Annotated in this window: 48 protein-coding genes and 4 tRNA genes; 27 read left to right on the forward strand and 25 right to left on the reverse strand. The window is 42.7% G+C overall.

Annotated elements, in window-relative coordinates; all coding sequences use genetic code 11:
* Window positions 1–256 precede the first annotated feature (256 nt).
* The 4 genes from AC2SLM_RS08665 to AC2SLM_RS08680 all read right to left on the reverse strand — a co-directional run bounded on the left by AC2SLM_RS08665 (window position 257) and on the right by AC2SLM_RS08680 (window position 3,311).
* Window positions 257–1,336, reverse strand: a complete 1,080-nt coding sequence (locus AC2SLM_RS08665) for a hypothetical protein (RefSeq protein ID WP_486553258.1) — start codon at window positions 1,334–1,336, stop codon at window positions 257–259.
* A gap of 548 nt (window positions 1,337–1,884) precedes the next feature.
* A tRNA-Glu gene (locus tag AC2SLM_RS08670) sits at window positions 1,885–1,960 on the reverse strand.
* A 130-nt stretch (window positions 1,961–2,090) separates the two neighbouring features.
* A tRNA-Ala gene (locus AC2SLM_RS08675) sits at window positions 2,091–2,166 on the reverse strand.
* A gap of 257 nt (window positions 2,167–2,423) precedes the next feature.
* On the reverse strand, window positions 2,424–3,311 hold the full coding sequence (locus tag AC2SLM_RS08680; protein ID WP_486553260.1) for a pirin family protein: 888 nt from the start codon (window positions 3,309–3,311) through the stop codon (window positions 2,424–2,426).
* Window positions 3,312–3,522: 211 nt separating this feature from the next.
* Between AC2SLM_RS08680 and AC2SLM_RS08685 the strand changes: the two genes are divergently transcribed.
* Window positions 3,523–4,023 (forward strand): M48 metallopeptidase family protein, encoded by a 501-nt coding sequence (locus AC2SLM_RS08685; protein ID WP_486553262.1) that lies wholly within the window; start codon window positions 3,523–3,525, stop codon window positions 4,021–4,023.
* A 486-nt stretch (window positions 4,024–4,509) separates the two neighbouring features.
* Here the strand turns inward: AC2SLM_RS08685 and AC2SLM_RS08690 are convergent, their stop codons facing one another.
* The 4 genes from AC2SLM_RS08690 to gltX all read right to left on the reverse strand — a co-directional run bounded on the left by AC2SLM_RS08690 (window position 4,510) and on the right by gltX (window position 8,500).
* Window positions 4,510–5,064: a YbhB/YbcL family Raf kinase inhibitor-like protein gene (locus AC2SLM_RS08690; protein ID WP_486540027.1), complete on the reverse strand. Its 555-nt coding sequence runs from the start codon at window positions 5,062–5,064 to the stop codon at window positions 4,510–4,512.
* 138 nt (window positions 5,065–5,202) lie between these two features.
* A complete protein-coding gene (locus AC2SLM_RS08695) occupies window positions 5,203–6,036 on the reverse strand; it encodes a helix-turn-helix transcriptional regulator (protein WP_486553263.1) in 834 nt (277 codons plus the stop codon).
* A gap of 60 nt (window positions 6,037–6,096) precedes the next feature.
* Complete coding sequence (locus AC2SLM_RS08700; RefSeq protein ID WP_486553264.1) at window positions 6,097–6,918, reverse strand: KilA-N domain-containing protein; 822 nt, start codon at window positions 6,916–6,918, stop codon at window positions 6,097–6,099.
* Between the two features lie 58 nt (window positions 6,919–6,976).
* Complete coding sequence (gene gltX, locus AC2SLM_RS08705; protein ID WP_486553266.1) at window positions 6,977–8,500, reverse strand: glutamate--tRNA ligase; 1,524 nt, start codon at window positions 8,498–8,500, stop codon at window positions 6,977–6,979.
* Window positions 8,501–8,867: 367 nt separating this feature from the next.
* Between gltX and rsmH the strand changes: the two genes are divergently transcribed.
* The 8 genes from rsmH to AC2SLM_RS08745 all read left to right on the forward strand — a co-directional run bounded on the left by rsmH (window position 8,868) and on the right by AC2SLM_RS08745 (window position 20,305).
* Window positions 8,868–9,908 (forward strand): 16S rRNA (cytosine(1402)-N(4))-methyltransferase RsmH, encoded by a 1,041-nt coding sequence (gene rsmH / locus AC2SLM_RS08710; protein WP_486553268.1) that lies wholly within the window; start codon window positions 8,868–8,870, stop codon window positions 9,906–9,908.
* Window positions 9,909–10,014: 106 nt separating this feature from the next.
* Entirely contained in the window at window positions 10,015–10,602 is a 588-nt protein-coding gene (ftsL, locus tag AC2SLM_RS08715; RefSeq protein ID WP_486553270.1) for a cell division protein FtsL, read from the forward strand.
* Window positions 10,595–12,709 carry a peptidoglycan D,D-transpeptidase FtsI family protein gene (locus tag AC2SLM_RS08720; RefSeq protein ID WP_486553272.1) on the forward strand — a complete coding sequence of 705 codons (2,115 nt, stop codon included), beginning with the start codon at window positions 10,595–10,597 and terminating at the stop codon, window positions 12,707–12,709. Before ftsL ends, AC2SLM_RS08720 begins: the two co-directional genes overlap by 8 nt.
* Before the next feature lie 9 nt (window positions 12,710–12,718).
* A complete protein-coding gene (locus AC2SLM_RS08725; RefSeq protein ID WP_486553274.1) occupies window positions 12,719–14,479 on the forward strand; it encodes a UDP-N-acetylmuramoyl-L-alanyl-D-glutamate--2,6-diaminopimelate ligase in 1,761 nt (586 codons plus the stop codon).
* 76 nt (window positions 14,480–14,555) lie between these two features.
* Window positions 14,556–16,085, forward strand: coding sequence for a UDP-N-acetylmuramoyl-tripeptide--D-alanyl-D-alanine ligase (locus AC2SLM_RS08730; RefSeq protein WP_486553276.1), 1,530 nt, complete (start codon window positions 14,556–14,558; stop codon window positions 16,083–16,085).
* Window positions 16,086–16,311: 226 nt separating this feature from the next.
* Complete coding sequence (gene mraY / locus AC2SLM_RS08735; protein WP_486553278.1) at window positions 16,312–17,433, forward strand: phospho-N-acetylmuramoyl-pentapeptide-transferase; 1,122 nt, start codon at window positions 16,312–16,314, stop codon at window positions 17,431–17,433.
* A gap of 30 nt (window positions 17,434–17,463) precedes the next feature.
* Window positions 17,464–19,245, forward strand: coding sequence for a hypothetical protein (locus AC2SLM_RS08740; protein WP_486553280.1), 1,782 nt, complete (start codon window positions 17,464–17,466; stop codon window positions 19,243–19,245).
* 100 nt (window positions 19,246–19,345) lie between these two features.
* The gene (locus AC2SLM_RS08745) at window positions 19,346–20,305 is read left to right on the forward strand and encodes a putative RNA methyltransferase (protein ID WP_486553282.1); all 960 of its coding nucleotides are present in this window, start codon (window positions 19,346–19,348) and stop codon (window positions 20,303–20,305) included.
* A gap of 503 nt (window positions 20,306–20,808) precedes the next feature.
* On the opposite strand, the gene AC2SLM_RS08750 is transcribed toward AC2SLM_RS08745, so the two are convergent.
* The 9 genes from AC2SLM_RS08750 to recN all read right to left on the reverse strand — a co-directional run bounded on the left by AC2SLM_RS08750 (window position 20,809) and on the right by recN (window position 28,465).
* Window positions 20,809–20,973 (reverse strand): hypothetical protein, encoded by a 165-nt coding sequence (locus AC2SLM_RS08750; protein WP_486553284.1) that lies wholly within the window; start codon window positions 20,971–20,973, stop codon window positions 20,809–20,811.
* A gap of 49 nt (window positions 20,974–21,022) precedes the next feature.
* Window positions 21,023–21,262, reverse strand: a complete 240-nt coding sequence (locus AC2SLM_RS08755; protein WP_486553286.1) for a BrnT family toxin — start codon at window positions 21,260–21,262, stop codon at window positions 21,023–21,025.
* Window positions 21,263–21,324: 62 nt separating this feature from the next.
* Window positions 21,325–22,263 (reverse strand): site-specific tyrosine recombinase XerD, encoded by a 939-nt coding sequence (gene xerD / locus AC2SLM_RS08760; protein WP_486540053.1) that lies wholly within the window; start codon window positions 22,261–22,263, stop codon window positions 21,325–21,327.
* Window positions 22,264–22,471: 208 nt separating this feature from the next.
* The gene (locus AC2SLM_RS08765; RefSeq protein WP_486553288.1) at window positions 22,472–23,953 is read right to left on the reverse strand and encodes an aldehyde dehydrogenase family protein; all 1,482 of its coding nucleotides are present in this window, start codon (window positions 23,951–23,953) and stop codon (window positions 22,472–22,474) included.
* A gap of 408 nt (window positions 23,954–24,361) precedes the next feature.
* Window positions 24,362–24,664 carry a sulfurtransferase TusA gene (gene tusA, locus AC2SLM_RS08770; protein ID WP_486540057.1) on the reverse strand — a complete coding sequence of 101 codons (303 nt, stop codon included), beginning with the start codon at window positions 24,662–24,664 and terminating at the stop codon, window positions 24,362–24,364.
* A gap of 143 nt (window positions 24,665–24,807) precedes the next feature.
* On the reverse strand, window positions 24,808–25,290 hold the full coding sequence (locus AC2SLM_RS08775) for a hypothetical protein (RefSeq protein ID WP_486553290.1): 483 nt from the start codon (window positions 25,288–25,290) through the stop codon (window positions 24,808–24,810).
* Window positions 25,291–25,407: 117 nt separating this feature from the next.
* A complete protein-coding gene (gene ruvX / locus AC2SLM_RS08780) occupies window positions 25,408–25,887 on the reverse strand; it encodes a Holliday junction resolvase RuvX (RefSeq protein WP_486540061.1) in 480 nt (159 codons plus the stop codon).
* Between the two features lie 97 nt (window positions 25,888–25,984).
* Complete coding sequence (locus AC2SLM_RS08785) at window positions 25,985–26,548, reverse strand: YqgE/AlgH family protein (protein WP_486553291.1); 564 nt, start codon at window positions 26,546–26,548, stop codon at window positions 25,985–25,987.
* Between the two features lie 159 nt (window positions 26,549–26,707).
* The gene (gene recN / locus AC2SLM_RS08790) at window positions 26,708–28,465 is read right to left on the reverse strand and encodes a DNA repair protein RecN (protein ID WP_486553293.1); all 1,758 of its coding nucleotides are present in this window, start codon (window positions 28,463–28,465) and stop codon (window positions 26,708–26,710) included.
* Between the two features lie 664 nt (window positions 28,466–29,129).
* Here recN and AC2SLM_RS08795 point away from each other — a divergent pair.
* Together AC2SLM_RS08795 and rlmB are read left to right on the forward strand one after the other, a co-directional pair.
* Entirely contained in the window at window positions 29,130–29,462 is a 333-nt protein-coding gene (locus AC2SLM_RS08795; RefSeq protein WP_486540067.1) for a pyrimidine/purine nucleoside phosphorylase, read from the forward strand.
* A gap of 272 nt (window positions 29,463–29,734) precedes the next feature.
* Window positions 29,735–30,514 (forward strand): 23S rRNA (guanosine(2251)-2'-O)-methyltransferase RlmB, encoded by a 780-nt coding sequence (gene rlmB / locus AC2SLM_RS08800; protein ID WP_486553295.1) that lies wholly within the window; start codon window positions 29,735–29,737, stop codon window positions 30,512–30,514.
* A gap of 105 nt (window positions 30,515–30,619) precedes the next feature.
* On the opposite strand, the gene coaE is transcribed toward rlmB, so the two are convergent.
* From coaE to pilB, 4 genes are all read right to left on the reverse strand, one after another.
* Complete coding sequence (coaE, locus tag AC2SLM_RS08805) at window positions 30,620–31,321, reverse strand: dephospho-CoA kinase (RefSeq protein ID WP_486553297.1); 702 nt, start codon at window positions 31,319–31,321, stop codon at window positions 30,620–30,622.
* 177 nt (window positions 31,322–31,498) lie between these two features.
* Window positions 31,499–32,395, reverse strand: a complete 897-nt coding sequence (locus AC2SLM_RS08810; protein WP_486553299.1) for a prepilin peptidase — start codon at window positions 32,393–32,395, stop codon at window positions 31,499–31,501.
* A 91-nt stretch (window positions 32,396–32,486) separates the two neighbouring features.
* Window positions 32,487–33,710: a type II secretion system F family protein gene (locus tag AC2SLM_RS08815; RefSeq protein WP_486553301.1), complete on the reverse strand. Its 1,224-nt coding sequence runs from the start codon at window positions 33,708–33,710 to the stop codon at window positions 32,487–32,489.
* 39 nt (window positions 33,711–33,749) lie between these two features.
* Window positions 33,750–35,474, reverse strand: coding sequence for a type IV-A pilus assembly ATPase PilB (pilB, locus tag AC2SLM_RS08820; RefSeq protein ID WP_486553302.1), 1,725 nt, complete (start codon window positions 35,472–35,474; stop codon window positions 33,750–33,752).
* A gap of 352 nt (window positions 35,475–35,826) precedes the next feature.
* Here pilB and tpiA point away from each other — a divergent pair, with 352 nt between their 5' ends.
* The 14 genes from tpiA to pnp all read left to right on the forward strand — a co-directional run bounded on the left by tpiA (window position 35,827) and on the right by pnp (window position 49,063).
* Complete coding sequence (gene tpiA / locus AC2SLM_RS08825; RefSeq protein WP_486553304.1) at window positions 35,827–36,636, forward strand: triose-phosphate isomerase; 810 nt, start codon at window positions 35,827–35,829, stop codon at window positions 36,634–36,636.
* A gap of 94 nt (window positions 36,637–36,730) precedes the next feature.
* Window positions 36,731–37,045 carry a preprotein translocase subunit SecG gene (secG, locus tag AC2SLM_RS08830; protein WP_486540081.1) on the forward strand — a complete coding sequence of 105 codons (315 nt, stop codon included), beginning with the start codon at window positions 36,731–36,733 and terminating at the stop codon, window positions 37,043–37,045.
* A 182-nt stretch (window positions 37,046–37,227) separates the two neighbouring features.
* Window positions 37,228–37,312: transfer RNA gene (locus AC2SLM_RS08835), tRNA-Leu, on the forward strand.
* Between the two features lie 202 nt (window positions 37,313–37,514).
* A tRNA-Met gene (locus tag AC2SLM_RS08840) sits at window positions 37,515–37,591 on the forward strand.
* Between the two features lie 143 nt (window positions 37,592–37,734).
* Window positions 37,735–38,235 carry a ribosome maturation factor RimP gene (rimP, locus tag AC2SLM_RS08845; protein ID WP_486553305.1) on the forward strand — a complete coding sequence of 167 codons (501 nt, stop codon included), beginning with the start codon at window positions 37,735–37,737 and terminating at the stop codon, window positions 38,233–38,235.
* Window positions 38,236–38,458: 223 nt separating this feature from the next.
* The gene (nusA, locus tag AC2SLM_RS08850) at window positions 38,459–39,946 is read left to right on the forward strand and encodes a transcription termination factor NusA (protein WP_486540085.1); all 1,488 of its coding nucleotides are present in this window, start codon (window positions 38,459–38,461) and stop codon (window positions 39,944–39,946) included.
* 17 nt (window positions 39,947–39,963) lie between these two features.
* Window positions 39,964–42,681 carry a translation initiation factor IF-2 gene (infB, locus tag AC2SLM_RS08855; RefSeq protein ID WP_486553307.1) on the forward strand — a complete coding sequence of 906 codons (2,718 nt, stop codon included), beginning with the start codon at window positions 39,964–39,966 and terminating at the stop codon, window positions 42,679–42,681.
* 146 nt (window positions 42,682–42,827) lie between these two features.
* Window positions 42,828–43,262, forward strand: coding sequence for a ribosome-binding factor A (locus AC2SLM_RS08860; RefSeq protein ID WP_486553309.1), 435 nt, complete (start codon window positions 42,828–42,830; stop codon window positions 43,260–43,262).
* Between the two features lie 30 nt (window positions 43,263–43,292).
* Window positions 43,293–44,306 carry a tRNA pseudouridine(55) synthase TruB gene (truB, locus tag AC2SLM_RS08865; RefSeq protein ID WP_486553325.1) on the forward strand — a complete coding sequence of 338 codons (1,014 nt, stop codon included), beginning with the start codon at window positions 43,293–43,295 and terminating at the stop codon, window positions 44,304–44,306.
* Window positions 44,307–44,880: 574 nt separating this feature from the next.
* A complete protein-coding gene (locus AC2SLM_RS08870) occupies window positions 44,881–45,408 on the forward strand; it encodes a type 1 glutamine amidotransferase domain-containing protein (protein ID WP_486553310.1) in 528 nt (175 codons plus the stop codon).
* A 228-nt stretch (window positions 45,409–45,636) separates the two neighbouring features.
* A complete protein-coding gene (locus AC2SLM_RS08875; protein WP_486553312.1) occupies window positions 45,637–45,795 on the forward strand; it encodes a hypothetical protein in 159 nt (52 codons plus the stop codon).
* Between the two features lie 84 nt (window positions 45,796–45,879).
* Window positions 45,880–46,035, forward strand: a complete 156-nt coding sequence (locus AC2SLM_RS08880; protein WP_486553313.1) for a hypothetical protein — start codon at window positions 45,880–45,882, stop codon at window positions 46,033–46,035.
* Between the two features lie 240 nt (window positions 46,036–46,275).
* On the forward strand, window positions 46,276–46,542 hold the full coding sequence (rpsO, locus tag AC2SLM_RS08885; RefSeq protein ID WP_486540097.1) for a 30S ribosomal protein S15: 267 nt from the start codon (window positions 46,276–46,278) through the stop codon (window positions 46,540–46,542).
* A gap of 403 nt (window positions 46,543–46,945) precedes the next feature.
* The gene (gene pnp / locus AC2SLM_RS08890; protein ID WP_486553315.1) at window positions 46,946–49,063 is read left to right on the forward strand and encodes a polyribonucleotide nucleotidyltransferase; all 2,118 of its coding nucleotides are present in this window, start codon (window positions 46,946–46,948) and stop codon (window positions 49,061–49,063) included.
* Between the two features lie 127 nt (window positions 49,064–49,190).
* Here pnp and AC2SLM_RS08895 read toward each other — a convergent pair whose 3' ends face one another.
* Window positions 49,191–49,436, reverse strand: coding sequence for a YheV family putative metal-binding protein (locus AC2SLM_RS08895; RefSeq protein WP_486553316.1), 246 nt, complete (start codon window positions 49,434–49,436; stop codon window positions 49,191–49,193).
* Between the two features lies 1 nt (window position 49,437).
* Window positions 49,438–51,597, reverse strand: coding sequence for a M3 family metallopeptidase (locus AC2SLM_RS08900; protein ID WP_486553318.1), 2,160 nt, complete (start codon window positions 51,595–51,597; stop codon window positions 49,438–49,440).
* Between the two features lie 619 nt (window positions 51,598–52,216).
* Between AC2SLM_RS08900 and AC2SLM_RS08905 the strand changes: the two genes are divergently transcribed.
* Both AC2SLM_RS08905 and AC2SLM_RS08910 read left to right on the forward strand, forming a co-directional pair.
* On the forward strand, window positions 52,217–53,326 hold the full coding sequence (locus tag AC2SLM_RS08905) for an AOC03_06830 family ribosome hibernation factor (RefSeq protein ID WP_486553320.1): 1,110 nt from the start codon (window positions 52,217–52,219) through the stop codon (window positions 53,324–53,326).
* A gap of 242 nt (window positions 53,327–53,568) precedes the next feature.
* A complete protein-coding gene (locus tag AC2SLM_RS08910) occupies window positions 53,569–54,327 on the forward strand; it encodes an endonuclease/exonuclease/phosphatase family protein (RefSeq protein WP_486553321.1) in 759 nt (252 codons plus the stop codon).
* An 88-nt stretch (window positions 54,328–54,415) separates the two neighbouring features.
* Here the strand turns inward: AC2SLM_RS08910 and AC2SLM_RS08915 are convergent, their stop codons facing one another.
* The gene (locus AC2SLM_RS08915) at window positions 54,416–54,634 is read right to left on the reverse strand and encodes a dodecin family protein (protein WP_486540109.1); all 219 of its coding nucleotides are present in this window, start codon (window positions 54,632–54,634) and stop codon (window positions 54,416–54,418) included.
* Between the two features lie 572 nt (window positions 54,635–55,206).
* Window positions 55,207–57,504 (reverse strand): ribonuclease R, encoded by a 2,298-nt coding sequence (rnr, locus tag AC2SLM_RS08920; protein WP_486553323.1) that lies wholly within the window; start codon window positions 57,502–57,504, stop codon window positions 55,207–55,209.
* Between the last annotated feature and the right edge of the window lie 167 nt (window positions 57,505–57,671).

The raw sequence follows: 57,671 nt of genomic DNA on the forward strand, positions 1-57,671 counted from the left end.
TCTACTTGCTCTACAATAGCTAATTTAAAGCCGAGTGTGTAATCTTTCTGTGTTCGTTTAACCCTTGATCTTTCTGCTTTGTCCATTTATAAGCTTCCTTTTCGTAAACTTATTTTAGGACGGGACATAGCCATAAAAAAAGCACCCTGACAATCAGGGTGCTTTTTTTTATATGGATAATTATATGATAGGAGCAAATTGCATTTAAACCAATAACACTAAAAAAGATAATATTGATTTAAAGTAATCGTCTCAATTAACGTACATTGTCACCCATTCTAACGATTGGTTTGTCTAAGCGGTAGTTAGCAGCGGCACTTCTTGCACCCATAGTACTGGCAAGGAAAGTAAGTAGCGCACTAATCAACCAGAATAACCCTGAATATAAGGCAGTTTTGCGTGCCACATCTTCAGCAGTATCTAATGCTTGATCCACTTTTTGCATACCTTGGTCAGCTTTTTGTTGGGCAGTAGCAACCATTTGCTCAGTTTCAGTTTTGTACTCATTGTAAGAGGCAACAACTTCGTTACGAACTTCTTGAGCTTCAGCTTCACTGAGACCTTCAGCTTGTAAACGCGTGATAATTTCATCGCTAGTTAGCGTTTGTTCGATATCAGCCAAACGGTTTTTAGCGATTTCATCAATGTTTTTCCAAGTATCGAGGCTGGTGAAGTCAAGATCTTGTACTTCTGCTTTTTGCTCATTAACCATCTCTTCAACCACATCAGTGGTCGCAGTGATTTGTTCTTGGTCTAGACCTTGGGTGTTTTTAGCAACCCAGCTTTCGATATCACTACGGCTGATATCACCGGTTACTTTGTTATAGATATCTTTAGCTTCTTGTTGCATATTTACATCTGACTGCTCTACCGCTGTACCAACCGCACCAGAAGTGGCAGATGCAACGCCACCAGCAGCTGAGGCTGCAGTGCTCGCTACCGTGCTAACTGTACTGCCTACAGCACTAGTCGCTGACGATAAAATACTTGTAGCGCCATTAATAGCCATCAATGTGGTTAGCGCAACCATTGCTGCTGCTGTTAATAGACCAGTTAAAGTGGCATCTTTAGGATCAATTTCAGTACCATCACCGAAAAGGGTTTCAGGTGCTGAATATTTCACAGCAAAGTAGCCTGCGACATAAGCACTAACTAAAGCGGTAATAGCAGCATAAATACCAGCGGCTATGCTGGTACCTTGAAGACTAAAAGGTAGGAAAGAGCTTAGAACTAGAGCTAGTGCAATCATGGCCATAACCACGATCAAACCCATCAAAAGCCCTGCTATTACGCCGCGCCAAGATGGGCGACGCTGTGGTGTATAAGATGGCATCATATTGTTATCCTCATAAAAAGTATTATTTCAAAGCCAAAATTGTCAGGTGCCGACTTTGAAAATAGAGTGTAATTATTTTATTTGGTCAATGACTAAACGTTTGACTTAGTTTTTGTTTAGCTTTGATTTTTGAATACTATCACAGCCAAACTTTAAAAAGATTAAGTTTGGTAAGGTTTTGACACGAAATGTATACTTGTACCTATAAGGGTGTGTACTGTGTGTACTTGTGTAACGTTAAATAAAGAGAGTAGCGGTTATGTGAAATAGTAAATAGGCGTTACTTTAAACAAGGTTATTTTTTATCAAATGGCTATTAAACCCTCAGATTATTAAAATCACAGTTTAAGTCACCGCTTGTCTCTTAAAGTAAGAGGGTTAACAGGGAATATAGAGTTTTGAGACAGTTGACAGAGAGTAAAGAGATGAAAACAGTAATAACTAAATAGCAAGTCATAAAAAAACCTCCAATCATTGATTGGAGGTTTAGTTGCTTATCTTCTAATGCTGTTGATTAAAACAGTCTATTAAAGACAAGCTCGAATAGGTGGTATCCCGTAGGGGATTCGAACCCCTGTTACCGCCGTGAAAGGGCGGGGTCCTAGGCCTCTAGACGAACGGGACACAAAATCATGTAAACATGAAGTAGTTTTACAACGTAAGGTGCTATGAATAGCGTTGCCTAGGTGCTTACGTTGGTGCCGCTGACGGTCATTATATATAAAATATGATGATTATCAACTATTCTTAGTATTGGTGGAGCTAAACGGAGTCGAACCGTTGACCCCTTGCATGCCATGCAAGTGCTCTACCAACTGAGCTATAGCCCCTTGCTAAGAGTGGGCGTATTTTAGGCGAGGATAGTGATTCTGTCAATACCTTTTTTCGAAAAAAGAGTAATTAATTTAAAATACTTGTTCTTATACCTGCTAAGACCTTGTTTTAAATATATTTAGTAGTAGATTTTTATTGAATTAAAATCGCTTAACATACCCCATAAAAATAAGGTCGCCAAATTGGCGACCTTATCGGTACTGCAGTAAGTCAATACGGGGTGACTTACTGTACGCTAAGACGTCGGTGTCGGTTACGCACCTTCACCAAAACGCCCCTCTTGGAAGTCGGTTACTGCTTTGATGATCTCTTGCTGTGAGTTCATCACAAATGGGCCATATTGAACGATAGGCTCATTTAATGGACGACCGGTAACAAGGATTACTTTGGTCTCTTCATCAGCAGCGTTTTCAATCACGATACCATCAGAGTGGGCATCATTTTTTAGAATCGCCATGTTTTTAACCGGTACTTCTTGATCCGCAATGCTTGCATGGCCACGATAGACGAAGGCAAATGCATTATGGTTTGCCGGTATCTCGTGGCTAAAGCTTGCGCCTGCTGGCAAATGAATGTCAAGATAGGTAGGTTCAGTCACTTCACGAGTCACTGCCCCTTCAACCCCATTTGATTCACCAGCGATAACGGTTACTTTGGTACCATTCTCGGTTTCAAATTTAGGCAGATCTGCGTCTTGAAAGTCTTTATACCAAGGGTCATTCATTTTGTCCTTGGCTGGTAGGTTTAGCCATAATTGGAAACCTTCCATTTCGCCATCTTCTTGCTCAGGTAACTCTGAGTGAATGACACCACTGGCTGCGGTCATCCATTGTACGCCGCCGTTTTCTAATAAGCCTTCGTTGCCGGCGCTGTCTTTGTGACGCATACGGCCAGTAATCATATAGGTAATCGTCTCAAAACCACGGTGTGGGTGATTTGGGAAACCTGCGATATAATCGTCTGGGTTATCGCTTTTGAAGTTATCGAGCATTAGATAAGGATCAAGACGTTTTTGTAATTGCTGAGTTAGCACACGGGTTAATTTAACACCCGCACCATCTTGGGTATCGACACCCGCATATAAGTGTTCAACTTGGCGAGGTTGAGTAATAGTGACATTATTTTGAATTTTATTAGTCATAACCTTCTCCGAATGTTTCGTTATGCTCTATATATGGTGCTAATAGTACGCCCTTCAAGGGATTAGAGTGTTATTAGTGTGTTACTGATTAGGTAAGTATTGTTAACTAAATTTAATTATTTGCACATATAGATTTAGTTTTACTTTTTAATAAATTTTGAGATATCTTAATAAATCGTTGATTTACAGCTTTTTAAAATAGGACATGACTGTGACCGCTTTAAAATATATCGCGCCTTATCCCGCTCATATACAAGACCAAGTTAAACAGCTTGTTGAGCAAAATAAGCTTGGCGCGTACCTACAACAAAAATATCCGGATACCCACCAGATTCAAAATAACAAAGCGCTATATCAGTATGTGACTGAGATTAAAAATCAAAACATGCGTAAAGTAGGGCAGCTGTCACAAGTGAGTTATAACAGCAAGCTGAGTGTGCTCAAAAATGCGCTTGGCATTCATACCCATCAATCGCGGGTACAGGGGAGTAAGCTTAAGGCACATAACAGTATTACTGTGGCCAGTCTATTTAGAGAGGCTCCGCCAGAGTTTCTACGGATGATTGTGGTGCATGAGTTGGCACACTTTAAGGAAAGCGATCACAATAAAGCCTTTTATCAACTGTGTTGTCATATGCAGCCTGATTATCATCAGGTTGACCTAGACACTAGACTTTGGCTATTGTGGCGGGATTTGGAGAGTAAGAAGTGAAGGATAGTATAAGCTAATAGGAGAGTTACCATGAAATATGTATATCGAATTCTGAGCACGTTAGTAGGCATTGGCATCGCCATATTGATGACTCGTATGTTTAATATCCCAACTCAGTGGCAACTAGTGGTATGGCTAATAATGATAGTTATAAGCAATTATATCGCAGAGCAGATTTATAAGAAAAGTGTTGGGTAGGCTGTGGGTAAAATATAGTCAAAAAAGATTGTAGTTTTACCTTACGGTAGGCAAGTAATATTAATCAATACAAATAACCTGTTTAGAATAATTAGACAATAAAAAACGCAGGTTCTACCTGCGTAAAACTTGCGTTATTTTTGAGTCAATTAGAAGCAGCAGGTTTAAAATATTTCTGAAGCTAGCTATAGTAGGAGGTTGCTTATAAACTGGGCTGAAAAGACAGGCTATCCCCTAATGATAAACCCTTTCCTACGTGTTTAAGTGGCGAGCTAACTTGATATGACTCTAGCGCATATAATGTGCTGTCACCGACGTACTACCGATTTGATGCTGGCGAATCATGAAGCCTGCAACGGCTGGACTGACGTCCGCTGGAAGCTCGATACTGGCAACATCCAAGGCATGAATGGTTAACGCATAACGATGTGGATTATCACCCGCAGGCGGACACGCTCCACCAAACCCTTTTATGCCATAATCATTGCGGACTTGCGAAGCACCCACTGGCAAATTCTTATTGCTCAGATTGCCTGCATCAAGATTTAAATGAGTCACATGGTTTGGGATATTGAGCACCGTCCAATGCCAAAACCCTGACCCTGTTGGCGCATCGGGATCATATAAACTCACTGCAAAGCTTTTGGTATCTTCTGGAGCATTGTGCCAATAAAGGGCAGGGGATAAGTTGCCACCGTCACACCCAAACCCGTTAAACACTTGGTTGTCGGTGAGTTTTTTGCCTTGGATAAAGCTTTCACTATTTACGGTAAACGTTTCAGCAAAACTGGGTTGCATGGCGACCGTAGATAACATTAACGCACATAAAACTTTGGTCTTCATAGGTTAAGTCCTTAAAAAATAAATAGGGTCAGTATTGACTACTGACCCTATGTATTCTATAGGAGCTCACTTCAGTTCATTCGCCATATTGCCTCAATGTTTATGCCCAACGCATCAATTTAAAAATATTAGCAACCTTTAACAAATAGCAGAGGGCAATGCATCAAAATATTTATAAAACGCCTGACTAAATCGGCTATGTGATTGATAGCCACACGCATAAGCGACTTCTCCAACTGATAGCTGGTTTTGTAACAGTAAACTCATGGCTTGTTCTAGACGCAAAGTACGTATTAATTGACTAAAATTAGTGCCTTCTGCTTTAAGCTTACGGTCTAGTGTGCTTTCACTTATATTGAGCGTTTTACTCACTTCACTTTTTTTCCACGTCTTATGCAACTGGCTACCAACAAGTCGAAAAACCTTATCGCTCATGGTCATAGTGCTACCGACCTTAAATTGATAGCCTAAACTTGCAAGCAGTAAGCATAGCTCATCTAAACGATGCCGATAAATCAGCGAATCTATAGCCCCATCCGCTCTATTAAACGTTTCAATACTAGTTACGGTACGCTTAAAGGTTTCACTAAGCACTGCTTTGGCTTTTATGTCTATATCTGTAGTCACAGAGGTGATTGCTAAAGTATCAGGCTTGTAAGGCATGGTTTTAATAGCTGATAAATCATGTTGATAACGAGTAGTAAAGGACTCAAGATAGTCAGCAGATAAGTCGATTACGGTTGCTTGATACGGCGCACCTGCTGGAGGCTCGTTGATGATATCTACCGTGCTACCTTGGTGTAGCATTAGTAAGCTATGAGTGTTAAAAGTCAAACGGCTTGACTCATTTTGTAACAAATACTTGGTACCAGAGGTGATTAAGCACAGCATATTATCGCGTAGGGTCAGCTCACGCACCCGAACTTCGTTGCGAGATTTTAGGTGTAATACGGCTGGGGGTGGATTTAGCATAGGGATACTTATTAAACATTGATAAAGTAGTAGGTATTGGAGGCATACTACTATGATTTCTTAACCATCCAACCTTTTTATAGTAGGACTATCCTCAAGAGTGGCTCGCATCTGCTCAGCCTGTTGCTTTAATATCTTATAGTGCTCGCTCATAACAATACCTTGCTGAATTAAAGTCGAGTTGAGCATCTCCATATTGGCAATGATGGCGTTATCTAAATGAGAGGCATAATCACGCTGATTTCCCGTTTTATCAGGATTCTCTTTTTTCCATGTAGCAGCCGTTTGCCCATAAACAATAACGTTTAGCATATCCGCTTCAGAAGTATAATGCTTCCAATGCTCTTTCTCGTTAATGCCAAGTAATAGGTTTTGCTGAATGGCATCAGTATGCAATCGATAATTAATCTTCGCCAACTCTCGGTTTGCTTGCCACTCAACAGACTGACGTCCTGCTTCCTCTTCTTTTAGGCGTTGAAACTCTTTAATTAAGTATAGTTTGAACTCGGGGCTTAGCCATGCACCAAATTCAAAAGCGATATCTCTATGAGCGTACGTGCCACCGTAACGTCCCGCTTTAGACTTAATGCCAATAGCATTGGTCTTCTCGACCCAACGCTTACCTGACAAAGAAAAACGGTTTAGCCCAGCTTGATTTTTAATTCCCTCGAATTCGGGGGAATTAAAATTAGGGTTATTAATACGCTCCCAAGTGCCTAAAAACTCAATCGTATTTTTATTCCTAAGCCATGCCTCTATTAATGATAAGCCACCTTCAAACCCTTTAACCATATCTGTTAGGCTTAAAAAATCCTCTTCCTCAATCCGTGAGACAGTGATAGGGATGTCGTTAACCGTTATTTTTCTATTATGCTTACTCACAGACTTACTCCTTTAAGACGAAAGATTTACCATTAAAATGACAGTGCTAGCTCAAAATCTACCCCTCAACATCCACCAAAAAATCTGGCATATCTTGAGCCGTTTTCTCAAGCTTTTTGAGTTTCTTTTTGCCCAGACCACCCAGTACTTCAACCGCATGACGTAGGCGCGCCATGGTCATATCAGCGCCAATCACAAATATAGAGTTCATCACAGGCGTGGATGAGGTACTACCAGCGATAGCGATAAAGAATGGCGCCATCATATCGCGCAGTTTGATATCTAGCGCAGCGCTCAAGCCTTTAAGCGTCTTAAAGATATTGTCTTCTGTCCACTCTGGCAACGTCTCAAGCTTCCACGTTGCGATTTGCAAGATTTCGATAATTTGCTCAGGCGTTAGCGTTTTATGCTCGAAATCTTCGGCTTTAATCTCTGGTAGGTTCTGGAAGTAGAAGCCGCCCCAGTTTACCGCATCCGATAGCAGGTGAATACGTGGCTGAATCGCTGCCGCAATGGCGGTTAATTTATCTGAATCACTGGCCCATACTAGGATTTTATCTCGAAGCTCTTCAGGTGATAAAGCACGTAGCCATTCACCGTTTAACCAGTTCAATTTTTCCACATCAAAGATAGGGCCACCAAGCGATACACGAGTGATGTCAAAGCTGTCAATCATCTCATCTAAGGTGAAGATTTCTTTATCATCAGGCATTGAATAACCCATACGGCCCAGATAGTTCAGTAGTGCTTCTGGCAACACGCCCGCATCACGGTAGTAGGTGATAGAGGTTGGGTTTTTACGCTTAGACAGTTTTGATTTATCTGGGTTACGCAGCAATGGCATGTGGCACAGTACAGGCATCTCCCAACCAAAATAGTCATACAACAGCTGATGCTTCGGCGCTGAGTTTAGCCACTCTTCACCGCGAATCACGTGGGTAATTTCCATTAAATGGTCATCAACCACGTTGGCCAAATGATAAGTTGGCAGGCCGTCAGTTTTAAGCAGTACTTGCATGTCGACTTGTTCCCAAGGAATCTCGACTTCGCCGCGCAGCATATCTTGCACCTTACACACGCCCTCGCTAGGTACTTTCATGCGAATGACGAAGGGTTTGCCCTCAGCGGCTAATTTGTCTGATTCTTCACGTGGGAAGTCAGCATAACGCCCATCATAATGTGGGTTTTCGCCACGTGCAATTTGCTCTTTACGCATCTCATCAAGCTCTTCTGGGGTGCAGAAGCAGCGGAAGGCGTGACCTTTGTCTAATAATTCTTGGGCATGTTTTTTATAAATATCACTGCGCTCACTTTGACGGTATGGCGCGTGCGGACCACCATTGTCTGGACCTTCCGCCCAATCCAAACCAACCCAGCGCAGCGCATCAAGGATCATTTTTTCTGATTGATCGGTCGAGCGGCTTTGGTCAGTATCTTCGATACGTAGGATAAATTCGCCACCATTTGCTTTGGCAAATGCTAAGTTAAATAGAGCAATATACGCCGTGCCAACATGAGGGAAGCCGGTAGGTGAGGGGGCAATACGGGTACGAACAGGGCGATTAACAGAGGTCTGTGTCATGGTTATCTCTTAGGTTTGTGAAATTGAAGATAGTAAAATAGTCAGTAATAAAACAGTGTAAAAATAATAATGCAAAAGGGGTAGTAATATTTGACGGTTATTATAACAGGTTTGATTTGGTGCTTATAATGCGTAATGCTCTTGAGTGTCGTCGTCTTATATGGATGGTTGAAATGACCGTCTTAAACTGTCTCTTTAATAAGAGGGTCATACCGATTTTAAAGACCCATAAAAAAGAGGATGAAACTGGTCATACATTTTGTTTGGTTAACTTATCTTGCTTTTCTTGACAAGCGGCTATAGCTTGCGATAATGGAGGGGTTTAATCTACCTTTTTGCTGTTTATTTTTAAGGGATCAACTTTACTGTGACCGACGCCCAAAACCCCGCCTCAAAACCTTCTACTCAATCAAATCCACCTCAAGCCAAGACTGCTTCCTCAGAATTTAGTCATGAGACAGTGCTATTGTTTGAAACCGTGGCTGCGGTACTCGGTGAGAGGTCGCTGAGCGAAGATACGCCGAAGCACTCTGGCATCTATGTCGATGCGACATTTGGCCGTGGCGGGCACAGCAAATTACTGCTCAATTATCTAAGTGATGATGCGACGCTATTTGTGTTCGATAAAGACCCAGAAGCGATTGCAGTTGCTAATGATTTAGCCGCACAAGACAGCCGCGTGGTGGTGGTTCACGAAAGCTTCGCTGATATTACCAAATGCCTAAAGGCGCATGGTGTCACTCAAGTCGACGGTATTATGGCTGATTTGGGCGTATCGTCACCGCAGCTTGATGATGGCAGTCGCGGCTTTAGCTTTATGCGTGACGGCGCCATTGATATGCGTATGGATACCAGCCGCGGTCAGTCGGTTGGTGAATGGCTAGAGACGGTGGACGAGGAAACCTTGGCCAATGTGTTATATGACTTTGGAGAAGAGCGTCACAGCCGCCGTATTGCTCGCGCTATCAAGGGCATGGAGCAATACACCTCGACTCTAGAGCTGGCCGAAGTGATTAAACAGGCGCATCCAAAATGGCAGAAAGGCAAACATCCAGCAACCCAAAGCTTTCAGGCCATGCGTATATTTATTAATAATGAGCTTGGCGATATTGACAGCTTCTTAGAGCAAAGCTTGCCGTTACTGGCCTCTCATGGTCAGCTTGCCGTGATTAGCTTCCATTCATTAGAGGATCGCCGTATTAAGCAGTTCTTGCAGCGTCACAGTCGTGGTCAATATCCAGAAGATCAAAATCTGCCGATGCCACCACTGCGTCCGCGTTATTTTAGTAAGCCGCAGCGTATTGCACCAAGTAAGGCAGAAGTCGGTGGTAATAATCGTTCACGAAGTGCGTGGTTAAGAGTAGCCACACGCAGCGATACCCCATATAATACAGAGATGTCTTCATAACCCACTTGATTGACTAAAATGATGAGTCATCTGCTTATTGACTCACACCGTTATCTTCATTTTATTTTTATTCTACTTAAATTGAGTACAGCCGCTGTTTAAGTATATGCTTGTGCTTACTGCACGTCCAGAGAGTGGTATGATTAAGACAGCACAGTCCTCCCTAACAAATACAACTGCTCTTTCATTGAGTCATTCACAGCGCATAGGTCAACAAATCAGTCACTATATGGCAAATAAACAACCCCCTCGTCAGGATGAATTGGATTCGCACTCGCTAGCAATGGGCGATCTGCTCACAAAACGCTACGGCGGCATAAGCTTTTATGCGGTGTTGATGGCGCTGCTTGCCATCGCGATTATTTGGACCGCCATTCTAAATGCAGAACAGATACAGCAGTATCATGAAGACTATATGGCGCTGCAAAAGATGAAAGTAGAGCACCGTAATCTACAAATTGAGAATCAGCGTTTGGTGATTGAACAGCAGACCTTTAGTGCCACGCCGCAAATTGCGAATCGCGCGGTAACTCAATTGGGTATGTATTCTCCGACTACCAAAGATAAGCTGATTTTGCAGCCAATGTCTACCAAGCCGGGTGATCATCTAAACATCGACGAAGGCAGTCAGCCACAACAGCATACACAAGCTGGAGCGCAAGCCACGACCGAGCAAGGAGGCGTAGATGACTAAGAAGCCTTCTACCAAGAATACGGCGAGCAGTCGTAAGTCCACCGCTAAAAAGGGCGCTAACAAACCTTTACATGGCAAGGTGACTGAGCCATTAAACAAAAAAACGACCAAATCAACCAAGAAGTCGACCACAAAGCCATCAGCTGCCAAAAAGAGTGCAAACAAAAGCGCACTTAGTAAACTGACGTTCTGGAAAAAAGAAGACGACAATAATGGCGTCTATACCAGTGTTAAACAGCGCGGTGCATGGGGCTTTGGGCCAAAAGGCGGGGCGTTAACCCGTGGCGGCGTTGAAAACGATCTCATTCGCTTTAAGATTATGTGGGGGCTGGCGCTATTTTTATTGTTAGCGCTGGTGATTCGTGCCATTGATTTGCAAGTTGTTAACTCAAATGTCTATATTGAAAAAGGCAACGAGATTATCACCAGTGAGCGCACGCAGCGCGCGTACCGTGGCATGATTACCGACCGTAATAATCAGCCATTGGCAGTGAGTGCACCGCTATCAAGCGTCTCATTTAGCCCTTATGACTATGCACTGGCTTATTATGACCTACAAAAGCGTATTTTAAAAAATAGCGACAATCCAGAGGCCCGCGAGCGTCTGCTTAAAAAGTTAGACGACATGGATTTAACACGTCTGGCCTCTATCTCTGGCGTATCTCTTGAACGCTTGCAGCAAGCTGTAGCGATAGATAACAGCATCGATTTTGAAGATGAAGAGGCGGTTAAAGCCGCGTTGCCAAAAGGGGCTGGCTCGCATTATGTGCCATTATTAAATAAAGTTACCCCTGAGATTGCTGATGCAGTGATGCAGCTCGATTTTATTGGTGTGTATGAAAAACAAGAGTTCCGTCGTTATTACCCGCAGCCGCAGCCGAATGCGCAACTGCTTGGTTTTATGGGCTATAACGCCAATGATCCTAAGAGTAGTTATCAGGGACGTGCCGGTATTGAGCGTCAATATGAAGCGAAACTGGCTGGCGAAGATGGCAAGGTGCGCGTCTTAAAAGACCGTTATCAAAACAGCATCGAAGAGCTTGAGCAAATCAAACCGATTGTACCGGGCGAAGATGTGGCTTTATCGATTGATTCACGCTTGCAGTATTTGCTGTACAAAGAGCTTGAGCGGGTAGGGCGCGTGCAAGAAGCACGCTGGTCGACTGGTATGGTCGTTGATGTGCATACCGGTGAGGTATTGGCATTATCAACATGGCCATCATTTAACAACAATAATTTAAATGAAATGACCGGTAACAATCAGCGTAACCGTGCGGTGCTCGATGTGTTTGAGCCCGGTTCAGTAATGAAGCCATTTACGGTAGCGGCCGCATTAGAGTCGGGTAAATATACTGAGCGCTCGTTGATTAATACTAGTCCAGGTTCGATTCGCGTCAAAGGCTATACCATTCGTGACCATAATAACTTGGGCTCGATTACCATGGGTACCTTGATTCAAAAATCGAGTAACGTGGCCTCTACCAAGATTGCGCTGTCATTACCGCCTGATGCGATTACCAATATGCAAAAGAGCTTCGGCTTTGGTAAAAAAACCGCGTTGCAGCTCCCAGGTGAGCAAGCCGGTATTATCCCAACACCTAAAGAAAACGAAACCTCACGCCGTGCTACCGTCAGTTATGGTTATGGTCTACAGGTAACTTTAGCGCAAATCGCTCAAGCGTATTCAGCGCTTGGTGCAGGTGGTGTGCTGCATCCGCTCACGCTTATTAAGCAAGAAGAAAAAGTGCCAGGTCAGCGCATTATTAGTGAAGACAAGGCGATGGCAGTGGTTAAAATGATGGAAGCCGTGACTCAGCCAGGTGGTACAGCGACAGCGGCCGCCATTGATGGCTACCGTGTGGCAGGTAAAACAGGAACATCACGCCGTGTGAACCCAAATGGTGGCTATTATACTGATCAATATCGTACCGTGTTTGCAGGTATGGCGCCGGCATCTAACCCGCGTTTGGTCTCGGTTATTTTAGTCGAAGACCCTCGCAAAGCGCATTACGCTGGTATCGTGGCAGCACCTGTATTCCACAATGTGATGCAAGAAGCGCTGCGTCTGTATAATGTGCCACTAGACAAGCCGTTAAAATCAGAATAGGGCAATTAGATGACAGTACATAGCCAACACAACGACACTAACGCTGACGCAGAATCAACGGCATTGACTCTGCGTCAGCTGATAAGCACCACATCAAACGTGTTCTCTAATCAAACGCCTTTGCAGCAGCTGCAAGCAGAGGCGACTTCAAAGCAAACCGTACTAGATACCCCTTTTTCAGCATTCATTTTAGACAGTCGCCAATTATCCTCATCAGATGCCGCTCAACCAGCGGCTTTTGTGCTATTAAAAAGCCATACTCAGCCTATCCAAAATAGCCAAGCCTATGTCAAGACTGCCTCACAGCAAGCGGCTTTTATCTTAAGCGAAATCGATCCACAAGATTTAAAGTATGACGATAGTCTAGACAATGCCTGCCCTCTGCTATTTGTTCCCAACATTCGCGATATTCTAGGCACTTTAATTCAGTTAAGCCTTCTGCCCGTATCGACTTTATCAACCATTCAAAGCAGTAATGATCTATTGACTCAATTGCCGCATGTTGTTGCTGTGACAGGGACTAATGGTAAGACCACTATTAGCCAATTAATTGCTCAGCTATGCCAATTATCTAAGCTGCCAGAGCTGCAAAATAGTGCGGTGATGGGCACGGCCGGTAATGGTCGTTTAGATAACTTAATCCAAGCCAGCCATACCACAGGCGATGCGCTTGCGGTGCAGTCGTTTTTACATCAGATGGCCAACGAGGGTGTGGATTTACTGGCATTAGAGGCCAGCTCGCACGGACTTGATCAACAGCGTTTGCAAGGCGTACCGGTACAAGTGGCGGTGTACACCAACTTAAGCCGTGATCATCTGGATTATCATCCAGATATGCAAGATTACGCACGTGCCAAGGCCCGCCTATTTGATAACGTTTATTTTCCTCAATTGACCCATGCGATTATTAATATCGATGATGATTTTGCACCGCTTATGATTGAGACGGCCACTAAATCTGGTCTTCAGGTGTGGGTATATAGCTTAAATTCTGGGTTTAATACAGATGCTTTAAAAGAAAGGGTGGCTCAAATAGATACGATTGATGCGACGTTTATTGCCAAAAATATCAGCCCAAGCTTAGAGGGCGCGACTATTGATATTGAAATAGCAGGAGATAAGGTATCAGGCACTGAAAACTCATCTAGCATGCTAACGGTCAATAGCCCGCTGTTAGGTCGCTTTAACGTTGCTAACTTATTGGCGGCGATTGCTGCAGGTCTGGCATTGGGTATCGATGAGCAACTCATGCCGAAACTGGTTAGCCAGCTGCAAGGCGCAAGTGGGCGCATGCAGCGCGTGGAGTCAGCAAGTAGGGAGCACGGTGTGTTTATTGTTGACTATGCACACACTCCAGATGCGTTAACCCAAGTATTAACCAGTCTTAAACCGCATTGCAGTGGCGACTTATGGGCAGTATTTGGCTGCGGCGGTGACCGTGATAGAGGCAAGCGTCCGTTAATGGCACAAGCAGGCTTAAGCGTCGCCGATAAAGTAATTCTGACCTCAGATAATCCAAGGAGCGAAGACCCTGCGCTGATTTTAGAGGATATGGTCGAGGGCATGACTGACGAGCAGTATGCGAAAACCACCATCATTGCGGACAGACGTGAGGCGATAACCCATGCAGCTGAACACGCAGGAAGAGAAGATATTGTGGTCATTGCAGGTAAAGGTCATGAGACCTATCAAGAAATAAAGGGCGTGCGTTATGACTTCGATGATCGTTTAGTATTGCAAGAGGCGTTGATTAAAAAATATGAGCGTTAAAAGAGAAATAGTTAATTATCTCAGCCTGACACTGACTCTAAATAGCAGACGGTATCAATTTTAGGAACTATAAAAGATGGCAATAGCGGACACCCAAAGTGGCTTATACATTTGGCAGGCGGATAACTTAGCCGCCGCAACGCAGGCAGTTAACGGTCAATGGCATCACCTAACTGGTGGTAGTCAGATTCAAGCAACTCGTATCATTACCGACACGCGTAAAATTGAAGCGGGCGATATCTTCTTAGCCATTGTCGGTGACAAGTTTGATGGTCATCAGTTTGTAGAAGCTGCGGTAGAGAAGGGCGCAGTTGCGGCTATTGTCAGCACCGTTAACGGCAAGGTTAATGTGCCGCAATTACAAGTTGATGATACGCGCTTAGCGTTCGGTCACATTGCCGCCTATCGCCGTCAGCAGCACAGCGATTTAAAAGTGATAGCCATTACGGGCTCTAGTGGTAAGACCACAGTGAAAGAGATGCTACGCAGTATTTTTATCGCCGTAGAGTCTGAGACGAGTCAAAATGCAGCCAAGGCGGAAGGTCATTCCACACTGATTACCCGTGGTAATTTAAACAATGACTTTGGCGTACCCATGATGCTTCTAGAGTTAGAAAATCAGCATCAATACGCAGTACTTGAATTAGGTGCTAACCATGTCGGTGAGATTGAATATACCTCAGCGATGGTTAAGCCAGATGTGGCTTGTATCTTAAACATAGGTACTGCGCATTTGGGTGAGTTCGGTGGTCGAGATAACATTGCTAAGACCAAAGCAGAGATTTATCAGTCGTTAACAAAAGCAGGAACTGCCGTGGTGCCGGCAGATGATGATTATAGCAGCCAGCTAACTGCGACAGCACTGCAATATAGCAATAAGGTGCTACGCTTTGGTTGGCAGGCTGGCACGCCAAGCAAGGCAGATATTTATGCCACGGATGTGTATACTACGGCGTTACAAAGCCAGTTCATTTTACATTTGCCTACGGTTGGTTATAATGCGTCAGCCGATTTGGACGCAGTGTCGGTAGAGGTAACGCTGCCTATGGCCGGTCAGCACAATGTCAGCAATGCGTTAGCGGCAGCTGCTTGTGCTTATGCTTTGGGTGTTAGCCCGCAAGTTATTGCACAAGGTCTGGGACAAGCGCAGTCTAGCAAAGGCCGCTTAGGTCGTCAGACTTTGGGTCAACATCATATTATCGATGACACCTATAATGCCAATCCAAATTCAATGCGTGCGGCAGCGGATGTGCTTGCTGCTCAAGCGGGCACTAAGATTTTAGTGTTGGGTGATATTGGCGAGTTGGGCGATGCATCGATTGATGAGCATACCAAGCTAGGTGCTGCTATTGCTGATAAAGAGATTGACTTATTGCTGAGTGTGGGCGAATTTGCCCCACATACGATATCTGGCGCGACCAGTCAGGGTATGAAGTCTGCGTATGCTTTTGCAACCAAAGCTGAGCTGTTGGCCAAGCTTGGGGCTCTATTGGTAGAGAAGAGCGCACAAAATCAAATGTGCACTTTGCTGTTTAAAGGCTCGCGCAGTGCCACAATGGAAACCCTTATCGAGGATTTGACCAAACAAGCAGCGGCTTATCAATAACTATTGAGTCAGCCAATGATTGCTAACTTGATAACGTCGGCATGTTTTTTTTGGTATAAGTTTCTAGCCACGCTGTTTTAGAATGGTGTTTTTGCGATAGTTTTACGATTAATTGTAATGATTAAATGGTTGTCACTGTGCTGAGCATTATTAAGTGCCGCAAGCTGGCAGGTATTTGCCCTATATTGACCTACAAAATTTTAAGTAAATAAATGAGGAGTAAGCGGTGCTATATTGGTTATTTGACAGTGTGTTGAGTCAATTCTATTCACCGTTCTCGGCGGTTTCATCATTAACCTTGCGTGCATTATTGGCCGTTATTACTTCTCTCGCTTTTAGTATCATGTTGGGTCCTCGCACTATTGCTTATCTGCGTAGCGTCAAATATGACCAAGCGGTACGTGATGATGGTCCCAAAAGCCACTTAGCCAAAACCGGTACACCGACCATGGGCGGGGTGCTTATTTTGACCTCCATCGGTTTTGCTACCTTATGTTGGGCGAATTTAACCAACCCGTACATCTGGATTTTGATGGTGGTCATGGTTATATTTGGCGGTGTGGGCTGGGCCGATGACTGGCTGAAAATCAAGTATAAAAACCCTAAAGGTTTGATTGCTCGAAAAAAGTATTTTTGGTTATCACTGGGTGCGCTGTTTGTGGGTGGTTCGCTTTATTATATCGCTTCGCAGCAGCCAGACATTGCCACTACACGCGCTATGCAAGATTTGCTATTACCGGTCTTTAAAGACTGGATTATTCCTTTCTCCGCTGCCCCTCTTGGTCTTGCCTTTATTATCTTTACCTATTTTGTGATTAATGGTTCATCGAATGCGGTGAACTTGACCGATGGTTTAGACGGCTTGGCTATTTTGCCAGTGGTGTTTGTGGCAGCTGGGCTCGGTGCCTTTGCTTATGTCTCTGGGGATGTACGTTTCGCTGAATATTTGCATGTGCCTTATATCTCTTATAACTCTGAGGTGACTATTGTCTGTGCAGCAATGATTGGTTCTGGTTTGGGCTTTTTGTGGTACAACGCACATCCGGCACAAGTGTTTATGGGCGATGTGGGCGCATTGGCCTTGGGCGCTATGCTCGGTACAATCGCCGTGATGACCCGCCAAGAAATTGCATTTGCGATTATGGGCGGTTTGTTTGTGGCAGAAGCGGTATCAGTAATGCTACAGGTCGGTTCATACAAGCTGCGTAAAAAGCGTATTTTCTTAATGGCACCGCTACATCACCATTTCGAGGAGCTTGGCTGGAAAGAGACTCAAGTGGTAGTGCGTTTCTGGATTATTGCTATCTTGTTAGTGGTATTAGGCTTGATGACATTGAAACTAAGATAAACAAAGTAATCAAGGTGAACTGTTTTGCTTATGAATTCTGTTGAAAAAAATCCAATTGATCGTAATCACATTGGGCCGATAACCAAGCAGCAGGCACGTGCTTATAATCTCTTGCTAACTCGTTTGAGCAATTTATTAATTAAATTAACGGTCAAGTCAGAAACGGATACTCAAGACGGTAAAAACCGCCAAGCGATTGAATGTTGGCAGGTATTCTTAAATGATTTAACGGATGTTGTGTTGCCTGAATTTTATGTGGTGTTTCATGATGAGACGACAGATATTAAGCAGCGCCGCCGTCTATATGATATTACTCAAGCCATATCTTTTACCTTTTCTTATTATGATAGTACTGGTTTTTTGCCTTATTTAGAACAAGACAACCAAGACAGAATCATGAAGCAAGTAATAGAAAATAAACCGCTGTTTATTGATGAAGAACAAGATTCTTATATTACCGGTAAAGGCCCTCATGCCAGTGTTGCCTATGAATTACTTCAAATAGCCGAATATGTAGAGGTTAATGGTCAATCGTATATTGATTATTTTATACCTTATTATAATTTACTGATTGTCGAGAGCAATCTTCGAGTATGCCTACTTAACAGTAGTGTACAAGGTATCAAACAGCAGCTAAAAGGGTGGCAAAAAAAGCGTCTGTTGGCGTTTAGTATCCCCTCCTTATCAACCATCGTAAAGTCACCTACCTTAGTCAATGCAGATATTTCACATGCTTTGGCGGATTGGGTGCTACAGGATTATATTGGCAGTAAAATACATCTTGCCAAAACAAATAATAGTGCTGTCAGTGCCGATAACTATGCATTAACAACCACTAATAATTCTTCTTCCCCTAATATGTTATCAGTGACTTGGAAGCGGATAAAAAACTGGTTTATTGGGGGTAATAACCCCAAGACCTCCAATTATGAGCAAAGCACAAAATCAGTCAAGCCAACAGAGAGTGATGCGTATTTTATGCCGCTGTCCAGTAAGCGCCATGCTGCACACTTATCGATTTTATTAACGGCAAAACCTACTTCGCGGCTCAAGCAACTGATTGAAGCAACCAATGTACTTTATGGCCATCTTGATTACCTAAAGCAAGCCCACCCCTACCTTGCTACCAGTGTGGAAGAGTCTATTAAAGACTTAACTTATAATACGATTTTACGCCTAGATGAGACAGCCAGTCAGTTTGTGAAAGATGGTGAGGTAAGCCCTGATGTTAGAGATTTATTTAAAAAACAGCACGAAGCACGTATTGACCGTCTTATCTCTTTGAATTTGGCACAGGTTAAAGATCTCAATAAGACCATCTTAGAGAAAAAGATGGCCGGCTTTGCGTCTGTGGGAAATGAGCGAGAGCACCAATTTAGACAAACCATTATGGAGCTTAAGATTTTATTGCGCTGGCTGATTGCTCAGCAGCCAGATGAGATGCAAGCGACCAATTATCAAGTGATTTTATCCAATCTTGAAGCCACTACGTTATCGGATATGCAGGCCATCTTCTTTGCAACCCAGACCACGTGTGATCAACGACAAGCACTCCAGCAGCAGTTAGAAAATTTATTAAACCACTTCAAACAGCAAACGGACTTAAACCATATGCAATATGCTGTTGAGGACGAGAGTGAAATGAATTTGTTGTTGAAGTTAACAAGACCCAATACCCGCACTCCCCTTGAGGCAAATAAAGAAAAAGATGTGGGATCAAAGCTCGATAGCGTGAATCGTCAACTCGAAGCGGATAGCTTTATTGAATACAATAAGCATTATATTGACCAGTTATTAAAGCATTGGTCTTAACGCGCCCTATATGGGTCAAGTGAGTGCACTTATTTTATCGCACTGATTTTGCATAAAAACACCACGCCTATCCTCTTCCAATACTCATATTGAGAGACTTATGTCATCACTGCTTTGTCCTTCTGCTGCTGCATCACCGTCATTTGTTTGCCCATACTGTCAATCTCCATTAATGCCTGATGCCAAAACATGGCTTTGTGATGGCAGTCTAAACGCTAAAAATACTCGTCATCCGTTCGATGTGGCGCGTCAGGGCTACGTCAATCTATTGCCAGTACAGAATAAAAAATCCAAAGACCCTGGTGACAGTCAGGATTCTATTGAAGCACGCCATCGTTTTTTGAGCCAAGGCTTTTATCAGCCGTTGCAGCAGCTGATTGCCAGCTTAGCTAAACATGAAACAGAGGAATCGGCTCAATTAGGTAATCAGATTTGGCTCGATATTGGCTGCGGTGAAGGGTATTACACGGGAGCTATCGCTCAAGCATTAGCGGCAACAAATAACAGCAAGTCGTCTTTAATAGCACTGGATATTAGTAAGCCTGCGGTGAGTTTATTGGCAAAAGAGGCCAAGCAGCAGCATAAGCTGTGGTCTCAGACGGATAATATTCTGAGTCCGACGGCTGCGATTTATCCAATGGTTGCTAGTGCCGCCCATTTGCCATTAGCCAGTCTTAGTATTGACGGTATCAGCACGATATTTAGTCCGATATTGGCTGATGAGTTTGCTCGGGTAATAAAGGTAGGCGGACAGCTGCTTATTGCCAAGCCTGATGCGGGGCATTTACAAAGCATGCGTGAGGCGTTATTTGATGACGTCCGTCCGCATGATTCGGATAAGTTCTTGGAGGAGCTTACGCCGTATTTTGAGCTACTTCAGACCCATCACGTCCAAGCAGATTTGAGTCTAAATGCCGATCAATTAGCAGACTTGCTGACTATGACCCCGTATTCTTATCGTGCTAAGGCAGAGAAGCGTGGGGCTTTATTGACGTCTGCACAGGATAATAATTTTAGCACTGAGGCAAAGTTTGTGGTGTATGAACTGATTAAGAAGTAGACGTATTTGGAGCTTATCCCGCTTTCGCTACTATCTGCTTATCTACCCGAGGCAGTGGCTAAGATGTGGCGTGTCGCTTACTTCGTGCGCCGCGCCACAGCAAGCGACTGCAACTCGTCTATCTAAACAGTATATCCGCTACAATCGGGGCTAAACCGCATCACAAGTCGACCATATGAGTGGTGGGTTACGCTTCACTAATCTACCCTTACAAACTATGATAACTCATTGAGCTCTATCTTTTACACGATAGAGTGTAGTAGGGTGTGCCCCGTGCGCCATGGATAACACTCTATTTTAAAAGTACGTGGGACGCATCCTACAGGCCATTTAATCAAACAAACCCTTAGTGTTAATAGGGATGGGTTAGATTTATTAAAACTTCGGAGAGAATAGGCTGGGCTTTTAGCCCAGCAAATAAAACTAAATTAAAGTGAAACCAACGTTTTAATGGTTTGAAGGTTATGCTTCGCTAACCCGATCTACGCAGACTAGGTAGATTACTATACATGCTTAATCGCCATAAAATGCCTAATCACTTCATTAACATGGTGTTTAGTGGCGTCATCTTGTTTCACTAACCAATCCATCACATCATCGTCAATAGGTGATGCATTATTTTGTGATTGGCTTTTGTTTGTTTGATAGGTTTTGATAACGTTTGGCATAACGTGATTTGCTCTAGAAATATCCATGTTTTCATAATCTAAATTAGTATCAACTATGATTATATCCTTTTATTTGTTTCTTGCTTGGTTTAAACGCAGTAATAATTGTTAAGCTATCATCACTTGACACAAACCAAGCGACTGCAAATAGTCTACCTTTATTGCTTATACCAATCGTCAAAAATCGTAACTCTTCATAGTCAAAACGAGAGTCCATGTTGGTTACATGCATTGGGTCATCAAATACTGATATGACTTCCTCAAAATCAACTTGCCTATTATCGTACACAATTCGAATTTACTGTCATTCCAATAGAACCAAATACCGTGCTTAAATATCTCTGGCATAATTTACCCCCTCGGATGATGCGCCTCATGTAGCTGTTGCAATCGAGCCGTCGCCACATGGGTATAAATCTGGGTGGTAGATAAATCACTGTGACCAAGCAAAAGCTGCACGCTGCGTAAGTCCGCCCCATGATTGAGCAAATGGGTGGCAAAAGCATGGCGCAAGCTGTGCGGCGATAGGCTCTCTTCAATACCGGCTTGTTTGGCATATTTTTTTAACATATACCAAAAGTTCTGCCGTGTCATATAACCGCCTTGGGTGGTCAAAAACACTGCTTGGCAGTTACCTGATTTTAAGTGAGCGATTAGCTCACCGCGAGCATGTTGCAGATAATCATCTAATGCCTCACTGGCATATTCACCGAGTGGTACAAGGCGGGTTTTATTACCCTTACCTGTGATTTGTAACCAGCCGGCATTAAGATTTACCTGCTCTAGAGATAAGTTCATCAGCTCGCTGACCCGCAATCCGCAGGCATAAAGCACTTCAAGCATCGCCTTATCACGCAGTCCCATAGCGGTACTGGTATCAGGCGCTGACAATAGGTTTTCTACATCACTCTCTGATAAATCTTTGGGCAGTGAGCGTCCTATTTTTGGAGTTTTAATACGTTCGCACGGATTGTCTTCTCGGCGCTCATTACCCACCATCCACAAATAAAACTGACGCAAGCTTGAGAGCATACGCGCTTGAGTACGTGGCGTTTTACCTTGTCTATCTAATGCCGTCAAACATTGCATCACATCTAAATCTGTCCATAGCGTTAATGCCTTGGAATTGGTGGTTTCGCACAGCTTTAAATCACGCACATAGGCATTACGGGTACGTGTCGACAAGCCACGTGACAGCATCGCCTGACGAAACTCGGTGATATAGGCAGGTTCATCATCCACGGCTAAGGCTTTGGGCTGTCTTGGCTGAACGGCTCTGTCACGACTCATTAACTGTGCTCACTTAATATATTTTATTTTGGATAGAAAAAGAATATAGCATAGCATTAAAATAAAAGGCGACAAAAAAAGAGGCGACATAATGTGGCCTCTTTTTTAATATGACTGCTTTAATTGGCTTATTAATCGGCTTGCTCAAAACTCATATGAGCAAGTGTAGCCTATAAATATTATCTATCTTTTTAAAGTTCATAATTTTTTAAAGTCCATAATCGCGGGGTTCATTTTGGAAAGATACCCAATGAGTTTTGGTGAACTCTTCTAACACTTTATCGCTGTTAAAACGGCCAATACCTGAGTTTTTCACTCCACCAAACGGCACCATGCTTTCATCGTTCACTGGCATATCATTGATATGGGTCATACCCGCTTCCATACGCTTAGCAAAGTTCATACCACGTTGCATATCGCTGGTAAATACCGCACTTGATAAGCCATATTGAGTATCGTTGGCCAGTCTTAACGCGTCTTCTTCATCTTTGGCTTTAATGATACCGACTAAGGGGCCAAATATCTCATTGCGGAATAAGTCCATCTCAGGGGTGACATCCGTGAAGATATAAGGGTGTACTAGCTGACCGTCGATTTTGCCCTCAAGAATCATGTTAGCGCCTTCTTTTTTAGCAGTGGCGATTTTTTCTTGTAATGATTCTAACTGGTTTTTGTTGACGATAGGACCCACAAAAGTATCTTCATCATTTGGATCGCCCACTTTTAAGGTCTCAACCAAGGATTTGAATTTATCTATAAACGTATCATAGATATCTTGTTCGACAATGATACGGTTGATCGCCATACAGATCTGACCTTGGTGCAAGAATTTACCAAAGACCGCCGCTTTAACTGCTTGATCCAAATCCGCATCTTTTAATACCACAAATGGGTTATTACCACCCAGTTCTAATGCCACATCTTTGATATAGTCGCCGCTAAAGGCAAGCTCACCAATGTGTTTGCCGACAGGTGTTGATCCTGTAAATGAAACAAGGCTTGGCGTATCATGGGTCACGATAGCGTCGCCGATTTCACTACCAGCGCCAATTACTACGTTTAGAACGCCTTTTGGAAGCCCTGCTTCTTCAAACAGTTTGGCCAATAATAAGGCGCCCGTCACTGGCGTATCGCTGGCAGGTTTTAATACGACTGCATTACCTAAAGCAATAGCTGGGGCAAGTGAGCGCTGAGTTAAATGCAGTGGGAAGTTCCAAGGACTGATTAATGCAATAACGCCAACGGGATCACGGAACACAAAGTTTTGTTTGCCTGGTGTATTGCAAGGGCGAATCTCGCCATGCATACGGTTGGGATAGGTGGAGGCTTCTACTGTCACTGCACGGGCAATTTTTAATTCCACTTCCGCTTTCATACGGGTGCTGCCTGATTCTTTAATAAGCCAGTCAACGATTTCATCATGACGCTGATCCATAAGCTCTATAACTTTATGCATAACAGCTGTACGCTCACCAGGTAGCTTTTTGGCCCATTCAGTTTGAGCCTTGCTTGCGGCTTTGAACGCCTCATCCAGTTGCTCTTTGGTAGCTTGAGGAATTTCAATAAGAGTATCGCCATTGTATGGGTTGGTATCTTTATTGACACTGTCATCTTTACCTTTTACCCATTCGCCGCCGATAAACTGTAAATCAAAATTACTATAGGGAGTTGTATTGTTATTATTACTCATCTTATTTGTCCTTATTAGATTATATATTTAATATGATAGGTCACAATCAGAGTTTAAAATCAAAACTTATATTTTTAAAGCCTAGCACAGAGCTTAGCAACTAAGTCACTAAATCGTATCATAAACTGAACTCAATACTGTTTATTGACAATGAACAATTGTTTAAAATAAGTAACTTCTTAGATTATTTTATTAATAAAATCTTAATTCTTTAACAAGTATTTTAGGAACTTTAATGATGTTAAAGCTCTCGTTTGATACGGCATCTATCAGATTAGTAATACAGATAAGACGTGTTAATAAGCAAAGTTGATACAAATCGGCTCTAAAGCAGACGAATAGACTAAATAAAGACAGCGTTGCATACTATTAATAGTAGCCCTAAGACAAAAATAACTGAGCGTTTAATTAGCTTCTTTTCTTTTGTACCACATAGCGATACAAGGTATCCGTGTGATTATCAGGATTACCGGATGGGTTTTGTGTTTCAGAATTCTCTACCAAGGTATGGCCAAGATGACGACAGAAGTTAGGAATGTCTCGGGTAGTGGCAGGGTCGGTAGCTAATATTTCAATGTACTCGCCGCCTTCTGCCTTACGAATAGTACGATGCAGCAACATGACTGGTTCGGGGCAGATAAGCCCTTGGGTATCAAGGTGATGATCAATCGCTTGAGCTGATTCTAAGTTATCGGTATTAGAAGTGGTCATAGTGTTAGCACCTATTGGGTTGAAATTCTGTTTCTATTGTCTATTAACATAAGGGCAAGTCGGCAACTATTAAAGGGCGGCGAGTGGCTGATTGTAAAATAGTTTCTCTGCCCAATATTTAAGCTCTATTTAAGGGGTGCTGACTATACTTCTGGTTGAGCATCAATAAATTTAAAAAAGCGCTTGAAGGTTGCCTGAAACCAATATGCCACACCAATCCATGCTGCCATAGCGAGCCATAGCCAATCAGATAATGAAAAAATTAAGCAAATAATAAGCAGCAAGCTGGCACCGCCGACACTGGTGACTAGCATAGAAGGCTGACTAAGACGATAGCGATATACCAAAAACGCTTGATATAAAATCGGTGGGATCGTTAAAGCAACGAGTGCATACGGCAAATAGTGAAATAACAGATACAGCTCACGACTACCATGAAACATCTTTAAACTGGCTAACGTGCCGAACACCACAAACGAGAAAATAGCTAAAACGATAAGAAAAATGCAATAGCGGTTAATTTTTTGGGCGCCGCGTATGGCTTGAATCGCGAGTGCAGGGAACCCAGCGATAGATGTTGAGCGAGGGTTGGGGCTATGAGATGTTGACGGATTTTCGGTAGGCATGGCAAAGGGCTTATATTTGGCAAAATTTAAAAAGAGCACACATAAGTAGAAGGGCTACTGCTGCTGTACTCAAAAGGGTAAAGAATAGTTATATACGGGCTTGAACTTATATTAATGCTAAGCGTCAGGCTTATAGGTCAAGATATCTTTAGCGTGCTCGGGATTGGCTAAATAAGTACGTAGCAGCAAACAAGCGGAGATATCATCAATCGGGTCACGCTCGTTTTTGATAAGTCCCAACTCCCACGCCATTTCGCGTGCTTCAACAGAGGTCAGCCGCTCATCAAACAATTGTACTGGCACGTTAATACGCTGCTCAACCAAACGGTGCGCTAAGCGCCGCGCAAACTTATGTGCTCGTTTGGCAAGCATTGAGCTACTGCCATCCATATTCAGCGGCAATCCAACCACCACTTGACCAATCTTCCAGGTGTCGATAATTCCCAATAGGTTGTCCCAGTCAGCCGGCTGACCATTATTCATCGCGAGGATATCAAACGGGCGAGCATCTTGGGTCACAGTATTACCCAGTGCCATACCCATCTTTTTAACGCCGTAATCAAGTCCAAGTAACACAGTGTCTTTGGTGTCGAGCATAATGTCTGCCATTAAATGGTGTGTTATTAAGGTGTGAATTGTGAATAGGTTCAATAAGTATGTGGTGATAACAATAATTAAGGCGTATTAGCAAATACTAGGCATGCCCGATATCATCGCTTAAAAAGTCCAAATGAATACCGATTTTTTCAGCAGCCAAGCGCCAGCGCTCTTCAAAAGGCGCTTCAAATAAAATAGATAAATCGGCAGGGCTAACCAACCAATCGCCTTGTTTAATCTCTTTTTCCAATTGATCTTTGAACCAGCTAGCATGACCCAAGCAAAGATAATAATGACCCACACCTTCACCGGCGGCAATACGGCGCAAAATATCCTTACTGGTCGTAATCGACACATTTTCAGAGATGCCGAATGAGGAGGCCCAATTGGGCTGACCGGTATGCAGTACAAAGCCGACTTCAGGAAAGACAGGACCGCCGTCTAGTGCTGTGTCTTGCATCACCGCATCGTCGGTGACTTCAATCTCTAAGTTCTCGAGCAGTTTGCCGACTTTGGTATCTAAGATAGGACGATTCACGATTAAGCCTAATGCGCCATGTTTGTCATGACGACAAATATAAATCAGCGTTTGGGAAAAGCGCTCATCGGGCATGCCCGGAGACGCAATTAAAAAGTGATGGGTAAGATTATCAATAGTCATAAACAAGAGGTACTCAAAATATAGGATGTACTTAAAATAGGGCGTACTTAGGGGGTAGAGGGTAGGCGACAGCGACATAGAGTGTGCCATTAGGCACACCTAAACGTATCTTATCTATCGGGTTTAACCCTCTAGTGTACGGGGATAAATACAGGTCGTCTATTCGCTAGACACATCCGCAAGTAAGCTACGCGCGTGCTCACGGGTAATCTCAGTGATGTTCACACCGCCTGACATTCGGGCGAGTTCATCGACCTGTGCATCGTCATTGATGACTTGAATTTGACTGGTGGTCTGACCTTCATCGGTATCATGGTGTTTTTGTACCAAAATATGCTGATGCGCTTGTGCGGCGACTTGGGCTTGGTGAGTAATGGCCAATAACTGACGACGGCTGCCCAATTGACGTAATAATTCACCCACAACCTGTGCGGTGCCGCCACTGATACCAACATCCACCTCATCAAAGACCAACATAGGTTCAGACCCCGTTTCTGCTTCGTCAGCGCTTGAGGTTTGCGCATTGTCATGCTCATGAGTCGCCAATAATACCTGCATTACCAGTGCCATACGTGATAATTCACCACCTGAGGCAATTTTATATAGTGGCTGCATCGGCATACCAACGTTGGCACTAAACATTAATTCGATATCTTGTATGCCCTGAGCGTTATAACTGTCTTCAGACTTATCAGTAAACACAAATTCAGCACGTGCATTGGGCAATGCTAAAGGTTTAAGCTGAGCGACTAACTGCTCGCTAATCGCAGGTGCTGCTTTTTGACGTGCCTTACTTAATTTTTTGGCAGTGGTCACAAAGTCTTGCCACGCGTCTTTAATTTGAGCTTCTAAGACCTCTGAGGTCGGCTGATTGACCAAATCGTCTAATTCTTGCTGCCAAATCGTGGCTTCTTCTACTAGATTTATAGCAGGCAGGCCATGTTTGCGTGATAAACGGTGACCTAAGCTGATTAAACTGTTTAACTCTTCTAGACGTTCAGGATCTGGCAGTTGCTGCTCGGCATAATCGGTCAATAATGCAGCCGCTTCACTGACATGTTGCTGAGCCAGATGCAAAGACTCACTGGCTTGGCTAAAAGTGGGGCTGACGTCAGACTGATTGTCACAAAGGCGTATCGCTTTGCCTAATAAATCCATCGCATCAGGATCATCGGTGTCATTATCGAGTAGTTGCACCGCATGGCTTGCCTCCAACATCAAGGCTTCAAGGTTAGACAACTCGTCGTGCTCGGCTTCTACTTGTTCATAATCGACGGCCAGCAACGGCTCAATGTCAGCAAGTTGGCTTTTTAACAGCTCAATGCGGTCATTACGATGCGCTTCTTTGGCAGCAATGTCATCAGCTTGACGTTTTAATTTCTGATAGCTTTTATAAGCCTGAGCCGTTTGTTTCGCTAACGGCGTTAAACTGGCAATGGTATCGAGCCAATCGACCACAAATAGCGGTTTTAATAAGGCTTGCTGTGCATGCTGACTGTGGATATTAACCAACATAGCGCCAAGCTCTTTAAGTTCGGTGATACTCACTGGAGAACCATTGAGCCATGCCTTAGAGCGACCATTGCTGCTAAGCTGACGGCGAATTAATACCTCTCCATCAAAGTCACGCTCATGACGCTCAAACCAATGGGCAATGGCAGCGGCACTGCCATCTTGAGCACTGTTCTGTTGACCTTGGCTGATATCAAACTCAAATTGTGCATATATATCGGCATTGTCTTTGCCATGACGTACCATACTGGTATCCGCGCGCCCGCCAATACACAGGGACAGCGCATCTAATAGTAATGATTTACCAGCACCAGTTTCACCAGTAATGACATTAAAGCCATCATATAGTGATAGCTCATGGTGGTTAATCAAAGCAAAGTTTTGCAGTGTAAGCGAAGTGAGCATCAGCAATCTCAAAATAACAGGTATGTGTTATAAAAACAGGGTAAGTTTAAAACGAGTGCATGCCTTAAAAAAGATATGAGTAGGGCTATCGTATCGCTATGACCACCTAAAAGCAAACACTGCTCTGTGTTGTTTTACCGCATCAATAAGCCATCTAGCGTCATATATTGAAAAGCTTTATATCGGCATCTTTAAGATATAATAGCTTAGTCAATTGAAGTCAAATAGAATGATTGCTTCAATCCGTGTCTATTTTATCGCAGCTTCTAAAATTTAAGAACCATCATAAATTAAAATGCCTGTTATTATCGAATAAAAATACAGTGACGCTATATTTAAAAAACCACCAATTGCTATAATGGAGGTTCGCTTAACCTTATTAAAGAGTCAATAGTAATTGGCTTAACACTGTCTTTGGCAGATAGTAGATTATTTGATGGAGGTCTTGTCTGACCTCGCTATGACGCTTATTTTAGCGGTATAAATAGGGGTGGTGTGGATACATAACAACAAAAAAATTGAAGGGCTGTCACAATTATCTTAGTAATATTGTGGTAGGATTGAATAACAAAAAATTGCACCAAAAAAGTAGGGCTGTAAGTTTAGCGTTATCTGATTTTGGCCCATAAGTATTATTAAGTAGACTAAGATTGAGGAAGTCATCATGCCGACGACTTATGACCACGTTTCTGTCATAAAAAACGCCACCATTTCTTATGATGGACGCTGTAGTAGCCACACTGTGTTATTTGATGATGGCAGCAAAAAAATGCTTGGTGTTATCTTACCGTGCGATGAGACGGTATTAGAATATGAGTTCGCCACCCATACCTCAGAGCGTATGGAGATTACCAGCGGCGAATGTGAGGTTAAAATCACCGGCGAAGAAGACTTCACCTATTACCGTGCAGGACAAGCTTTTGTCGTTGCGGGTGATAGTAGTTTTAGCCTGCGCACTGATCAAATCGTGCAATATATTTGCCATCTTGAAGGCTAGTCATTCGCTGATTAATTGTGCGAGATGATTAACAGTAAACTAGGCAAATAAATGAGATACGCAGCGATTACATAGGGCAGTGAATGCTGCCTGTTTATTGGTGTTTATTATCCTGCTTAGTCAGTTTCGTTATAACAATTGTTATTTGATAAACGCCCCTCTTATCTCTATCTTAATACCTATCTGTCGTCTGTCTTATGTGATGGGCGAGGGTAGGTATTTTATTTATTATTCATTTTAATTATTCATTTTAAAGTTTAAAAGGTTATTTTATGGCAAAGCCGGTTTATTTTTATGGCATTCATGCTGTGCATGCTTTGTTATCGCATCGTCCTACAGATGCCGTAGCGTTGTTTGTACAACAAGGGCGCAGTGGCGGCGAGTCGAGCAATAGTGAGGAAAGTGAGTCTACCTTTAATGAGATTATTCAACTGGCAGAGCAAATGGGTGTCAGCGTTCAAGAGGCCAGCCGAGATAAGCTTGCTGCTTTATGCCACAGTCCGCAGCACCAAGGCGTGGTACTACATGCCCGTCCACTTGCGATGGGCGATGAAGGTGATATTACCAGTCTAGCGAAAGCAGATGACTGCCTGTTTTTGATACTTGATCAAATCACCGACGCGCATAATTTGGGTGCATGCTTACGTACCGCAGCAGCGATGGGTGTGGATGCGGTCATTTGTCCCAAGCATCACTCAGCCAGCTTAACACCAACGGTTGCCAAAGTATCTGTGGGTGCTATGGAAATTATGCCGGTTATTGCCGTGACCAATTTGGCACGCTGTATTGAAAACTTAAAGCAAGAGGGCGTATTTGTCTATGGTACTGCTCTTGATGAGACCGCAAAAGCACTGCCGGATGTGGATTTAACTGGACGTGTTGCCATTATCATGGGCTCAGAGGGCGATGGTATGCGCCGCTTGACTACTGAGCGCTGTGATGAACTGGTTTATATTCCGATGACCGGTAATAAACATGGCTCACTACAAAGCTTAAACGTCAGTGTGGCAACGGGTATGGTGCTTTATGAAATAAGTCGTCAGCGTCATTAAGCCACTGATATTAAGTTAAGCATTGAATATCCATTATTCGAATTAAAAGCATCGATAACTGAGTTATCGATGCTTTTTTATGACGCCAGATAGGCCGAATGAAGGCTAAATCTTTTTTAATACCAAATACTTTTCATGCAAAGGTTTGAGTTGTTCATATAATGACGCCAAACTGCCCTCGTTAGTGACCACGTCATCTGCTTGTTCAATACGTGCTTCACGCGGCAATTGATTGGCCATAATGGCTTCGATTTTCTCGATACTTTGGGTATCTCGGCTACTAGCACGCTGAATCTGAGTTGACTCTGCCACATCCACCACCAAGACGCGATCACAAAGTGAGACCAGTCCTGCTTCATAGCTTTCTAACAGTAGCGGTGCAGAGAGAATCACATATTCAGAAGTCGCTTCTGCCAACTGCTTTTTAATTTCTTGGCGAATAGCCGGATGGGTAATCGATTCCAAAGTCAGTAACGCTTTATTATTGGCGAAAACATGCTCACGAACTGCTCGGCGATCCATGTCGCCCTGTTCATCAACCACCCAATCACCAAGTGCGTCTACTAAAAGCTGCAGGGTCGGACTGCCTTTTTGCATAATCTGATGCGCAACCACATCGGCATCGACCACATCAATGCCTTGTTCTGCAAACCAATCAGAAACCGCCGTTTTACCACTACCAATACCACCCGTTAAGCCAATAATTGGCTTAGCAATATGAAAGTGTTGGAAGGTTTGCGGTGGGTCAATATCATCCAAATGAGAGTGAGCATCGGTGTCTGATGTGTGAGAATTAGGATAAGTCATGTCAATACCTTAACGGCTGTGCTATGAAAATGAGTGGGTATTTTGCTATCAATCAATACCCAGAGGTTAATGGTTAGCTCTCTATTAAGTAGCTTTGTTTTTTATTTAATCTATTATTCAATAGGCTGTCATAAAAATAACATATTTGATGGTCGCTTTTGTATCAACTGGGTGCAGTTAATATTGCCCAAGGTACCACTGCATAAGTGAATGGCCATAGAGCAGAGCAATAATACCGGCAATGGCAATAAATGGGCCAAAGGCAAACGGACGACTCTCGCCGCGTTTTTTCATTAATATGATGCCAATTACCGAGCCAAGTAGGGAGGCTGTAAAGATAATAAATGGCAGCATAATTGGGCCAAACCAACTGCCAAGCGCCGCCATTAACTTAAAGTCACCTTCTCCCATGCCTTGCTTTTTGGTGAATAAGAAAAACAGTTTAACCACCAGCCATAAGCACAGATAACCAATAATTAAGCCCCAAATCGATTGAGTAGGCGAGGTAAACCAGCTTTGACTATTAATGGCCAAGCCGAGTCCCATCAATGGGAACGTGAACCTATCCGGTAGCAGCTGAGTATCAAAATCAATGATAGCCACGGCAATCAGCGTCCATACTAAAATAAGCGCAGCTAGGGTAGGCAGACTAACACCGAGCCTAAATATCACTAGCATAGATAACAGTGCGCATAGTAGCTCTATGAGCGGATAGCGGATACCAATCGGTGCCTGACAATACGCACATTTACCACGTAGGGCAAGCCAGCTGAGTAGCGGAATATTATGATACCACCGAATCGTTTGCTCGCAATGAGGGCAATGTGAGGCAGGGAGTGATAAAGACAGCGGTGTATCTTGTTGAACGATGTCAACGATGGGCTGGGTAAGCGACTTTGGAATGTTTGGCTGCTGCGCTAAATAATCTATGGAGCTGGCACGCCATTGCTGCCGCATAATCAGCGGAGTACGGTGAATCACGACATTCAAAAAGCTACCCACACACAGTCCAATCAAGCCAAAGAAAGCGAGTGCCAACGGGGTATTGTGTTGCAATAAGTACCAAAGCTGCATCGTGTATTGCCTTTAAAGAAGCACTAAATAGGGCAGAGTAGAGAGATAAGTAATGGGTCTTAGAGTCATTGTTTTGATTTAAACCATAGAATTAGCCGATAACCGAACCCATTTTAAAGATAGGCAGATACATGGCAATGACCAAGCCGCCAATAAGTATACCAAGTATTACCATAATGACAGGCTCAATTAAACTGGTCAGACCATCGATGGCATTATTGACCTCATTTTCATAGTAACTGGCGACCTTATCGAGCATATCTTCTAAGCTGCCAGACTCTTCTCCGATACTCACCATCTGTATGGCCATGTTCGGAAACAAAGCAGTGGCCCGCATTGCACTATGCAGCTGTTGGCCAGTAGCCACATCTGCTTTGATTTGCTGAGTAGCATTATAAAACACGATGTTATTGGTGGCGCCTGCGGTCGATTGTAGTGCATCAATTAATGGCACCCCTGCGGCAAATGTGGTTGATAAGGTTCTAGAAAACCGTGCCACAATAGCTTGATAGCTGATCTTACCAACAATAGGTAATTTTAGACGAAGTCTGTCTAATTGGTTGCAAAATTTTTGGCTACGCTTCTTGCTGTGCACAAAGGCCACTGGTAACGCGATAAATACGATAATCAGCGCCAACCACCACTCACGAACGCTATTTGATAAATTGACTACCCACTGGGTGAACGTCGGCAGCTCTGAGTCAGCTGAGGCAAATAAATCAGCAAATACAGGCACTACATGAATCAATAATATTAAAGCGACAACAAGGGCAACGATAATCACCGCTATTGGATATTTGATGGCTTTTTTGATTTTAGACTTCAGCTGCTCGCTTTGCTCTTTATAAGTTGCGACTCGATCAAGCATGGTTTCTAATGCGCCGGACTGCTCCCCAGATTCAATCAGCGCACATAATAAGGGGTCAAAGTGTTGTGGGTGCTTACGTAGAGCAGCAGCAAACACTGTACCCGAGGCCACTTCTGCCTTAACATCTAGGATTAATAAAGTCATGCTTAAATTATCGCCAGATTCTGCCACAATATCCAAAGATTGCACTAAGGGTATGCCTGCTTTGATTAATGTGGCAAGTTGACGCGTAAATACAGCAATGTCCAGCGGTTTAATACGCTTTCTTCTTTCAAAGATAGGTTTAAATTTGGTTTTAAGGCGAGTAACGGTAATGCCTTGCTTTAATAACTGCGCTCGAGCGAAAGTGCTGTTTTTACTGGTAAGCTCGCCAGTGACTTTATGACCAAGGCGATTGGTACCGGTATAAGTAAAGTCGAGCGACCTGTCGCTTAATACGTTGGTCATAAGTGTCCTAATAATGGCTTAAATGGGCATCTCTATAGGTTATTCTGAGGTAACCCGTGACATTTCTTGTACGCTAATAATGCCCTGCAATACTTTGGCAATGCCGGACGATCTTAAGTCACGAAAACCATCGTTAATGGCTGCAGCTTTAATATCCAACGCATTGCCACCTTGCATGATAATTTGAGCCATATCGTCATTTACCGTCATCACCTCATAAATACCAATACGCCCTTTATAGCCATGACGGCAGTGCTGACAGCCGACGGGGTCATAAATCAGTGTATCTGAATGGTCCAAATCTGCTGCAGTAAAGCCCATTTCTATGAGGCTAAATCGGGTTGCTAATGTGGGCATCTTACAATGCGTGCAGAGCCGACGCGCCAAGCGCTGTGCAATTACTAAGCTAATAGACGTGGCGATATTAAAATAAGGTACGCCCATATGATGCAGTCGTGTTAACGTTTCTGGCGCAGAATTGGTATGTAAGGTCGATAACACCAGATGTCCGGTTTGCGCGGCTTTTATAGCGGTATCGGCAGTTTCCAGGTCGCGTATTTCACCAACCATGACGATATCAGGGTCTTGACGTAAAAAAGACTTAAGGGCAGCAGCAAAGCTTAATCCTACCTTGCTATTCACATTGACCTGATTAATACCAGCTAGGTTAATCTCCACCGGATCTTCGACGCTAGAGATATTGGCCTCACTGGTATTTAAAATATCGAGTGCGGTATATAAAGAGACCGTTTTGCCAGAGCCTGTTGGACCGGTGATTAAAATCATGCCTTGCGGACGGCGAAGCGCCTCTAAAAACAGCTGCTTTTGATCATTATCGTAGCCAAGCGCATCGATGCCCAGTAAAGAGGAAGCAGGATCTAGAATTCGTAAGGCGATTTTTTCACCAAATAAGGTCGGCAGTGAGTTAACTCGAAAGTCGATGCTTTTATTATCGGACAGCTTTAAGGTAATGCGTCCATCTTGTGGCACACGGCGTTCGGTAATGTCCATTTGCGACATGACCTTTAAGCGGGCAGAGATATTAGCTGCCAATTGTCGCGGCGGTTTGGCGATTTCATGCATTACCCCATCGATCCGAAAGCGCACTCGATAGAAGCTTTCGTAAGGTTCAAAATGCAAATCAGAAGCCCCCATATTCACCGCATCAGTCAGCATCGTTTGTACAAATTTAACCACAGGCACTTCGGCAATACTTAGTGTATTTGAGTTTTGGTCATCTAAAATATCTGCAGTATCAACCACTCCCTTTAATAAGTCATTACAATCATAAGGTGTGTTTAAGCTTGGAGATAACGTACTGAGTGTGTGGCTATAAAGAGTATCAAGTGCTTTATTAAGCTTGTGATAATCAACAATAACCGTTTGTATGGTCAAGCGTGATTGGCTTTGAATGGCATCAATAGACTTAAGACAGGTGGGGTCACTCATCGCCACAAACAGACGTTGACCACGTACAAAAATAGGCAAAGCATTATGCTGGCGAGCAAGCGTCTCATCAATGTAAGCGACTGGCAGACTAAGCGGATTAATCTGATCCAAATCAAATAATGGCTCGCCCAACTCTTGCGACAGATACCATGCTAAAGGTGCTGCAGGTATCAGCTGATGGTCAATCAGATAGCTTACCAAGCTGGTTTGCGCTTGCTGCGACAGATTAAGTGCTGTCTGCATCTGAATACTATCGATTAATTCAGCAGCAATTAAGCGTTTGGCAATCCCGTCAAAAGCAGTAGGAGGCGACATAGTAACGTCCTGTTATCTGTCAGTAAGGTTGGCGATTTTTATGCGTGTTATTATCGCTGCTATTTATAAGTACTATTTACAGCGACTGTTTATGAGCTGTGTTAATCAGTATCAGTTAGCGAAGCAATCAATATGGATAATCAGTCGGTTTATGCCATTATTGATAGCAGCGCTAATAAAGGTGAGCTAGAGTAGCACTATTTTTTACAATTTATTGAAGTGGATATAACAAAGGCTAAATCTGTTGTTAGAGACTATGATATAATTTAGAGCTATTATAATTTTAGACAGTATTTTTAGGCAGTCAAAGTCTGGCTACTGCAAGTTAACATTGTTTATTTGAGAGTGAGTTATGACGTCTTGGGTTATCGGAAACTGGAAGCTAAATCCTGCCTCGCTTGAGGAAGTAAATGCATTGGTCACGGACCTAACCACGGGTATTAAGGCTCAAGACGTAGCAACCAATAACTGTCAGATTGTGGTTGCCCCAAGCTTCTTGCACCTATCTGCGGTTAAGCTGGCTCTTGATAATGCAAAGACATCTATTGGGCTTGCCAGTCAAGATGTGAGCGCTCTAAACGCGAACACTGGCGCTTATACCGGTGATATTTCCGCCGCTCAGCTTAGCGATTTGGGCGTGCAGTGGTCTATTATTGGTCACTCGGAGCGTCGTCAATATCATCAAGAAGATGATGCGTCATTACTCCAAAAGCTGATGAACATCGCTGAGCACAACCTTGGTGCGATTCTGTGCATTGGTGAGTCTGAAGCAGATTATGAAGCGGGTAACACGCAAAAAGTACTGGGTCAACAGCTCAATGTAGTGAATACTTTTTTAAAGCAATTAACGAAAGACTTGGGCGATAAAGCAGCTGACTATATTGCTAACCGTTTTATCGTGGCTTATGAGCCTGTATGGGCAATTGGTACCGGTAAAGTTCCGAGTGTTGAAGAAGTAGCAGAAGTTCATGCCTTTATCCGTCAACGTTTAAGCGATTTTAATGCAAGCTTAGCACCAACACCACTATTATATGGTGGCAGTGTTAAGCCAGAAAATGCCAAAGATTTTGCGGCATTAGAGGCGGTCGATGGCGTGTTAGTCGGCGGCGCAGCACTCAAAGCAGATAGCTTTATTGAGATTGCCAAAAGTTTTTCCAGCTAATTTATGATGGGTAGTATCCTTTCTGCTTAGCTAGCCCTTTTTTATACTATATATACTCTCGTCGTTTAACTCTTAAGTTTAAGTAAGGCCACACATGTTTAACATCATTTTAGCCATTCATATTATTGTTGCTATTGCCATGATTGGGCTGATTCTTATTCAGCACGGCAAAGGTGCAGATGCTGGTGCCTCATTTGGTGCCGGTGCTTCAGGTACTGTATTTGGTGCCGCAGGTAGCGCAAACTTCTTAACCCGTGCGACCGCTGTTTTGGCAGTGATCTTCTTTAGTACCAGCTTAACCTTGGCTGTGCATGCGCGTAAGCAAGCAGAAGGTCAGTATCAATTAGATATTCCTGCGGCTTCACAAGTACCAGTAACCGAAACGCCAACTACAGACGCATCTGAATAATCGGCATACGTCAGAGTAAACGCAATAAAAGAAGTAGGCCTTGTTTTATTTAAAGGAAAGGTTGCACCATTTGCCAAACCCGAGTAGAATGTGCGACCTGATTTAGTAAATAGTTAACGTAAACGCTACCGCTTAATACCTCAATAAGCGTCAGCGGTTAATCATGCAGTAGATTAGAATTAGCGATTGTGGTGGAATTGGTAGACACGCCATCTTGAGGGGGTGGTAGCGCAAGCTGTGAGGGTTCAAGTCCCTCCAATCGCACCAATATATAATCGGTTATAACGATTATATAGGCTGTTTTAAATAATGTATCATTAGTTACACTGTACTGTGCCTATTTAAACAGCCGAAAGAGTTAAGTAGTATCAGGCGTATTATTGGTCTTAAAGCGATAAGTTTTTTAATTTAATTGATTAAAGACTTGACAGTAATAAGATTTTTACATATAATAGTCAGCCTAGATTGATGCGGGGTGGAGCAGTCTGGTAGCTCGTCGGGCTCATAACCCGAAGGTCGTTGGTTCAAATCCAGCCCCCGCTACCATTTTTATATTTCAATCTTACCTATTTTATTTAACCCACCATTCTGTTTGTGGGTTTTTTTGTATCTGTTATTTTTAATATTGCCTAATAGTCATAATATGCATTTATAATAGATACTTCTATTTATGGACTAAACAACAAGTCATGAAGTTATCTAATAAAGTTACTCAATTAACTGATATTATTGCACCAGCTGTTGCGGCTTGCGATGTCGCACTTTGGGGTGTTGAATTTTTACCGCAAGGCGGACGTTCGCTATTACGCATTTATATTGAAGCTTTGCCAGAAGACAAAGCGGCCGATAAGCAAGTTACTATTGAAAATTGCGCTGCTGTCACCCATCAAGTTAGTGGTATTCTTGAAGTACATGATCCTATCTCTGGTGAATATGTACTCGAAGTATCATCACCTGGTCTAGATCGTCCTTTCTTTGCTACTGAGCAAATGGCTGACTACATTGGTCATACCATTAATCTACGCTTAATCCAAGCGGTAGGAACAGGCAGCTCAAAACGCCGTAAAGTATCTGGTAAGCTCGAGCAGTTAGACGACAAGCAACTAACGGTTGTTACGACCGAGGGTGAGCAATACGATATTGCACTAGATAATATCGATAAAGCGAATCTAATTTACCAAGAGATTTAATCTCATCAACATAAAGACTAATACTATCAACTAGTGTGGTCTTAGCATATTAGGGTATTGAAGCTTGCTATTTAGTTTGATATTGCTAACGAACTAAGATTAATAATATTCGTTAGACAATATTTTAATAAATTTAAACATCAAAGCTTTTAGGCCTAAGATAAAATAAATTTTAATAATTTTTTGCTGCTTTAAATTCTAAGTATGCGAGTATAGGTGTGTAATGAGTCGAGAAATTTTAACGGTTGTAGAGACCGTCAGTAACGAAAAAGGCCTAAATCCAGAGGATATCTTCGAAGCCATCGAAGAGGCCTTAGTCGTTTCTACCAAAAAAAGAGTATATACCGAGCAGCCTGAAGTTGCCGTACGTGTTGAGATTGATCGTGAAACAGGCGATTATGACACGTACCGCTATTGGACAGTGGTTGCTGACGAAGATCACGAGATGCCAGCCTGTCAGTTGGCAATCAGCGACCTAGATGAAAATGAATGGTCGATTGGTGATGTTAAAGAAGAACAAATAGAATCTATCGAGTTTGGCCGTATTGCAGCAACGCAGGCTAAACAAGTTATTATTCAAAAAATTCGTGAAGCAGAGCGTGCGTTAACAGCCGATGCCTTCGAGCCTAGAATTGGCGAGATGATGTATGGCGAAGTTAAAAAGCAGACTCGTGATGGTTATATCATTGATTTAGGTGATAATGCTGAAGGTTACTTGTCACGTGATCAAATGCTACCACGTGAGCAATTACGTGCAAAATCACGTATCAATGCCATCTTATATCATGTGAACCGTGACAACCGCGGTGCACAGTTATTGTTATCACGCACTAGCCCTGAAATGCTGATTGCATTAATGAATAAGGAAGTACCTGAGATTAACGAACAGATCATCGAGATTCGTGATGTGGCGCGTCAGCCCGGTGTTCGTGCTAAAATTTCAGTGAAAACAAACGATCATCGTATTGATCCAGTCGGTGCTTGTATTGGTATGCGTGGTACACGTATCCAAGCAGTACAGTCTGAGCTTGACGGTGAACGTATTGATGTGATTGTTTGGTCAGATGACCCTGCACAATATATCATTAGTGCATTAGAGCCTGCTGATGTGAGCAGTATTATTCTAGATGAAGATGCCAAAACAGCAGACATCATTTTTACGGCAAATGATCAATTAGCCCGTGCTATTGGCGCACAAGGTCAAAACGTACGCTTGGCATCAGAACTAACCGGTTATAAACTAAACATGATGCTTGAGGAAGAATACCTTGAGCGCCAACAAAACGAAACAAAAGCCTATTTAGAGCTGTTCTACAATCGCTTAGAAGTCGACGAAGATTTGGCTCAAGCGTTAGTTGATATAGGCTTTACCAGTATTGAAGAAGTGGCCTATGTGCCTATCGAAACCTTCTATGATATCGAAGGGCTTGACGATGAAGCGATTGAAATGATTCAAGAGCGTGCAAAAGAAGTCGTTATTGCCGATGAACTGGTTAAACAGCAAAATATGAAAGAGCCAAGCGCAGAATTGCTCGCGATGGACGGCATGACGACCGACTGGGCGTACAAGCTGGCTCAACGTGACATTATCACGGTAGATGACTTAGCCGAACAAGCCGTATTTGATCTTGAAGACATCGAAGGTCTTGATGAAAAAACAGCAGGCGAGCTCATTATGAAAGCCCGTGAATCTTGGTTTAATGAAGAATAATAAATAGGTGACTATAAATGGCAGATAAGACCGTCAAAGAATTAGCAGACATGGTAAGCAAGACAGTCAGTGCGCTACAAAAGCAACTGGTTGATGCTGGGCTGCCTGCTCGTGGCGAGGATGACCTAGTCACCGAGCTTGAGCAAGAACAGCTAGTAGCATACTTAAAACAATCGCATGGACAACAAGAGAAGCGCCGTATTAGCCTTAAATCTAAAACAACGAGTACCGCTCGCGTAACTGGCTCTTCTGGTAAGTCTAAGAGTGTGAACGTTGAAGTACGCAAGAAAAAAGTATTCGAAAAGCCAGATCCAGCAAAAATTGCTGAAGAAGCTAAAAAACGTGAACAAGCAGCTGCAGAAGCGAAAGCCAAAGCAGAAGCAGAAGCTAAAAAACGCGAACAGGCTAAGAAAGAAGCAGAAGAGCGTCAAGCAGCAACACTTGCTGCCATGCGTGCAAACTTAGGTGGCGGCTCATCATCAGACGATAAGAAAGATGAAGTGTCGACAGTAGTCGTGAAAAAAGGCAGTAAAGCTGCCGCTGCGGCGAAAGAAACCCCTAAGAAGAAAGTTGCTCCAACTAAGCCGAAAGTCGAAACGGCTGCAGAACGTAAAGCTCGTGAAGCGCGTGAAGCAGAAGAAGAACGTCTACGTCAAATCGAAGCCGAAACCCGCCGTAAGCAAGCTGAAGAAGCGCAAAAGAAAACGCTTGAAGAAATGCGCAAAATGGCAGGTAAATATAGCGACAAAGAACCGGTTGCTGAAGTTCGTAAAGATGAACCATTAGCCGAAGGTTTGGTTGGTGAAGCATTAGAAGAGTCGTTTGAAAAAGAACGTCGGGAGATTAAACGTGGTTCTTCAAGTACAGCTACTCGTGGCCGTCGCCGTAAAGGTCAAGAAGAGCGCGAAATTCGCAACCGTAAGCATGGCTTAAAATCTAGCCAAGCCTCTCAGCATAAGTTTGAGAAGCCGGTTGAGAAGATTGTTCATGACGTTGAAATTCCTGAACAAATCGTTGTATCAGATTTAGCACAGCGCATGGCTGTTAAAGCCCGCGAAGTAACTAAACTTCTGATGAAGATGGGCGAGATTGTGGGTGCTGATGAAGAGATTGATCAAGCCACAGCAAGCCTAATCGTTGAAGAAATGGGTCATAACCCTGTTCCTGTTAGCGATACCAAAGTTGAAGACGACTTACATGAAGCGGTTGAAGAACGTCGTAGTAACGTTCAATCCCGCCCTCCTGTTGTTACTATTATGGGTCACGTTGACCATGGTAAGACTTCTTTACTGGATAAAATCCGTGAAACTAAGGTTGCTACTGGCGAAGCCGGCGGTATTACCCAGCATATCGGTGCTTATCATGTGAAAACAGATCGTGGTTTGATTACGTTCCTAGATACACCAGGTCACGCAGCGTTTACCGCAATGCGTTCACGTGGTGCTCAGGCAACGGATATCGTTGTACTTGTGGTTGCTGCCGATGACGGTATGATGCCGCAAACTGAAGAAGCGATTGACCATGCACGTGCCTCTGGTACACCTATCATTGTTGCTATCAACAAGATGGATAAGAGTTCAGCTGATCCTGACCGCGTTCTAAATGAGTTAACGACTAAAGAAGTGGTTACTGAAGAGTGGGGTGGTGATACGCCAGTCGCTAAGATTTCTGCTAAGACCGGTGAAGGTATTGATGAGCTACTTGAGCTGATTAACCTACAAGCCGAGCTTATGGAACTTGAAGCGCCTACTGATGGTGCAGCTCAAGGTGTGGTTATTGAATCACGTCTAGAGAAAGGCCGTGGTGCGGTTGCCAGTATCCTTGTTAAGAAAGGTACGCTAAACCAAGGCGATCTAGTTCTAGCAGGCGAATACTACGGTAAAGTACGTGCGATGATTGATGAAACGGGTCAACGCATTAAGTCTGCCGGTCCTTCGATCCCAGTTGAGATTTTAGGTCTGCCAGATACGCCAGCATCAGGTAGTGAATTCTTAGTCGTATCTGATGAGAAAAAAGCACGTGAAGTGGCTGAATTCCGCGCTAACCGTGAACGTGAGCAACAGCTTGAGCGTCAGAACAAGATGCGCCTTGAGTCTATGTTTGAGCAGATGGGTCAAGATGACTTGTCATTCTTGAACATTATCTTGAAGACAGATGTTCGTGGTACATTAGAAGCATTGCTTGCTGCACTAAATGAGTTATCGACTGACGAAGTTAAAGTGAAGGTCATTAGCTCAGGTGTTGGCCCTATTGCTGAGTCTGATGTGACTCTTGCTGAATCAAGTGAAGCGGTATTACTTGGCTTTAACGTTCGTGCCGATAACGCAGCAAAACGTAAAGCGGACGAAGCGGGAATCGATATTCGCTACTATAGTGTTATCTATGGTCTAATCGACGATGTGAAAGCGGCAATGAGTGGTATGTTGTCTCCAGAACATCGCGAGAAAATCTTGGGTATTGCTGAAGTACGTGACGTATTCCGCTCAAGTAAATTTGGTGCTGCAGCGGGTTGTATGGTTGTTGAAGGTACGATTTACCGCAACAAACCTATCCGCGTATTACGTGATGATAAAGTTGCCTTTACCGGTAATTTACAATCGCTACGTCGCTATAAGGATGATGTAAACGAAGTACGTTCTGGTATGGAATGTGGTCTTGCGGTTCGCGGCTATGATGATGAGGTGGGTGATAAGATTGAAGTCTTTGAAATCCAAGAGATTCAGCGCACCATCTAATCGATTAAAAATGTAGTAAAAGACCTATCAGGTCATCCTGTTAGGTCTTTTTTTTATCAATTTTATTATGGATTATTACTGCATAAACTCGTATCGTGCATTATCAGATAACGATTTGTAGCTAATAATTATTAAGGAAGAATACCATGAACCAACGTATGCAACGATTGGGCGATCAAATTCAACGCGAGCTTGCGGTACTTATCCGTGATGATGTTAATGACCCTCGTTTGACTGGGTTTGTGACCATCTCGAGTGTGAAAGTTAGCTCTGACTTGGGCTATGCTGATGTGTATGTCACCATCATGGAGCCTGAGCTTAATGATGCGATGAGCAAGCACAACCATGAAGAAAGCTTAAAAGTGCTTAATAAAGCAGCAGGCTTCTTGCGTACTGAGCTAAGCCATCGTCTAAAGACTCGTACCACGCCGCGTCTACGCTTCCATTATGATGAAGTGACTGCCCGTGGTAACTATATGATGGACTTGATTCACCAAGCAGTGACTAAAACAGAAGAGACATCAGCTGACGATAATGATGTAGATACGGACATCAGCTCAGATAAAACTGACAGCGAATAATCTAAACCCTTTGTAACTAGAGTAGATATGATGAGCCTAGATAACCAGTCAGCCACCGCTCGGCCTTCTCAAAATAAGCCGCAGAAAACTCGAGTTTCTGGGGTTATGTTGATTGATAAGCCAAAGGGGCTGACCTCGCAGCAAGTGGTCTCTAAGGTCAAATACCTACTTAAGTCGCCATTGCACGATAGCAAAAAAGCAGGACATACCGGCACGCTAGATCCTATGGCGACTGGCTTACTACCTATTTGCCTAGGTGAAGCGACCAAGTTCAGTCATTATCAGCTGGATGCCGATAAGTCTTATCAGGCGGTGGTTAAGCTTGGTATTCAAACCGATACGGGTGATGCAGAAGGGCAGAGTATCACTGAAAAAACGGTTCCTGTTATCACTCGGCAAATGCTTGATACGGTCACCACTCAGTTTATGGGTGACATAAAGCAAACCCCGCCTATGTACTCTGCGCTCAAAAAAGACGGTAAGAAGCTGTATGAATATGCTCGTAAGGGTATTGAAATAGACCGCCCTGCACGTCCTATTACCATCAAGGCGCTGGATTTAAAGGTCGCTGACTCACAAGATGAGCTGATTTTAAATGTCACTTGCTCAAAGGGCACTTACGTACGTGTTTTGGGAGAAGATATCGCCGTAGCGCTAGGCACTTTGGGTCATTTAGTGGCGCTGCGCCGTACTCAAGTGGGTCATTTTGATATTGCAGACTCTATTAATCTAGATGAGCTTGAAGCCCTGTCTCATGAGCAGCGTATGGCTCAGCTATTAAGTATCGATGCTTGTATCAGCGGTGTGCCGCTATTAACAGTTTCTGATAGTCAATGCGAGCGACTGCATATGGGGCAGCGCCTCAATGTTAAAGAACAATTAGACGAGTCACTATCTGATTATTTGCGTTCTGACCATTCTTCATATGATAGCGCTGACAATACCTATGATATTAGGCTGGTTAACAGCGCAGGAGAGTTTTTAGGGCTAGGTAAACTTGAACCGACAGGACGTTTGCAACCTAAGAAGATGATTCAGCGTTAAATAAAACGGCTAGCAAATATCAATTGCGAAACCTTTAAGAAAGCTTATCTCATTGCCTTATTTTTATTATTGAGCCCAAGTCATTATCGTAATGGTGACTTGGGTTTTTTGTGCTTATCGATATGAGTTTTTGAAGTTACGCAGGTTAAACACAATTCACAATCCCACACATTTCCTTGCAACTGTTATCTATTGCAGATGGGTTTAAGCTTGTATTCTAAGCTTAATCAATCAGGACGATGCCTTAAGTCATTGAATATATGACCAATTATAAAAATAAAAAAATAAAACCCTAAGAATATTATTTCAATAATTAATAATAAATTTGAATAACTAAAACATTAGCTGAATATTAATTAGCATATTAATAATAATAAATAGAAGAACCAACGATAAATAATAATAAAAATGGAAAAAGAGGGGCATCATTTACTGACACCAATAATTAATAATAAAAGTGCCGATTACATAATAAATAGCGGCCAAGATAATGACTACAAGTGCATTATAAAAAATAAAAACGATGATTTAGAATTAAATTTCACATTTATTACCCATACTAAGGGAGATTACCATGAGTAAGAAGATTGCATTTTTATTAAGCTCGTATTTCGAAGAAGCAGAATATGTGGAAGTCGCTCGTCTGTTAAAAGATAAAGGTTATGACACCACGTTAATAACTACCAACGACAGCAAAAACGTCCAAGCGATGAAAGGTGATGTTGAAAAGGTAAAAACCTATGACGCTGATTTATTCCTGAGCGAAGCAAATGCTGATGATTACGATGCGATTGTTCTACCAGGTGGTACTGTCAATGCCGACACTATTCGTCAGAATAAGGACGCACAAAGCTTTGTGAAGAAGTTTTATGATGCGGATAAAACCGTTGCTGCCATTTGCCATGCGCCTTGGCTATTAGTAAATACCGGCTTAGTTAAAGGTAAAACATTAACCTCTTATCCTAGTTTGGAAACGGATATCAATAATGCTGGCGGTACTTACGTTGATAAAGAAGTTCAGCAAGATGGGGTGATAATTACCTCACGTAATCCTAATGATATCGAAGCCTTTGTGAACGCTATTGATAAAGCATTATCATAATATCATAATTAGTTATTATGCAGCTCCATTATCAAGAATTATCAAGACGGTATTTTAGTAATTTAACCGTGAGTATAATGCTCTAATACAAAATCTAACGTCAAACTATATTAATAAATGTTAGATTTAATAAGTGGTTTTAATAATTATACTATTTGTATCACTAAGATGATGTTTAAAGCTGTTTTACAATCATCGTATTTTAATTTACTTTATGAGGAAATGATTATGTCAAACGATAAAAGCTATGAACAACAACAGTCAGACGCTGAAATTGCTGGTCTAAAAAACCAAGTGGAAGGCAATTTAGGTAATAATAAAGATAAAGACGAAGAGGCAGCCGCAGAAGGTATCGCTGATAACCTAGAGCAATCTCAGTCTAAATAATGGGTTAATATGTTAGCGTATTACCTTGCGTGAGCCTAGATATCGTCTCATCAATACTTAACTTGACTTAACTTGAAGATTATAATGAGTAATGATCCTAAAAAGACGCCAGAAGGCGAAGCGATTGATACATCTTTAGAAGAGTATGAAACGCCAGACAGTTTGGCAGAAGCCACAACTGCGGCACTAGATGACGACGCACTAGGCGGTCATGCTACAGAAGATGATGCTGACAAATAAGAGATAGATAATTGTTATCAAGTTTAGTTTAAGAGATTTTTGATTCATTTATAGGAGTCAAAATGATTAACTTAACTAAAATAGATTATTTATCAATTTAGATAAAAAACTACCCAACTTTGGGTAGTTTTTTGTTATAATCATACGCTTACCCAGTCATTTTTTTAGGTCATCTCTAGTAATGCAGGGATGTCCCCAATAAAACTGACTGATATTAGCAATGCATTGCAGGAGAAAGTTATGTTAACTAACACTGATCGTCAACAGATTATCGCTCAATACCAACGTGCCCCTGGCGACACGGGTTCACCAGAAGTACAAGTTGCTCTATTAACTGCGCGTATCAACGATCTACAAGATCACTTTAAAGCTCATAAAGCTGATCACCATAGTCGTCGTGGTCTTATCCGTATGGTAAACCAACGTCGTAAACTGTTAGATTACTTAAAAAGAAAAGATTTACCACGTTATGCGTCACTAATTAGCGAATTAGGCTTGCGTCGTTAATTTTAGATGTTTATGGTGGGGTTATACACAATGTATGATTCAACAATCATCTAAAATCAAAGCGCTCATGCCTTGGTAAAAAAAGAAACGGTGTGAATATTTCACGCCGTTTTTTTGTATGTATGGGGTTTACTATTCGTAGTCGAATGATTAGCTAATGCAAGTCAAAGAGAGGTGCTTGGCAGATCATTCAAGACGCCTAAACAGACTTTTATTGGTCAAGTATGCTAAATCCCTGTAAAATAAGCACACGTCTTATTGAGAATGGCAGGCTTCTAACGTTTGTGTGGTTTAATAGCCTTGAATATGAGCATAACTATATAAACGTTAGAGGCTGAAAAAATGTCTCAATAGACGAATTAACTCATTCGTATCAGTAATTTATAAAAAATAGGAAAAATTAATGTCAATGTTTAATACCATTTCTCGCGAATTCCAGTATGGCAACGAACAGGTTGTTATCGAAACCGGTCGTATTGCCCGTCAAGCAAACTCAGTATTGGTTCACATGGGCGGCGTATCTGTATTGGTTGCAGCGGTTGTTAAACCTGAAGCCAAAGAAGGTCAAAACTTCTTTCCGCTAACGGTTAACTATCAAGAAAAAATGTACGCTGCAGGTAAAATCCCTGGTGCGTATGGTAAGCGTGAAGGCCGTCCAACAGAATTTGAAACGCTAACGTCACGTTTGATTGACCGCCCAATTCGTCCGTTATTCCCTGAAGGTTATGTGAACGAAGTTCAAATCACAGCCACCGTTATCTCAAGTGATAAAAAGCACTATGCTGACATCGCAGCGATGATTGGTGCTTCAGCAGCATTGGCTATCTCAAGTGCGCCATTTAATGGCCCAGTTGGTGGTGCTCGTGTTGGTTTCATCAATGGTGAGTATGTACTTAACCCATCAATCGAAGAGTTAGAGAAGAGTGACCTAGACTTAATCGTAGCGGGTACGAAGTCTGCAGTATTAATGGTTGAGTCAGAAGCGGCTGAGCTGTCAGAAGATCAGATGCTAGGCGCTGTACTATATGGTCATGAGCAGCAACAGATTGTTATCGATAACATTATCGAGCTGGCCAAAGCAGTGGGTACTGAAAAGCAAGAATTTGAAGCGCCACAGCTTGATGCTGAGCTAAAAGAAAAAGTAACATCACAGTTTGGTGAGCAAGTTGCTGAAGCGTACTCAATTGGAGATAAGCAAGACCGTTATGAGAAGCTTGATGAAATTAAAGCGGCTGCTATCGAAGCATTAGCCGGTGATCCAGAAGCTGAAGAGTTCTCTGAAAAAGAAGCTCAAATCAAGGACATTTACAACGATCTTAAATACCGTACCGTTCGTGATGCGATTTTATCAGGTAAGCCGCGTATTGACGGCCGTGACCTAGATACCGTTCGTGCACTTGATATCCAAGTAGGTGTACTACCTTACACGCATGGCTCAGCGCTATTCACTCGCGGTGAAACTCAGGCGTTAGTAACCACAACGTTAGGTAACTCACGTGATGTGAACTTAATTGACTCGCTAGCGGGTACGATTCAAGACCACTTCATGCTGCATTACAACTTCCCACACTTCTCAGTAGGCGAAACGGGCCGTGAAGGTGTGCCAAAACGTCGTGAAATCGGTCATGGCCGTCTGGCTCGCCGTGGTGTACAAGCCATGCTTCCAGATAGCGACCGCTTCCCATATGTTATTCGTGTAGTATCAGAGATTACTGAATCAAATGGTTCATCATCAATGGCTTCAGTTTGTGGTGCAAGCTTAGCGTTAATGGACGCTGGTGTACCAATGAAAGCGCCAGTTGCTGGTATTGCGATGGGTCTGGTTAAAGAAGGCGATCGTTTCGCTGTATTATCAGATATCTTAGGTGATGAAGATCACTTAGGCGACATGGACTTTAAAGTCGCCGGCTCTAAAGATGGTATCACTGCACTACAGATGGATATCAAGATCGAAGGTATCACCCCTGATATCATGGAAAAAGCACTTGAGCAAGCTCATGCCGGCCGTATCCATATCTTAAACGCAATGAACGAAGTATTACCTGCTAGCCGTACTGAAATCAACGCACACGCGCCAAACTATGCGGTCATGGAAATTAATTCAGACAAGATTCGAGATGTTATCGGTAAAGGCGGCGCAACCATTCGTCAGCTAACTGAAGATACCGGTGCAGTTATCGATATCGATGATACTGGTACAATTCGTATCTTTGGTGAAAACAAAGCAGCGACTAAAGAAGCTATCCGTCAGATTGAAGCGTTAACAGCTGAAGTTGAAGTGGGTAAAGTATACAAAGGTACGGTCGCTCGTGTTGTAGACTTCGGTGCATTCGTCACTGTATTACCAGGTACTGACGGCTTAGTACATATATCACAGATCGCTGATGAGCGTGTTGAGAATGTCTCTGACTACCTAAGCGAAGGTCAAGAAATCAACGTATTGGTACAAGACGTTGACAACCGTGGTCGTATCAAATTGACCATGAAAGGTGTTGAGCAACAAGGTGGCTCTGCTGAGTAATAGGCTTTAATGGCTTACACGTAAATTAGTAATATAAAATGCGCCCAATTTGGGCGCATTTTTTTGAGTCAAAAAAATTGGGCTAATACGATAAGTAGCCCAACTCTTTTAGATACTAGTTAGAGGTTTATTTTAAGAATTTAACCGTACCCTGCGTACCGGTACTCATTGCGTCATTGGCTAATGCATTCTTTTCCTGAATCTCTTCAGGGTCAGGCCGACGCTCGATATGACCACACTGAGTGCACTCGATATATTCATCCTCTTCAGGCTCAAAGATGCGTACCTGAACCACCGCATCCATCGTCTGACACTTAGGGCAGCTTACACCAGCCAGAAACTGTCGTCTAGGACGGGTTGATTGATAACGCATATCAAGCCACCTCGTCTGCATCGACAAAGCCGCCATGGCGAAGTAAGGCATCAATGCTGGCTTCACGGCCACGGAAAGCCTCAAAGTTCGTTTTAGCAGGTAGACTACCACCGACGGCTAGGATGCTTTCGCGGAAGTCTTTCCCTGTTTGTGGATTAAATACGCCTTCTTCTTCAAAGCGACTAAAGGCATCGGCTGACAGCAATTCTGCCCACTTATAAGAGTAATATCCTGCCGCATAACCACCCGCGAAGATGTGGCTAAAGCCGTTGGCAAAGCGGTTGTAATCTGGTGTTTCCATGACAGCAACATCGCTGCGGACCTCGTCTAAGGTCGATAAGATGCCTTGGTAGTCAGGGGCAGGTGTGGTCGCATGAATCAGTAAATCAAACAGAGCAAACTCAATTTGACGTAGAGTTTGCATACCGCTTTGGAAGTTTTTGGCAGCGAGTAGGGCGTCAAGCTGAGACTTCGGTAACGGCTCGCCCGTGTCTACATGAGCGCTGATTAGATTAATGCCTTCTGAATCCCATGCCCAGTTCTCCAAGAACTGACTGGGCAGCTCAACGGCATCCCACTCAACACCATTCACACCAGCAACATCATTGACGCTCACTTTGGTTAATAAGTGGTGCAGACCATGACCAAACTCATGGAACAAGGTCAATACTTCATCGTGAGTCAATAAGCTTGGTTTATCGCCATTTGGTGGTGTGAAGTTACCAACCATAAAGCATACAGGCAATTGCGAGTAAGCTTCAGAGCTATTACCTGTATAGGTGTATCGTGACTGGAAGCCGCTCATCCAAGCGCCGCCACGTTTGCCACTACGCGCATATAAGTCAAAATAGAAGCCACCAATTAAGCTGTCTTCACCGTCTTTGTTAGTATCAAATAGCTGATAGAAGCGAACATCATCGTGCCATAACGCAACTTGATCGGTTTTCTCTTCGGCACGGACACCAAATAATTTATTAACAATAGTAAACAGTCCGTCGATCACTTTAGGCAATGGGAAGTAAGGGCGGATCTCTTCTTGCGACAGCTTGAACTTGGCTTGTTTTACTTTTTCAGCCAGATAAGCGGTATCCCAAGGTTTAATGTCATCAACACCTTGATTGCGCGCCTCCTCTTTAAGCTGTGCTACATCACGCTGTGCTGCTGGTGTGGCTTTATCGGCTAGATTACGTAAGAAAGTTTCAACTTGCTCAGCACTGTCTGCCATTTTACGAGATAGCGAGACTTCTGCATAATTATTAAAACCAAGTAGATCTGCTTTTTGGGTGCGCAGCTCTAATATCTTCGCCATCCCCTCACTATTGTCTAGTGACTCACCTTTGGCGTTTTTGTGTTCGTCAAATTCTGAAGCGCGAGTGACATATGCCTTATATAAAGTCTCACGCAGTTTGCGGTCATCCGCATGAGTCATGACGGCCAAATAAACAGGGATATCTAAAGTAGCCACATATAACGGCTTACCGTCATCTTGTTTATCGGCTGAATCAGCCTCTGTCTGTTTGGCTTTATATTGCTCACCGGCGGCTTGTAGCATGGCAAGGCCACTGTCTGTAATACCAGATAACTGCTCATCTGTTAACGGTAATGCAAACGCTTGGGTGGCATCTAAGATATTGTCAGAGAATTTAGCAGATAAGGTCGACAATTGACTTTGTATGTCTGCATAGGTGGCTTGTTTGTCAGTGGGTAGTGCCACACCCGATAACTCGAAACTCTGCATAGCAAGCTCAATTGCACGCTGACGCGCAGTTTCTAATGAATTAAATACTGAAGCATCCTTTTTTACAGCTTGATAGTGCTGATACAGGGGCTTGTGCTGACCAACACGAGTACCAAAAGCCGATAATAATGGCAGTAGTTCATGATGAACATGACGAATCTCATCATTACTCATCACGCTATTTAAATGAGATAAAACGCCCCAGCTGCGGTCTAATTCTAGACCGATGTGATCAAATTCAATGATATTTGTCAGTGCTTGCGTGCTATCAACATGATTGTCGGCATTGTCTAAGTCATCTAAAAACTGGTTGCCTTTATCTATTGCTGCAGTCACCAGCGCACGTAACTGCTCAGGGGTCACGCTAGAGAAATCAACAAGATGTAAATTATTATCTAGTATAGAGGTAGACGAATTTTGCATAATTATTTTCCTAATATTCAATGAAAGATGAAATGCTCAGTACTGACGATTTGAACCAATTGTCGTTATAGGATGCTTGTTATTTATAAGTTAATAGTATAACTATTGTGCCTATCATGACAGATTACAAGTTAGGCGCATGCTTGAGAATAACGACCAGATAATCTTCAGTAGCGTGCAGTTAGTATCAGAGATTTTGTGAATACAGGTAACCTAAATTGGCTATAAGGTTTCGGTTTAGCAGAAGTGGTTACACAACAGGAACAAGGCACGAAGAGTAATTACATTATTTACAAAGCCCGTATAGTCTTCATTGACTCGGGTTGTTACTCTGAAATTATGAAACTAGATTATGTCACCTGCTTGAAGATGCCGCTTAAGGGATTTAATAACAATAATTAAAGCAGTAGATTTTTATATCTGGTTTTAAATCCGAATGGGTTGCCATATTTAAATCGATTGCATAACTATAAATCACATTATAAAAGATATAACGGCAGAAATCGGTGACATGGTTGTTTTATAAGCCAGATTATTTTTAACACGATTATCCAGTATAAGTACGTTATTCAGTACTGTTTAATTATAAAAATTCATTAAGTATAAGTAAGGACTATTTATGAAAGCGACACTAAAGAGTTTACGTGAAACCACAGCAAATCCAGCGGTTAGTATCTTTGTTAAAACTCACCGCGAGCATCCTGCCAATGAGAAAGACCACATTGCTCTAAAAAACCAATTAAAAGTGGCAGAAGAGCGCATTACTAACGAATATGACAAGCGCACTGCGGCGACTATTCTAGAAAAAATCCATGCCGAAACGGATGAGCTGGATCATAATTACAATTTGGATACGTTAGCGATTTTTGCTAGCACTGATGACGTTAAGGTAATCCGTTTACCACTAGATACTGAAGAGCGTGTGATTCTTGGTGAACATTTCGCCACACGTGACTTAGTACGTGATATGGCAAGTGCAGTACATTACTATACTGTTGTCATTACTCGTGAGCATGCTCGTCTAATCGAAGCATCAAACGATCGTGTTGTGCTTGAGTTTGATAAAAACGACGATGCACAAAATCATATGGATCATATTCCATTCCCTATTGAAAACACGACATTGCATACATCAAGTGGTGCAGCTCGTTCGAATGCATCGAATGAAGATAACTATCTAAAAGAGTTCTTAAACCGTGTGGATAAGAGCGTGCAAGAGCTATGGGGCGATCATAAAATGCCATTAGTGATTGTCGGTGATGCGCGTAATATCAGCTTCTACAAAGAAGTGTGTGACCGTCCTGACAATATTATTGCGACTGTTGACCACATTACTGATTTAGAAAATGGTTCAGCACAGCATATTATTGATGGCGTACAAGAAGCTATCGAAGGCTATCGCAGCAGCTTGCATGAAGAAGCACTGGGTAAAATTGAACAGGCACGTGGTGCAGATTTAGTACGTACTGACTTGCAAGAAATTTATAAAGCAGCTTTCCAAGGTGCTGGCGAGACCTTATATGTACGTAAAGGTTATATCCAACCTGCAAAAATAGATGCCAAAGCGCAAACGCTAGAATTAGCAGACGACCCTGCAGCAGACGGCGTAACCGATGATGCGGTTGGTGAAATCATTGAGCTTGTTATGCATAATGGCGGTGATGTTGTATTCTTAACAATAGAGACGTTGGGTGAAGATCAGCCAATCGCTTTAGTAACCCGCTACTAATCTAGAATGGTCTATTTGCTGAGTATCTTTTAATGAAGATGTTAAAAGCACTGGTCAAGTCATTGGCCAGTGCTTTTTTATCGGTTTAATCTTATATATTTGCTTATATATTTAAGCTTTTAGTATTCGAGCATCTATACTTTAATCAGATAGACATCTACTTACGCTATGCTGAGTACAGTCAAAGGTGTTTTACTCTAGTATAATATCGACCATATCTCATCAATAACAGTGTGCCTATAATGAGTCAAAAAAGCAGTATTGTTCTGACAAGCTATAACATCCATAAGGGTATGTCGCCGCTAAATAGACAAGTTGTGACCAAAAAGATAGGGGAGGCGTTACGTGAGCTAAACCCAGATATTTTGTGTCTACAAGAAGTGCAGGGTCAAAACTTGAAGCGTATGATCAAGTACAACGAATACCCGAATCAGTCGCAGCATGAGTGGTTTGGTGAATATTTAAATCTTGATCACAGCTATGGGAAGAACTCTGAATATGATAATGGGCATCACGGCAATGCGGTATTAAGCCGTCATCCACTTGACCCAAAGCATAATATTAATATCACCGTTAATAAGCTTGAGAAGCGTGGTGTATTGCATTGTGAAGTACATCCAGAAGGCTGGGATGAGACAATCATTATTTTATGCGCTCACCTAAATTTGCTAGAGAATGATCGACAAAAGCAATACGATGCCATTGCTACCTATGTTAATGAAACCATCGATCAGAATCGACCTTTGATATTAGCTGGTGACTTTAATGACTGGAAGAAGGTATCCTGTCAAAAGCTCGCTAAAGAGCTAAATATGACCGAAGCCTTTATGGACCAGCACAATAAGTTGCTCCCCACCTTTCCTGCTAAACTACCTGTACTGAGTTTAGACCGTATTTACGTGCGTAACTTAAAGGTAAAACGTGCTTGGGTACATAAGGGCAAACCGTGGTCTGGATTGTCTGACCATTTGCCCATCAGTGCCGAGTTAACGCTAACCTAGAAGAAGAGAATAAACAAAAAATACCGCTATCTAAGATAGCGGTATTTTCTCTTCTTTTTTATACAATAAAAAGGTTCAAAGTAAGGGGTTAACCCATATCTTCACTGCCATCGATCACAAAACTAACAATCATGATTACATGGTATGAGCTGATATTACCATCAGATACACCGACTTTTTGTTCTTTGACCCAAGCGCCTTGGACGCTATTTACTGTTTTAGAAACTTGTGCGATACCTTTTTGAATGGCATCTTCAAAGCTTTTGGTTGAGGTACTGCTGACTTCAATATTCTTAGCAACTGTCATTATATAATTCCTTTTTATGGTTAATTTTCTTATTAATAAAACAGTATTTATTAAAATATTATTTATTTAAACACTGAATGTAACGTAGGCGACCTGAGCCCTATCTGTTAATTTACTTATGGAGACGTAAACTAATCTCATAACTAAATTCAACGTTATGACTAACATCATTGTCATTGATTGAATTTGATAACGAATAAGTAGCAACTTGTCTACCTAACTATTATTCTAACACTATTCTTGTGGACATCATACTAGGTATAAGGTTGTGATTAAGTTATTGTTTTATAAGCTAATATTTAAATATGTAGCCCTATAATAATGATAATTGGTAAAAATATAGAACGTTATAATATCTCTCGGTGTTGCCCACAGTTTTCATATTAATGTCAAGATTTGGTATTTATTTAAAACCCTATAATTATGGCAAAAATATTAGGGCAAAAGAAAAGCTGCTTAGCAGGGCTAAACAGCTTTGGGTTTCAAGGTATTGATGACTCAGTTAGTTAAGGTGACTGATTAAATAAGATAACAGTTCACAACTAACTTTAAACTGAGCCAATAATCAATTATTAGCTTTTAGGTTTCGGTTTGCTTTTACTGCGGCTGTTATGGCGACGAGTTGGTTTCTTCTCATCACCCACTTTGCTTTGATTTGCAGGTTTGGCCTTACCCTCTTTTTTAGTTTGATTCATGGCGCTGGCTTTTAGCTTAGCGATTAAATCAAAGTCAATTTGTAACAAGTCCATATTAACGCCGGCTACTTTAATACGTACTAAGTCGCCTAAGCCGTATAAGTTACCTTTGTCTTTACCAATCAACTGCTGCTGCTTCTCATCATAAACGAAGTAATCATTACCGACGTTTGATATATGCACCAAACCATCAATAAACAGTTCAGTTAGGTTAATAAACAGGCCAAAGCTGGTCACTGCGGTGACGACACCATCAAACTCTTCACCAACGTGGTCTTTCATATAATGACACTTCAGCCAGCTTTCAACAAAGCGAGAGGCTTTTTCGGCACGGCGCTCGGTATCTGAGGTTTGCTGACCGGCCTCTTCTAGCGTAAAGTCCATCTCTGGCTGTTTTTTACCAGTGACTTTTGCTTTAATCGCACGATGCAGCATTAAGTCAGGATAGCGGCGAATCGGTGAGGTAAAGTGTGAATACTCGTCGTAAGCCAAACCAAAGTGACCGATGTTATCAGGCGAGTAGTTAGCCTGCATCATAGAACGCAGTAGCATACTGTGAATACTCACCGCATCTGGACGATCTTTTGTCGCTTCGATAATACGCTTGTAATCCGCTTGAGTCGGGCTTTCTTCTGGGAAAGCGATACCAAAGTTTTTGGCATACTCATGAATCATGCTCGACTTTTCGGTATTAGGCTTATCATGGTTACGATACAGTACCGGCAGCTCTTCTTTTAATGCAAAGTTAGCCGCACAAGTGTTGGCAAGTAGCATTAACTCTTCAATCAGTTTGTGTGAATCGCCACGAGTACGCGGTACGATAGCCTCAATGCCACCTTCTTCGTTAAACTTGATATAAGTCTCAGGCGTCTCAAACTCCATCGCATTGCGCTGTTCGCGTTTTTTCACCAGCACTTTATATAACTGATGCATGGTATCGACAGACTTCTTAACGTCTTTATTGTCGGTTAACGATTCAGGAACGCCTTCTTTATTACTATCAAAGTAATCGTTTACTTGATTGTAGGTCAGACGTGCTTGCGAATGCATCACTGATGGATAGAACTCATAACCAGTGATATTGCCGGCACGCGACAGTTTGATATCTGCCACCATACATAAACGGTCAACACCTGGGTTTAACGAGCACAGGCCATTTGATAGTACTTCTGGTAGCATCGGAACCACGTGATGCGGGAAGTAAACAGAGGTACCACGCTCAAAGGCTTCATGGTCAAGCGCTGAATTAGGTGTCACATAATGGCTGACATCTGCGATTGCAACGACCACACGGTAGTTACCGCCCGAGCGTTTTTCAGCGAATACCGCATCGTCAAAGTCACGTGAATCTTCGCCATCAATGGTAACCATTGGTAGGTCACGAATATCTGTACGGCCTTTGACGTCTTTTTCGGTCGGCTCCTTATAGCTGTTGGCTTGCTTTAGTACCGCTGCACCAAATTCGCTTGGGATATCGTAGTTAAGCAAGGTGGTCTCGATAATAACCTCACGGTCGTTATCGTCATCCATTACTTCAACAATTTTACCAGTAGCAAATTCGTGCTGGTTTGGCCAATCAATAATATCAACTTTTACTGGGACACCAAGTTTGGCATTCATGGCCTTAACGTTGGCTTCAGTCACGGTAATTGGTTGATGGTTATTTGGACTGGCTAGACTGACGGTGTAACCTTCGTCGTCTTTTTCAAGTGTGCCAATAAAATGGGTCTGTTGACGGTCGGTCACTTCGATAATACGGCCTTCTGTACGGCCACGATTATCGGTTGAAGTACCAATCGCATCGACAGTGTCGCCATTAAATACCCAGCGCATTTGCTTTTCATGTAAAAACAAGTCTGGCATATCATCTAGCACCACAAAGCCGAAACCTTTGGCATGTGCAGAAACCGTACCATTAACCACATCTTGTTTGGTTACAGCACGATATTTATAAGGTCTGCCGTCGCGATTGACTTGGCCATCGCGTACCATCGCTTTTAAGCGATTACCTAAGGCATCAAACTGATCTTCATTGGTGATGCCAAAAGATTCGGCTAATTGCTTGTGAGTCAGCTCACCCTTATCCGCTAAGGTTTGCAAAATAAGCAAACGGCTTGGGATAGGATTGTCGTAGTTTTGAGCTTCTTGTTGTGCGTTTGGATCGTTCCAGGTCATAGAATACCGTATAAGTTATTTATATTTTAATTGAGTCGAAATGTGAGTCTTGCTTATAGAATAGGGTTAAGCGTTATGCTTGATTGTTAATAAATCACTTACTTACTTGCTTAACCTGCTTAGGTACTGACTATTTATCGCTTAGCTTACTGCTTGTTATTTAGTTA

It is taken from the genome of Psychrobacter sp. CX16, assembly GCF_057396245.1.

Coding starts and splice junctions, on each gene's coding strand:
- AC2SLM_RS08665 (WP_486553258.1), bottom strand. CDS start 1,336: ATGATGCCATCTTATACACCACAGCGTCGCCCATCTTGGCGCGGCGTA.
- AC2SLM_RS08680 (WP_486553260.1), bottom strand. CDS start 3,311: ATGACTAATAAAATTCAAAATAATGTCACTATTACTCAACCTCGCCAA.
- AC2SLM_RS08690 (WP_486540027.1), bottom strand. CDS start 5,064: ATGAAGACCAAAGTTTTATGTGCGTTAATGTTATCTACGGTCGCCATG.
- AC2SLM_RS08695 (WP_486553263.1), bottom strand. CDS start 6,036: ATGCTAAATCCACCCCCAGCCGTATTACACCTAAAATCTCGCAACGAA.
- gltX (WP_486553266.1), bottom strand. CDS start 8,500: ATGACACAGACCTCTGTTAATCGCCCTGTTCGTACCCGTATTGCCCCC.
- ftsL (WP_486553270.1), top strand. CDS start 10,015: ATGCTTGTGCTTACTGCACGTCCAGAGAGTGGTATGATTAAGACAGCA.
- AC2SLM_RS08720 (WP_486553272.1), top strand. CDS start 10,595: ATGACTAAGAAGCCTTCTACCAAGAATACGGCGAGCAGTCGTAAGTCC.
- AC2SLM_RS08725 (WP_486553274.1), top strand. CDS start 12,719: ATGACAGTACATAGCCAACACAACGACACTAACGCTGACGCAGAATCA.
- AC2SLM_RS08730 (WP_486553276.1), top strand. CDS start 14,556: ATGGCAATAGCGGACACCCAAAGTGGCTTATACATTTGGCAGGCGGAT.
- AC2SLM_RS08740 (WP_486553280.1), top strand. CDS start 17,464: ATGAATTCTGTTGAAAAAAATCCAATTGATCGTAATCACATTGGGCCG.
- AC2SLM_RS08745 (WP_486553282.1), top strand. CDS start 19,346: ATGTCATCACTGCTTTGTCCTTCTGCTGCTGCATCACCGTCATTTGTT.
- AC2SLM_RS08750 (WP_486553284.1), bottom strand. CDS start 20,973: ATGCCAAACGTTATCAAAACCTATCAAACAAACAAAAGCCAATCACAA.
- xerD (WP_486540053.1), bottom strand. CDS start 22,263: ATGAGTCGTGACAGAGCCGTTCAGCCAAGACAGCCCAAAGCCTTAGCC.
- AC2SLM_RS08765 (WP_486553288.1), bottom strand. CDS start 23,953: ATGAGTAATAATAACAATACAACTCCCTATAGTAATTTTGATTTACAG.
- tusA (WP_486540057.1), bottom strand. CDS start 24,664: ATGACCACTTCTAATACCGATAACTTAGAATCAGCTCAAGCGATTGAT.
- AC2SLM_RS08775 (WP_486553290.1), bottom strand. CDS start 25,290: ATGCCTACCGAAAATCCGTCAACATCTCATAGCCCCAACCCTCGCTCA.
- ruvX (WP_486540061.1), bottom strand. CDS start 25,887: ATGCTCGACACCAAAGACACTGTGTTACTTGGACTTGATTACGGCGTT.
- AC2SLM_RS08785 (WP_486553291.1), bottom strand. CDS start 26,548: ATGACTATTGATAATCTTACCCATCACTTTTTAATTGCGTCTCCGGGC.
- recN (WP_486553293.1), bottom strand. CDS start 28,465: ATGCTCACTTCGCTTACACTGCAAAACTTTGCTTTGATTAACCACCAT.
- AC2SLM_RS08795 (WP_486540067.1), top strand. CDS start 29,130: ATGCCGACGACTTATGACCACGTTTCTGTCATAAAAAACGCCACCATT.
- rlmB (WP_486553295.1), top strand. CDS start 29,735: ATGGCAAAGCCGGTTTATTTTTATGGCATTCATGCTGTGCATGCTTTG.
- coaE (WP_486553297.1), bottom strand. CDS start 31,321: ATGACTTATCCTAATTCTCACACATCAGACACCGATGCTCACTCTCAT.
- AC2SLM_RS08810 (WP_486553299.1), bottom strand. CDS start 32,395: ATGCAGCTTTGGTACTTATTGCAACACAATACCCCGTTGGCACTCGCT.
- AC2SLM_RS08815 (WP_486553301.1), bottom strand. CDS start 33,710: ATGACCAACGTATTAAGCGACAGGTCGCTCGACTTTACTTATACCGGT.
- pilB (WP_486553302.1), bottom strand. CDS start 35,474: ATGTCGCCTCCTACTGCTTTTGACGGGATTGCCAAACGCTTAATTGCT.
- tpiA (WP_486553304.1), top strand. CDS start 35,827: ATGACGTCTTGGGTTATCGGAAACTGGAAGCTAAATCCTGCCTCGCTT.
- secG (WP_486540081.1), top strand. CDS start 36,731: ATGTTTAACATCATTTTAGCCATTCATATTATTGTTGCTATTGCCATG.
- rimP (WP_486553305.1), top strand. CDS start 37,735: ATGAAGTTATCTAATAAAGTTACTCAATTAACTGATATTATTGCACCA.
- nusA (WP_486540085.1), top strand. CDS start 38,459: ATGAGTCGAGAAATTTTAACGGTTGTAGAGACCGTCAGTAACGAAAAA.
- infB (WP_486553307.1), top strand. CDS start 39,964: ATGGCAGATAAGACCGTCAAAGAATTAGCAGACATGGTAAGCAAGACA.
- AC2SLM_RS08860 (WP_486553309.1), top strand. CDS start 42,828: ATGAACCAACGTATGCAACGATTGGGCGATCAAATTCAACGCGAGCTT.
- truB (WP_486553325.1), top strand. CDS start 43,293: ATGAGCCTAGATAACCAGTCAGCCACCGCTCGGCCTTCTCAAAATAAG.
- AC2SLM_RS08870 (WP_486553310.1), top strand. CDS start 44,881: ATGAGTAAGAAGATTGCATTTTTATTAAGCTCGTATTTCGAAGAAGCA.
- AC2SLM_RS08875 (WP_486553312.1), top strand. CDS start 45,637: ATGTCAAACGATAAAAGCTATGAACAACAACAGTCAGACGCTGAAATT.
- AC2SLM_RS08880 (WP_486553313.1), top strand. CDS start 45,880: ATGAGTAATGATCCTAAAAAGACGCCAGAAGGCGAAGCGATTGATACA.
- rpsO (WP_486540097.1), top strand. CDS start 46,276: ATGTTAACTAACACTGATCGTCAACAGATTATCGCTCAATACCAACGT.
- pnp (WP_486553315.1), top strand. CDS start 46,946: ATGTCAATGTTTAATACCATTTCTCGCGAATTCCAGTATGGCAACGAA.
- AC2SLM_RS08895 (WP_486553316.1), bottom strand. CDS start 49,436: ATGCGTTATCAATCAACCCGTCCTAGACGACAGTTTCTGGCTGGTGTA.
- AC2SLM_RS08900 (WP_486553318.1), bottom strand. CDS start 51,597: ATGCAAAATTCGTCTACCTCTATACTAGATAATAATTTACATCTTGTT.
- AC2SLM_RS08905 (WP_486553320.1), top strand. CDS start 52,217: ATGAAAGCGACACTAAAGAGTTTACGTGAAACCACAGCAAATCCAGCG.
- AC2SLM_RS08910 (WP_486553321.1), top strand. CDS start 53,569: ATGAGTCAAAAAAGCAGTATTGTTCTGACAAGCTATAACATCCATAAG.
- AC2SLM_RS08915 (WP_486540109.1), bottom strand. CDS start 54,634: ATGACAGTTGCTAAGAATATTGAAGTCAGCAGTACCTCAACCAAAAGC.
- rnr (WP_486553323.1), bottom strand. CDS start 57,504: ATGACCTGGAACGATCCAAACGCACAACAAGAAGCTCAAAACTACGAC.